Origin of the sequence: uncultured Clostridium sp. (assembly GCF_947072515.1) — a bacterium.
In the GTDB taxonomy this organism is placed as follows: Bacteria; Bacillota; Clostridia; order Clostridiales; family Clostridiaceae; genus Clostridium.
This window is the reverse complement of the sequence record NZ_CAMTIG010000002.1, coordinates 1-57,671: the sequence shown is the minus strand read 5'-3', so window position 1 is coordinate 57,671 and position 57,671 is coordinate 1. Positions and strand designations below refer to the sequence as shown.

At 28.2% G+C, this 57,671-nt stretch carries 52 protein-coding genes and 1 tRNA gene (1 of these 53 running past the window's edge); 7 read left to right on the top strand and 46 right to left on the bottom strand.

The window, feature by feature from the left end; translation table 11 throughout:
• From Q0W06_RS01170 to Q0W06_RS01120, 11 genes are all read right to left on the bottom strand, one after another.
• Positions 1-465, bottom strand: the 5' portion of a protein-coding gene (locus Q0W06_RS01170) for an ABC transporter permease (RefSeq protein ID WP_297630222.1). 453 nt of this gene lie to the left of the window's left edge; 465 of the gene's 918 nt are visible here — the first part of the coding sequence; it begins with the start codon at positions 463-465; its stop codon lies beyond the left edge, outside the window.
• 11 nt (positions 466-476) lie between these two features.
• The gene (locus Q0W06_RS01165; protein WP_297630218.1) at positions 477-1,424 is read right to left on the bottom strand and encodes an ABC transporter permease; all 948 of its coding nucleotides are present in this window, start codon (positions 1,422-1,424) and stop codon (positions 477-479) included.
• A 20-nt stretch (positions 1,425-1,444) separates the two neighbouring features.
• The gene (locus tag Q0W06_RS01160; RefSeq protein WP_297630215.1) at positions 1,445-3,082 is read right to left on the bottom strand and encodes a peptide ABC transporter substrate-binding protein; all 1,638 of its coding nucleotides are present in this window, start codon (positions 3,080-3,082) and stop codon (positions 1,445-1,447) included.
• 270 nt (positions 3,083-3,352) lie between these two features.
• Positions 3,353-3,916 carry a recombinase family protein gene (locus Q0W06_RS01155; RefSeq protein ID WP_297630214.1) on the bottom strand — a complete coding sequence of 188 codons (564 nt, stop codon included), beginning with the start codon at positions 3,914-3,916 and terminating at the stop codon, positions 3,353-3,355.
• Positions 3,917-4,320: 404 nt separating this feature from the next.
• Complete coding sequence (gene upp / locus Q0W06_RS01150) at positions 4,321-4,950, bottom strand: uracil phosphoribosyltransferase (RefSeq protein ID WP_297630212.1); 630 nt, start codon at positions 4,948-4,950, stop codon at positions 4,321-4,323.
• Between the two features lie 20 nt (positions 4,951-4,970).
• Positions 4,971-5,420, bottom strand: coding sequence for a ribose 5-phosphate isomerase B (gene rpiB / locus Q0W06_RS01145; RefSeq protein ID WP_297630210.1), 450 nt, complete (start codon positions 5,418-5,420; stop codon positions 4,971-4,973).
• A gap of 196 nt (positions 5,421-5,616) precedes the next feature.
• Complete coding sequence (locus tag Q0W06_RS01140) at positions 5,617-6,660, bottom strand: L-threonylcarbamoyladenylate synthase (protein WP_297630208.1); 1,044 nt, start codon at positions 6,658-6,660, stop codon at positions 5,617-5,619.
• A gap of 17 nt (positions 6,661-6,677) precedes the next feature.
• A complete protein-coding gene (locus Q0W06_RS01135; RefSeq protein ID WP_297630205.1) occupies positions 6,678-7,265 on the bottom strand; it encodes a hypothetical protein in 588 nt (195 codons plus the stop codon).
• A gap of 105 nt (positions 7,266-7,370) precedes the next feature.
• Entirely contained in the window at positions 7,371-8,453 is a 1,083-nt protein-coding gene (prfA, locus tag Q0W06_RS01130) for a peptide chain release factor 1 (protein WP_297630202.1), read from the bottom strand.
• Between the two features lie 58 nt (positions 8,454-8,511).
• A complete protein-coding gene (gene prmC / locus Q0W06_RS01125) occupies positions 8,512-10,275 on the bottom strand; it encodes a peptide chain release factor N(5)-glutamine methyltransferase (protein WP_297630200.1) in 1,764 nt (587 codons plus the stop codon).
• A gap of 21 nt (positions 10,276-10,296) precedes the next feature.
• Entirely contained in the window at positions 10,297-10,881 is a 585-nt protein-coding gene (locus Q0W06_RS01120) for a thymidine kinase (protein WP_297630197.1), read from the bottom strand.
• 167 nt (positions 10,882-11,048) lie between these two features.
• Between Q0W06_RS01120 and rpmE the strand changes: the two genes are divergently transcribed.
• Positions 11,049-11,255: a 50S ribosomal protein L31 gene (rpmE, locus tag Q0W06_RS01115; protein ID WP_297630194.1), complete on the top strand. Its 207-nt coding sequence runs from the start codon at positions 11,049-11,051 to the stop codon at positions 11,253-11,255.
• Positions 11,256-11,349: 94 nt separating this feature from the next.
• Positions 11,350-12,453, top strand: coding sequence for a glycosyltransferase (locus tag Q0W06_RS01110; protein WP_297630192.1), 1,104 nt, complete (start codon positions 11,350-11,352; stop codon positions 12,451-12,453).
• Positions 12,454-12,505: 52 nt separating this feature from the next.
• Here the strand turns inward: Q0W06_RS01110 and rho are convergent, their stop codons facing one another.
• From rho to Q0W06_RS01035, 15 genes are all read right to left on the bottom strand, one after another.
• The gene (gene rho / locus Q0W06_RS01105; protein WP_297630190.1) at positions 12,506-13,969 is read right to left on the bottom strand and encodes a transcription termination factor Rho; all 1,464 of its coding nucleotides are present in this window, start codon (positions 13,967-13,969) and stop codon (positions 12,506-12,508) included.
• Between the two features lie 187 nt (positions 13,970-14,156).
• A complete protein-coding gene (locus tag Q0W06_RS01100) occupies positions 14,157-15,767 on the bottom strand; it encodes a CTP synthase (RefSeq protein WP_297630188.1) in 1,611 nt (536 codons plus the stop codon).
• Positions 15,768-15,967: 200 nt separating this feature from the next.
• Positions 15,968-16,474: a MerR family transcriptional regulator gene (locus Q0W06_RS01095; RefSeq protein WP_297630186.1), complete on the bottom strand. Its 507-nt coding sequence runs from the start codon at positions 16,472-16,474 to the stop codon at positions 15,968-15,970.
• Positions 16,475-16,633: 159 nt separating this feature from the next.
• Positions 16,634-17,050, bottom strand: coding sequence for a DUF1934 domain-containing protein (locus Q0W06_RS01090; protein ID WP_297630183.1), 417 nt, complete (start codon positions 17,048-17,050; stop codon positions 16,634-16,636).
• A 12-nt stretch (positions 17,051-17,062) separates the two neighbouring features.
• Positions 17,063-18,052 carry a tRNA 4-thiouridine(8) synthase ThiI gene (locus Q0W06_RS01085; RefSeq protein ID WP_297630182.1) on the bottom strand — a complete coding sequence of 330 codons (990 nt, stop codon included), beginning with the start codon at positions 18,050-18,052 and terminating at the stop codon, positions 17,063-17,065.
• A 121-nt stretch (positions 18,053-18,173) separates the two neighbouring features.
• Positions 18,174-18,806 carry a stage II sporulation protein R gene (gene spoIIR, locus Q0W06_RS01080; RefSeq protein ID WP_297630179.1) on the bottom strand — a complete coding sequence of 211 codons (633 nt, stop codon included), beginning with the start codon at positions 18,804-18,806 and terminating at the stop codon, positions 18,174-18,176.
• 69 nt (positions 18,807-18,875) lie between these two features.
• On the bottom strand, positions 18,876-19,718 hold the full coding sequence (ispE, locus tag Q0W06_RS01075) for a 4-(cytidine 5'-diphospho)-2-C-methyl-D-erythritol kinase (RefSeq protein ID WP_297630176.1): 843 nt from the start codon (positions 19,716-19,718) through the stop codon (positions 18,876-18,878).
• Positions 19,719-19,847: 129 nt separating this feature from the next.
• Positions 19,848-22,460, bottom strand: a complete 2,613-nt coding sequence (gene cphA / locus Q0W06_RS01070; RefSeq protein WP_297630174.1) for a cyanophycin synthetase — start codon at positions 22,458-22,460, stop codon at positions 19,848-19,850.
• On the bottom strand, positions 22,447-23,268 hold the full coding sequence (locus Q0W06_RS01065) for a cyanophycinase (protein WP_297630172.1): 822 nt from the start codon (positions 23,266-23,268) through the stop codon (positions 22,447-22,449). The genes cphA and Q0W06_RS01065 overlap by 14 nt, the downstream gene beginning before the upstream one ends.
• A gap of 137 nt (positions 23,269-23,405) precedes the next feature.
• Positions 23,406-24,602 (bottom strand): 6-phosphofructokinase, encoded by a 1,197-nt coding sequence (locus Q0W06_RS01060; protein WP_297630170.1) that lies wholly within the window; start codon positions 24,600-24,602, stop codon positions 23,406-23,408.
• 327 nt (positions 24,603-24,929) lie between these two features.
• The gene (locus tag Q0W06_RS01055; RefSeq protein WP_297630169.1) at positions 24,930-26,162 is read right to left on the bottom strand and encodes an NAD(P)-dependent oxidoreductase; all 1,233 of its coding nucleotides are present in this window, start codon (positions 26,160-26,162) and stop codon (positions 24,930-24,932) included.
• Between the two features lie 190 nt (positions 26,163-26,352).
• Positions 26,353-27,912, bottom strand: coding sequence for an SPOCS domain-containing protein (locus tag Q0W06_RS01050; protein ID WP_297630167.1), 1,560 nt, complete (start codon positions 27,910-27,912; stop codon positions 26,353-26,355).
• A 323-nt stretch (positions 27,913-28,235) separates the two neighbouring features.
• Positions 28,236-28,472: a Veg family protein gene (locus Q0W06_RS01045; RefSeq protein ID WP_297630165.1), complete on the bottom strand. Its 237-nt coding sequence runs from the start codon at positions 28,470-28,472 to the stop codon at positions 28,236-28,238.
• Between the two features lie 163 nt (positions 28,473-28,635).
• Positions 28,636-29,508 (bottom strand): sporulation peptidase YabG, encoded by an 873-nt coding sequence (gene yabG, locus Q0W06_RS01040; RefSeq protein ID WP_297630163.1) that lies wholly within the window; start codon positions 29,506-29,508, stop codon positions 28,636-28,638.
• A gap of 114 nt (positions 29,509-29,622) precedes the next feature.
• Positions 29,623-30,624 (bottom strand): CotS family spore coat protein, encoded by a 1,002-nt coding sequence (locus tag Q0W06_RS01035; protein ID WP_297630161.1) that lies wholly within the window; start codon positions 30,622-30,624, stop codon positions 29,623-29,625.
• A 104-nt stretch (positions 30,625-30,728) separates the two neighbouring features.
• Here Q0W06_RS01035 and Q0W06_RS01030 point away from each other — a divergent pair, with 104 nt between their 5' ends.
• The gene (locus tag Q0W06_RS01030) at positions 30,729-31,847 is read left to right on the top strand and encodes a glycosyltransferase family 1 protein (protein ID WP_297630159.1); all 1,119 of its coding nucleotides are present in this window, start codon (positions 30,729-30,731) and stop codon (positions 31,845-31,847) included.
• Between the two features lie 60 nt (positions 31,848-31,907).
• Here Q0W06_RS01030 and Q0W06_RS01025 read toward each other — a convergent pair whose 3' ends face one another.
• From Q0W06_RS01025 to Q0W06_RS01015, 3 genes are read right to left on the bottom strand one after another with little or no spacing between them, the layout of a single operon-like run.
• The gene (locus tag Q0W06_RS01025) at positions 31,908-32,921 is read right to left on the bottom strand and encodes a CotS family spore coat protein (protein WP_297630157.1); all 1,014 of its coding nucleotides are present in this window, start codon (positions 32,919-32,921) and stop codon (positions 31,908-31,910) included.
• Positions 32,906-33,598, bottom strand: coding sequence for a hypothetical protein (locus tag Q0W06_RS01020; protein ID WP_297630155.1), 693 nt, complete (start codon positions 33,596-33,598; stop codon positions 32,906-32,908). Before Q0W06_RS01020 ends, Q0W06_RS01025 begins: the two co-directional genes overlap by 16 nt.
• Positions 33,599-33,608: 10 nt before the next feature.
• Complete coding sequence (locus tag Q0W06_RS01015; protein WP_297630153.1) at positions 33,609-34,598, bottom strand: CotS family spore coat protein; 990 nt, start codon at positions 34,596-34,598, stop codon at positions 33,609-33,611.
• A 126-nt stretch (positions 34,599-34,724) separates the two neighbouring features.
• Between Q0W06_RS01015 and Q0W06_RS01010 the strand changes: the two genes are divergently transcribed.
• Positions 34,725-35,858, top strand: coding sequence for a glycosyltransferase family 1 protein (locus Q0W06_RS01010; protein ID WP_297630151.1), 1,134 nt, complete (start codon positions 34,725-34,727; stop codon positions 35,856-35,858).
• A gap of 31 nt (positions 35,859-35,889) precedes the next feature.
• Here Q0W06_RS01010 and Q0W06_RS01005 read toward each other — a convergent pair whose 3' ends face one another.
• The 8 genes from Q0W06_RS01005 to tsaD form a co-directional block, all read right to left on the bottom strand.
• On the bottom strand, positions 35,890-37,026 hold the full coding sequence (locus Q0W06_RS01005) for an ABC transporter substrate-binding protein (RefSeq protein ID WP_297630149.1): 1,137 nt from the start codon (positions 37,024-37,026) through the stop codon (positions 35,890-35,892).
• Positions 37,027-37,048: 22 nt separating this feature from the next.
• Entirely contained in the window at positions 37,049-38,437 is a 1,389-nt protein-coding gene (locus tag Q0W06_RS01000) for an MATE family efflux transporter (RefSeq protein ID WP_297630147.1), read from the bottom strand.
• Positions 38,438-38,616: 179 nt separating this feature from the next.
• Positions 38,617-39,708 carry a MupG family TIM beta-alpha barrel fold protein gene (locus Q0W06_RS00995; protein WP_297630146.1) on the bottom strand — a complete coding sequence of 364 codons (1,092 nt, stop codon included), beginning with the start codon at positions 39,706-39,708 and terminating at the stop codon, positions 38,617-38,619.
• Between the two features lie 23 nt (positions 39,709-39,731).
• The gene (locus Q0W06_RS00990) at positions 39,732-40,625 is read right to left on the bottom strand and encodes a BadF/BadG/BcrA/BcrD ATPase family protein (RefSeq protein WP_297630143.1); all 894 of its coding nucleotides are present in this window, start codon (positions 40,623-40,625) and stop codon (positions 39,732-39,734) included.
• 145 nt (positions 40,626-40,770) lie between these two features.
• Entirely contained in the window at positions 40,771-41,079 is a 309-nt protein-coding gene (locus Q0W06_RS00985; RefSeq protein ID WP_297630141.1) for a PTS sugar transporter subunit IIB, read from the bottom strand.
• 342 nt (positions 41,080-41,421) lie between these two features.
• Positions 41,422-42,534, bottom strand: coding sequence for a trypsin-like peptidase domain-containing protein (locus Q0W06_RS00980; protein WP_297630139.1), 1,113 nt, complete (start codon positions 42,532-42,534; stop codon positions 41,422-41,424).
• Positions 42,535-42,773: 239 nt separating this feature from the next.
• A complete protein-coding gene (locus Q0W06_RS00975) occupies positions 42,774-43,790 on the bottom strand; it encodes an alpha/beta fold hydrolase (RefSeq protein WP_297630137.1) in 1,017 nt (338 codons plus the stop codon).
• Positions 43,791-43,808: 18 nt separating this feature from the next.
• Entirely contained in the window at positions 43,809-44,822 is a 1,014-nt protein-coding gene (gene tsaD, locus Q0W06_RS00970; RefSeq protein WP_297630135.1) for a tRNA (adenosine(37)-N6)-threonylcarbamoyltransferase complex transferase subunit TsaD, read from the bottom strand.
• 171 nt (positions 44,823-44,993) lie between these two features.
• Here tsaD and Q0W06_RS00965 point away from each other — a divergent pair, with 171 nt between their 5' ends.
• Together Q0W06_RS00965 and Q0W06_RS00960 are read left to right on the top strand one after the other, a co-directional pair.
• The gene (locus Q0W06_RS00965; protein ID WP_297630132.1) at positions 44,994-45,614 is read left to right on the top strand and encodes a RusA family crossover junction endodeoxyribonuclease; all 621 of its coding nucleotides are present in this window, start codon (positions 44,994-44,996) and stop codon (positions 45,612-45,614) included.
• A 13-nt stretch (positions 45,615-45,627) separates the two neighbouring features.
• On the top strand, positions 45,628-46,200 hold the full coding sequence (locus Q0W06_RS00960) for a GDSL-type esterase/lipase family protein (RefSeq protein WP_297630129.1): 573 nt from the start codon (positions 45,628-45,630) through the stop codon (positions 46,198-46,200).
• Here Q0W06_RS00960 and Q0W06_RS00955 read toward each other — a convergent pair.
• Entirely contained in the window at positions 46,183-47,133 is a 951-nt protein-coding gene (locus Q0W06_RS00955; RefSeq protein ID WP_297630126.1) for an FAD-dependent oxidoreductase, read from the bottom strand. The genes Q0W06_RS00960 and Q0W06_RS00955 overlap by 18 nt on opposite strands.
• A 71-nt stretch (positions 47,134-47,204) precedes the next feature.
• Positions 47,205-47,774 (bottom strand): sulfurtransferase-like selenium metabolism protein YedF, encoded by a 570-nt coding sequence (yedF, locus tag Q0W06_RS00950; protein WP_297630123.1) that lies wholly within the window; start codon positions 47,772-47,774, stop codon positions 47,205-47,207.
• Between the two features lie 159 nt (positions 47,775-47,933).
• Here yedF and Q0W06_RS00945 point away from each other — a divergent pair, with 159 nt between their 5' ends.
• Positions 47,934-49,799: an LTA synthase family protein gene (locus Q0W06_RS00945; RefSeq protein WP_297630121.1), complete on the top strand. Its 1,866-nt coding sequence runs from the start codon at positions 47,934-47,936 to the stop codon at positions 49,797-49,799.
• A 57-nt stretch (positions 49,800-49,856) separates the two neighbouring features.
• On the opposite strand, the gene Q0W06_RS00940 is transcribed toward Q0W06_RS00945, so the two are convergent.
• From Q0W06_RS00940 to Q0W06_RS00910, 7 genes are all read right to left on the bottom strand, one after another.
• Positions 49,857-51,200, bottom strand: a complete 1,344-nt coding sequence (locus Q0W06_RS00940) for a TldD/PmbA family protein (RefSeq protein WP_297630118.1) — start codon at positions 51,198-51,200, stop codon at positions 49,857-49,859.
• An 11-nt stretch (positions 51,201-51,211) separates the two neighbouring features.
• Entirely contained in the window at positions 51,212-52,594 is a 1,383-nt protein-coding gene (locus tag Q0W06_RS00935) for a TldD/PmbA family protein (protein WP_297630115.1), read from the bottom strand.
• 1 nt (position 52,595) lies between these two features.
• Complete coding sequence (locus tag Q0W06_RS00930) at positions 52,596-54,074, bottom strand: hypothetical protein (RefSeq protein WP_297630112.1); 1,479 nt, start codon at positions 54,072-54,074, stop codon at positions 52,596-52,598.
• On the bottom strand, positions 54,071-55,477 hold the full coding sequence (locus tag Q0W06_RS00925) for a HAMP domain-containing sensor histidine kinase (protein WP_297630109.1): 1,407 nt from the start codon (positions 55,475-55,477) through the stop codon (positions 54,071-54,073). The genes Q0W06_RS00930 and Q0W06_RS00925 overlap by 4 nt, the downstream gene beginning before the upstream one ends.
• Positions 55,477-56,160 (bottom strand): response regulator transcription factor, encoded by a 684-nt coding sequence (locus Q0W06_RS00920; protein ID WP_297630106.1) that lies wholly within the window; start codon positions 56,158-56,160, stop codon positions 55,477-55,479. The genes Q0W06_RS00925 and Q0W06_RS00920 overlap by 1 nt, the downstream gene beginning before the upstream one ends.
• Before the next feature lie 197 nt (positions 56,161-56,357).
• Positions 56,358-57,326: a polysaccharide deacetylase family protein gene (locus Q0W06_RS00915; protein ID WP_297630103.1), complete on the bottom strand. Its 969-nt coding sequence runs from the start codon at positions 57,324-57,326 to the stop codon at positions 56,358-56,360.
• Between the two features lie 158 nt (positions 57,327-57,484).
• Positions 57,485-57,559: transfer RNA gene (locus tag Q0W06_RS00910), tRNA-Asn, on the bottom strand.
• Positions 57,560-57,671: the final 112 nt, after the last annotated feature.

The following is a 57,671-nucleotide window of genomic DNA, read 5'->3' as shown; positions in this document are numbered from 1 at the left end:
TACTATTATTAAATATGGAATACTATTTAATATTTCCACAATTCTCATCATTACACTATCAACTTTTCCACCAAAGTATCCACTTATTCCACCATATAATATTCCAAATGTACATTCTATCAATGTCCCTACAAAGGCTATTAATAGTGAAACTCTTCCACCAATCCAAATCCTATCAAATAAATCTCGCCCTAAACTATCTGTTCCAAATAAATGTTTTAATGATGGTCCTAAATTCATTTCATCTAAATTTTGAATTTTATAACTATCTCCTGCAATAAAGGGTTGAAAAATACACATTAATATTAAAAATAATAATATTATTAAAGATCCCATAGCCACTTTATTTTTTTTAAGTCTTCTAAATGCATCTTGAAAATATGTTAAATTTGGTCTTTTTATCTCTTCACTACTATTTTTATCTATTCCAATTCGTTTAAACTTTTCTCTAGTTATTTCAGCCATATAAATTCCCCCTATGATTTTCCAAGTTTTATACGTGGATCTATAACACTATATAATATATCTACAATTAAAATTGATAATATAAATAACGCTGAGAAAAATATTGTAAGTCCCATTATTACGTTATAGTCCTTAGTATATATAGCATCTATTAAAGCATTTCCTATTCCTGGTATAGCAAATATTCTCTCAATTACCACTGTTCCAGTTATTATTGTTGCAATTTGTGGTCCTAAAATTGTTATTATCGGTAATATTGCATTTCTTAAAATATGCTTTATTGAAATATCTTTAAATGATAATCCTTTTGCTTTTGCTGTTAATATATAATCTTGCCCTATAATATCTAATACTGATGCTTTCATATATCTTGAATATGTAGCAATACCTCCAAAACAAAGAGCTATAGTTGGTAAAATAGTATATTTAAATCTCGCTAGAAACGGTGTTGCACTATCGTACCATCCTGCAATTGGAATTCCACCTTTTCCTCCAACAAATGCTTGTATGAGAGTTGCCAATACAAAACTTGGTATTGACACTCCTAATATAGCCACAAGCATAACTCCAAAGTCTATTGGTGTTCCTTTTTTAAAGCCCGCTATAATCCCTAAAATAACACCAATTACTAATCCAATGCACACAGCTCCTATTCCTATTCTTGCTGATGCAGGAAAATTGTCTTTTATCTTTTCATTAACTGTAACTCCCGGTGTTACAAATGATTCTCCTAAATCACCTTTTATTAAATTTTTTAAATATATAACATATCTCTCTGTTATTGGTTTATCTAATCCATACTTTACTTCCATAGCTTTTGCTACATCTTTCGGTAATTTTTTAGCTTGAGAGCTTACTGGATTTCCAGGCATACTGTTCATTAAGAAAAATGTTGCTGTTATAACTACAAATAAAGTTAATATCATCAAGGCTATTCTTTTTCCAAAGTATTTAAACATTATTATTCACTCCTTTTATATTAAGAAATTGATGTCCATCTTAATTGATACGTTCCTCCAAACCTTGGAAGTTCTAATCCCTTTACATTATTATGTTGGAATGAGTAAACATCTGTGTAATAACTAGGCGCTACAGCCGGATTATCAACCACTTCAATTTTTTCAACTTCTTTATATACTTTTAGCTTTTCTTCATTATTAGTTACACCTTGCAGGCTCTTTAAAAGCGAATTTACTCTTTCATCATTATATCCACCATAATTACTTCCATTCTCTGGTGTAAATAAGTCTAAAAATGTCATTGGATCATTATAATCTGCTCCCCATCCTGCACTTGCCATTTCAAATTCCCCATTATCAACTTTATTTAAAAAGTCTGAAAAATCTGCTGAAGTAACTAATGTGATATTTACCCCAATTTCTTTTTTCCAAGTATTTTGCATATATTCCCCTTGCATTTTACTTGTTGCATCACTATTTTGTAGTAAATAACTTATATTATATTTACTTGGATCTGGATCAAGTCCAAGCTCTTTTAATCCTTTTATAAATAACTCTTTTGGATTTTCATCCATCACTGTCTTTAATGGCTCACTTACTTCTTTTCTATAATCAATATCTCCAACTTGAATCCCTGATGGTACCAAACCATAAGCCGGAATATTTCTCTTTAATACTTTTTCAGTTAATCCTTCTCTATTTACTGCTATAGATAAAGCTAATCTTATATTTTTATTGCTAAGTAACTTATTTTCCGATTTTAAATTATATTGAGTGTAAAATACTGAAGATCCCACTTCATTTATTTCACTCCATTTTCCTTCTTGTGCTCCTGATTTCAATGGCTTTAAATATTCTCCTGATCCTGCCATTGCATCTATTTGATTACTAACAAACATTTTATATACTGTATTTGGTTCTTTTATTTCTGTAAATTTAACATTATCTAATTGAATATCTTTTGTATTCCAATAATATGGATTTTTAACTAGATTTATTTTTCCACCTTTTTGCCATTCTGAAACCATAAATGGTCCACTATAAACCTGTGTATCTGCACCTGATCCATATTTACTTCCATATTTATTAACTATATCTTCCCTCTGTGGTGCTAATGATGGAAACGCTATTATTTGTGTAAAGTATGATATTGGTTCTGATAATTTTACTATTATCGTTTGATCATCAGGTGTTTCTATTCCAACAGATTCTGCTGGTACTTCATTTTTAAAATATTGTTCAGCATTTTGTACTCCAAATAAGAAAAATGAATATGAACCTCCTGTTTTTGGATCTAAAAGTCTCATCCATGCATATTTATAATCTTTAGATGTTAATGGTTTTCCATCACTCCATTTTAAATCTGGTCTTAATTTAAATGTATAAGTTCGTTTATCATTACTTACTGTATAACTTTCTGCTGTTCCTTGTACTATTTTATTATCTTTGTAAAGTAATAAATTTTCTTGTGTATTCTGAATTATATTAAAGGAAACTGTATCACTTCCTTTAACTGAATCTAATGTCTTTATTGCTCCAGTTACAAGCTTTAAAGTCTTTTTATTATTAGATTCATCTTTACTACTATCTCGACATGCTGTAAATGTGAATAATATTAGTGGTATAACAAACACTAAAGCTATTATTTTCTTTCTCATATGAAAGCCCCCTTAAAAAGTTCTTAAAAGAATATTATCAAAATATACATCTTTTTGTTATTTATAATTTGAAAACAAAATATTAATTTTGATTTTTTCTTATTTTTATCTTTATTTTTCATATTTTATATTAACCATTCTTCATATTAATTATTAATTTAATATATATGTCTTTCATTAAAAAACACTTGTCTTTAGATACTGATTTATGAAACCGAATAAAAAAAAGGTTAAAAATTCATATTTATAGAATCTTTAACCTTTTTATCTTTATCTTATTTTCTTTGCTTCTCGTATTAATGTACTTTTACTTATTTTTGTTAATTGACTAACTTCATTATAGCTTAACTTCCCCCCATTAATTGTAAGTAAACTTAATGCATTTTCTATTTGCCTTTTAGTATATTTCTTTGGTCTTCCATTTTTAAAATCTTTTTTATCACTTGCAATTTCTTTTCCTATTCTTGCCGTTTCTAGTATTTCTTCTTTTTTTAATTTTATGACAGCTTTAATCGTATCAGTAATGATCTTATCTTCAATATTATTACTTATGTATCCTAAATCCCTAATTTTTAATTTTGCATTTTTCTTCACTATTACTTCAATAATATTTCCTAAATCAAGTACATTCTTAGAAAGACTTATCAAATTTTCTATAATAATAATATCCTCCTCTTTCAATTCATCTAAAAGAGTTTTTAAATTTTCTCTTTTTTGTGTATATGCACTTGATAAATCATATATTATTTCTTCGCACCCTTCATCTTGCAGTATTCTTATTTTCGCATTTAAATCATTATTCTTTCCTATTGCTCTGAAATATCCATATATCATAGCTTTCCCCCATTGTATTTTGATACTGATTTTTGATACTAATAAATTATTTGATTTTATTTTTACTTTTTTCTTTTACTTTATATTATTATTTTTATTTTCAATTTTAATATTAATTTAATAATTGCATTTTTATATCGATTTCCTATATTATATCTATAAATTTAATGAATTTTATGTATTTTTTATGTATTTTTAACGAATTTTCAATTAAATAATTCCTAGGAAATCATTTACATTGAAAATTATTTTTCTTTAAATTTCATTTTTCCAATTTTACTTTTATATTTTTCATTACTTTTTGTATTTTTTGATTTTTTACAATCTTACAATTTCAATTTTCTGTTTTATTTAACTATTCAAAAAAAAAGAAACTACTATTTAAAGTAGTTTCCTTTTTAAACCTATTTAGTTCCAAATAATCTATCTCCAGCATCTCCAAGACCTGGTACTATATATCCATGTTCATTTAACTTCTCATCTATTTGTGCTACAAATATATCTACATCTGGATGAGCTTCTTTTACAGCTTTAATACCTTCTGGTGAAGCTATTAAACACATAAATCTTAAGTATTTTGCTCCTCTAGCTTTAAGCATTGTTAATGCATCGATTGCAGATCCTCCTGTTGCAAGCATTGGATCTACTACTATAACTTCTCTTTCAGCAATATCTTTAGGCATTTTGCAGAAATATTCTACTGGTTGTAATGTTTCTTCATCTCTATAAAGACCAATATGCCCTACTTTAGCTGCTGGAATAAGATTTAATATTCCATCAACCATTCCAAGTCCTGCTCTTAATATAGGAACTACTGCTAATTTCTTACCTGCAAGCATTTTACAAGTTGCAGTACATATAGGAGTTTCTATTTGTACATTCTCCATTGGTAAATCTCTTGTTACCTCATATCCCATAAGCATAGAAACCTCTGAAACTAATTGTCTAAAATCTTTAGATCCTGTTTCTTTATTTCTTATAAATGCTAATTTATGAAGAACTAGTGGATGATTTATTTCTGTTACTTTACTCATTTTAATTTATCCCTCCGAAATTACTTACTATATTTTTCTTCTATTTTTGAAATTTTATCTAATCTACTTTGGTGTCTTCCACCTTCAAATTCAGATTTAATAAAAGTATCAACTATATCTAATGCTAATCCAACACCAATTACTCTTTGCCCCATTGCTAAAATGTTAGCATTATTATGTTGTCTTGTAGCATGAGCACTAAATGTATCATGACATAAAGCTGCTCTTATTCCCGGAACCTTATTAGCTGCTAAACTAATCCCTATTCCTGTTCCACAAACTAAAATTCCTAAATCAAATTCTTTTGCCTTAACAGCTTCTGCTACTGGAAGTGCATAATCTGGATAATCACATGATTCTGTTGTCATCGGACCAAAATCCTTAATTTCATATCCATTTTCCTTTAAGTGCTTAATAATTTCATTTTTTAATTCAAATCCACCATGATCTGAACCTAATGCAATTTTCATAACTTTACCTCCAACGTGTTTTTATATATAAAAAAAGAAAGTAGCAAATATAAATAAAATTTATATTTTCTTCTTTCTTTTTATTATCAATAGAATAGGCAACTAAGCCCTCTTAAATTTTTTCTGCTAAACTTACTAAGTATTTTATTATTTTTGTAACAAAATAGATTTTTCATTATAAATTTCTCCTCCAATTTTAAACATTAATAATATCATACCCTGCAGCTTTATTTAATCTATTCATAATAGCTATTCCAAGACCTTTTTCTTCAAAGCCTTCTGCTAAAATTATATCTACACCTAATTCATTAAATTCTCTAAGTGCTTGAAATAAATTCCCTGCAATTTCTCTTAAATCATTATAGCTTCCAATTACTATTTTTTCGCCCTCTTTATAAGAGTCTTTTGATTCTTCTGTAGAAAGTATTCCAACCTTCTTACCTTCATCTATATAATTGTGTACCATTTCATTTATTTTTTCAATAGTTTTTTTTCTATTTCCCATAATTATTTTTAATTTTGCGTTTGGAGCATAGTGTCTATACTTCATTCCTGGTGCTTTAGGCTTAAAATTTTCATCATTACTTAATAAACCTCTATCTATTTGGATATCTTTATCAATTTCATGTAACATCTCCAATGTTGTCCCACCCGGCCTTAAAACTATCGGTGGATTTACAGTACAATCAACTATTGTAGATTCTAATCCAACATCACACTTTTCTCCTCCAATTATGTAATCTACCTTTCCTTTTAAATCTTCAACACATATCTCTAATGTTGTAGGACTAGGTCTTCCACTAATATTGGCTGAAGGCGCTGCTATAGGAACTCCTGAAAATTCTATAAGCTTTAACGCAACATAATTATCTGGCATTCTTATTCCTATTGTCTCCAAATTTGCACTTGTTTCCATAGGTACTATATCTTTTTTTTCTAAAATTAAAGTCAATGGTCCTGGCCAAAATCTATTAATTAATTTTTCAGCTACATCTGGAATATTTTTTACATATTTATCTATATTTTTAGATGCAACATGAATTATAAGTGGATTATCTTGTGGTCTTCCTTTTGCTTCAAAAATCTTCTTTACGCAATTTTCTTTTAATCCATTAGCTCCCAAGCCATAGACAGTTTCTGTTGGAAATGCAACAGTTCCATCTTTCTTTATACATTCAGCAGCTTCTTTAATTCTATCTAAATCATCTTCTCCATTTAATATATAAATTTTTGTTTCCACTAAAATTACCTTCCTTCTTAGTCAATAGTATACCCTCTTGATATTTTTATACTCGTTACCGCTTCTTCTGTATAAGCTGACTTTGCACAATAAGTATATATATCTCCAAGTAAAGTATATTTTTTCAAACCACCCTTTTTTATTAGTAAGTAATAATATATATCATTTGGATTTACATTTTTCACTCTTCTATATTCATCAGCCATTTCTGGATATCTTTTTAACAATCCTTCAACAACCGGCTTAAGTCTACTATTTCTAAATTTAATTGTAGTTATTACTATTATCTTCACATCTTCTTCTATACCATCTGTATGAACTAAGGATATCTTATCACATAGCAATAAATTTTTCTTTCCAAAAACACCACTTTTAAATGTTAATTTGTTATTTTTATAACTATACTCTAACTTATATCTGTCAGCTCTTTTTAATATAACAAGAGCTATTAATATCTCCATTATTACTACATAAAAAATAAAAAAACTATTAAAAATTCCTGTAAGCCATAATGATAAAGGTAAAAGAACTGCTATAAAACCCATTAAAATATAAAATCTTACCCCTCTTTTTTTCTCTACCCTTAATGCTTTATTAATATCCATATTAAGAGCCATCTCCCTTTTCCTTTTAAAATATTCATGCAATTAAAGGTGAATAATAGAATTTGTTCTATTAATTCACCTTTTGATAATTATATTTTATTTTAATTAATTCCCTGTATTACCCATCATCTTCATCTTTTCAGCTTGATCTGCAGTAATAAGTGCATTTAAAACTTCTTCTATATCTCCATTTAAGAATGTATCTAATTTATATAATGTTAATCCAATTCTATGATCAGTTATTCTTCCTTGAGGATAATTGTAAGTTCTAATTCTTTCACTTCTATCACCAGTACCAACTTGTGATTTTCTATCTTCTGCAATACCAGCTCTTCTTTCTTCTTCAGCTAATTCATATAATCTAGCTCTTAAAACTTTCATTGCTTTTTCTTTATTTTTAAGCTGTGATTTTTCATCTTGACATGAAATAACAATTCCAGTTGGCATATGCGTAAGTCTTACAGCTGAGTCAGTTGTATTTACACATTGTCCACCGTTCCCTGATGCTCTAAACACATCAAATTTAATGTCTTTTTCATTGATTTCAACTTCAACATCATCAACTTCTGGTAATACTGCAACTGTAGCAGTTGATGTATGAATTCTACCACTTGATTCTGTATCTGGAACTCTTTGAACTCTATGAGCTCCACTCTCATACTTTAATTTTGAGTAAGCTCCTTGACCTTTTATCATGAATACAACTTCTTTAAATCCACCAATTCCAGTTTCATTTGCATCCATTAGTTCAACAGTCCATCTATTTGATTCTGCATATCTTGTATACATTCTGAAAAGATTAGCTGCGAATAATGCTGCTTCATCTCCACCTGCACCTGCTCTAATTTCCACAAATACGTTTTTATCATCATTAGGATCTTTAGGTAAAAGAAGAATTTGAATTTCGTGTTCTAAATTTTCTCTTTTTTCTGTTAGCTCACTTATTTCCTCATGAAGCATATCCTTCATTTCTCTATCAGTTTCTTCTTCAAGCATCATTTTATTTGCTTCTAAATCTTCTAATGTTTTTTTATAATTTCTGTACACACCAACTAATATTTCAAGTTCAGCATGCTCTTTACATAACTTTCTCCATTCAGCTTGATTTGCCATTATTGATGGATCACTGATTTTTACTGAAAGTTCGTCATATTTATTTTCTGTAAATGCTAATTTATCTAATAACATATCTTTCTCACTCCGTACTATTTTTTTTCATATTTTATAATTATATCATAAAATATCGCTATTTTTCAATAAGGTACCTTCCTATAACAACTCTATCTAAAGTTGCTAAGTCTTTTATAACCTCTACGTTTTTATAACCTCTATTCTCCATTAGTTCCTTGACTTCTTCTCCTTGATCATGACCAATTTCAAATGCAAGTATTCCATTTTCCTTAATAACACTTATACTTTCGTCAATTATTCTTCTATAAAATACTAATCCATCATCCCCTCCGCTTAAAGCAGTATGTGGTTCAAACTTCTTAACATCATCCATTAATGTATCTATTATCTTCTCTTTTATATATGGTGGATTAGATACTATAATATCATATTTTTTTTCATTTCTTATCACTTCATTTAAAAGATCACTCTTTATAAATGTAATTCTAGCTTCTAAGTTTAACTTTTTTATATTTTCTTTTGTTACTGCCTCTGGTATTGGATATAAATCTATAGCATCAACATTTATATTTTTTCTAAAATAAGCTAATGCTATTCCAATTGCACCACTTCCTGAACATAAATCACAAATATCTATATTATCTTCTACTCTAATCTCTTTTAATACTCTTTCAACCAATACTTCGGTGTCATCTCTAGGAATTAAAACTCCTTCTCTAACATTCAGTTCTAATCCCATAAATTCAACTTTTTCCAATATATAATGCATTGGCTTCCTTTTCATTCTTTCCTGGATTAAAGAAAAATAAACTTTTTCTTTATCTAAGCTTACTTCTTCATCTGCATTGGTAAGCATATAAAGTCTATCTTTTCCAATAACTTTTCCTAAAAGAAGTGTTGCATCAAGTCTTGCTGTCTCAATTCCTACCTCATCTAGTTTTTTCATTCCTAAGTTTATTAAATCTAAAATCATTTTTTTATCCTCCGGTATTCCTTCAGCAGTCTTTAATGATACTATTGCTACCTCTATTTGTTCATCGTCAGGCTCTCTTGTAGTTAAGTTTTGAAGCTTTATTCCTGGTGCTGATACTATTTGTGCTAGTTTACCATTATTCTTTCCAAGCCATCTAATTATTTCATAACTTATTCCCGATACAATTGGTATAAGAAGCACTCTTAAAAATAGTCTTTCTAAGAACCCTCCCCATCCTGTGAATGTAAATAATGCTATACTTACTATCATTACAAGAAAAAGAAAGTTAGTTCCACACCTTGGATGGAATCTTGAATATTTTTTTACATTTTCAACAGTTAATTTTTCTCCTGCTTCATAACAAAATATAGTTTTATGTTCTGCTCCATGATATTGAAATAATCTATTTATGTCATCTAGTCTTCCTATAACATACATATATCCCACTAATATACCAACTCGAAGAAAAGCTTCTATTATATTTAATGTTATATCTCCTAGTCCAAAACTTTTAAATATGGATGCAATCGCTGTTGGAATAGCTAAAAATATAACTCCTGAAAAAAATAATGACACTATAATTGTAAAAATCATTATTATATCATTAGATTTTTCTCCAAATTTATCTCTTATAAAATCTTCAAGCTTAGATGGCTCAGTATCTTCAAAAAAACTTGCTGAATAATTCAAAGCTTTTATTCCCTGATACATCGAGTCTAATAACACAAACACTCCTCTTATAAAGGGTATATTAAATATACTATGCCTTTTTGTAATTGGGATTATCCCTTGCATATCTGTTTTTATCTTACCCTTATCAGTTCTAACTGCTGTTGCTATCCCTTTAGAGCCACGCATCATAACTCCTTCAAGTACTGCTTGCCCTCCAACCTCACTTTTTTTCAATCCACAACACCCCTCTATTCTCTATTTTTCTTTAAATTTAAAATAACACTCCCCACATAATGATTCATATTGTACATCATCATCATTATCTATTGCTACTTGTTCCCCTTCAAATACAAATCTACCATTTATTTTTCTAGCATTAACTATTGCCTTATTTCCACATTTACATATAGTTTTCATTTCTTCTATGCTATGTGCTATAAGTAATAATCTTTTACTACCTTCAAACCCATTCATTTTAAAATCTGTTCTTAATCCATAACCAATTATAGGAATACCATGTTTAACTGCTATTTCAAATAACTGATCTATTTGATATGCTTTTAAAAATTGTACTTCATCTACTAGAATACAGTTTAACCCACCTTTATTTTCTATATCATTTTGTATTATTTCAATAATATTATCTTCTGATTTAATTATGTAATCTACTGCTCTAGTAACTCCCAATCTAGATACTAATTTATCTCCACCTTTTGTATCAATAAAAGGTTTTATCAAACTTACTCTCATTCCTCTTTCTTCATAGTTGTGTGCCACTTGCATTAAATGCGTTGATTTTCCTGAGTTCATAGCCCCATATCTAAAGTATAACTTACTCACTGATTTACCTCTCCCTTATATTATAATGTCTAATTTTGATTATATCATTTATATAAATTTATAAAAAGATGTTTTTCCATTTACCTTTTGTTGACGACCATATATACATATGATATACTCTAGTAGTTATTTGAAAATAAAATTTTTTTTATAAAGAGGTGAAAAATATGAAACAAGGCATACATCCAGAATACCATCACGATGCTGTGGTTAAGTGTGCATGTGGAAACACTTTTACAACTGGTTCTGTTAAACCTGAATTAAAAGTAGAAATATGTTCAAAATGCCACCCATTCTTCACTGGTAAGCAAAAAATCGTTGACGTTGGTGGAAGAGTTGATAAATTCAACAAGAGATTCAACCTTAACAAATAAGAAACTTAGGGAAAGACATTGTCTTTCCCATTTTTCTTATAAACATCAAATGTAATTTAATTTTAATAAATTTATATAAAGAGAGTGAATTTTAATGAAAAAAATTTTAATTTTATCAGCTTCTACAGGCCAAGGTCACAATCAAGCCGCTAATTCATTAAAAGTTGCCTTTGAAAATCAGGGCTTTATCACTTCAAAGCAAGACTTCCTTCAAGGAAGCAGCAAACTACTATTAGCTTTAGTAGTCGGTTCTTATGAAGTTTCTGCTATGAAATTTCCTCTAGGTTATGGATTATTTTACAAATTAACTAATAATCCACTAATTAATCCTCTTTCTACTATTCCATTTTATTTTATTAGAAAAAGGATGTTTAAGCTAATTCAAGAGGAAAAACCTGATTTGATAGTTACTACTCATCCACTTAGCATCTGTCTAGTTGATGGTCTTAAACGAATGGGCGTAAACGTTCCTATAGTATCTATAGTAACTGATTTCAAACCTCATTACACATATATTAGCAAAAAGATTGACCTTTATATAGCAGGAAGCCAATATACTAAAGATGTTCTTATAAAAAAGGGGATTAATGCAAATATTGTTCATCCATTAGGGATACCAATTAAAGATACATTCTTTAAAGAGAATACCGATATTGCAGAACTACATAATTCAGATGACTACTTCAACATATTACTTATGAGTGGAAGTATGGGACTTGAAGATATTTCTTTTGTTTTAGAAGAATTATTAAAAAACGAAAGAAAACTTAGAGTAACAGTAATATGTGGAAATAATAAAGAGCTTAAACGAAATTTAGATAAACATTTAAATAAAGAATATAAAAATAAAAAACTTCACATTTTAGGATTTTCAACAGATATTGCTTCTTTCATGGAGTATTCAGATATTTTAATTTCAAAACCTGGAGGACTTACAGTAACAGAATCTGTAGCAAAGGATTTACCACTTATAATTCCATTTGCTATTCCTGGACAAGAAACTGAAAACACAGAATTCTTAGTCTCTTCAGAATTAGCTTTAAAAATATCTCATATGTCTGACATAAATCCACTTATCAATGATTTAATTGATAATCCTGAAAAATTAGAAGATTTAAAAAATAGAATAAAAACCCTACGTGATACATACTCAGTAGAAAAAACTGTAAAAGTATGTTCTGACTTGATAAATAAATAAGGACTTTATTCTATATTTCAAAATAAAAGAGTCTCCTACCGGAGACTCTTTTTTATTTACCTATTTTATTGAAAAATCTTACAAATTCTTCATTGTTTTTTGTTTTAGATAACATTTTAATTAAGTTTTCTGTTACATTATCAGCATTTCCATCTGAATACATAGTTTTTCTTATATTGAATGATACTTCTAATTCCTCTGGTGATAATAGTAAATCTTCTTTTCTTGTTCCTGATTTATAGATATCAATTGCTGGGAATATTCTTCTTTCTTGAAGCTTTCTATCTAAATGAACTTCCATATTTCCAGTTCCTTTAAACTCTTCAAATATCATATCATCCATTCTTGATCCTGTATCTACTAAAGCAGTTGCTAATATAGTAAGACTTCCGCCTTCCTCTATATTTCTTGCTGCTCCAAAGAATTTTTTAGGCATTATTAATGCTCCTGGATCTAATCCTCCAGAAAGAGTTCTTCCTGTTGGAGTTATTGTTAAGTTATATGCTCTTGAAAGTCTAGTTAAACTATCTAAAAGTATTACTACATCTTGTCCTTGTTCAACCATTCTCTTTCCTCTTTCTAAAACCATTTGTGCAACTTTTGCATGGTTTTGAGGTTCTTCATCAAAAGTTGAATATATAACTTCACCTTTTATAGATCTTTGCATATCAGTAACTTCTTCTGGTCTTTCATCGATTAAAAGAACTATTATTTTTACATCCGGACAATTTTCACTAATATTTTTAGCTACTGTTTTTAACATAGTTGTTTTACCAGCTTTAGGTGGTGCAACTATAAGTCCTCTTTGTCCTTTTCCAATAGGACAAATTATATCCATAAGTCTTGTTGAAAGTTCTCCACTATTGCCTTCTAGATTTATTCTTTCTTTTGGATAAATTGGAGTTAACTTTTCAAATCTAGTTCTTCTTATTGCTTTTTCAGGTGATTCATCATTTACAGTATCTACGTAAATTAATGCTTTGAATTTTTCCCCTTCTTTGGCTTCTCTTGCTTTTCCTGTTAACATGTCTCCTGTTGAAAGGTTGAATCTTCTTATTTGAGCTGGTGATACATAAACATCACTACTACTACTTAAATAATTTTCACCTCTTAAAAAACCAAAACTATTATTTTCTTGTATCTCTAATATTCCTGATACAGTTTGAACATTTGAAGAAAAACCTGTTTCTGTATTTCTTCTATTATCATTATTTTGATTATTATTGTAACTATTATTATTACTATAGTTATTGTTACTATAATTATTGTGACTGTTACTATGAGTATTTGTATGACTACTAGTTGTAGTACTTACATTATTTTGTTTTGGTGATATTTTTTCTCTTAAAATTACACCATCTCTATTTATTTCATTTGATTTATTTTTATTATTTATCTCTAAAATCTGATCTATCAATTCATCTTTTTTAAACTTAGATATACTTTTTACACCTAATTCTTTAGCTATATCTTTAAGTTTTGCTAAAGTCATTTCTGAATATATTTCTCTAGTCAAACTTACACCTCCATATTTTTTTATGTATAATTTTTATTGGGAATTAATTAAGAATATTAGAATTACAAGACTTTTATTATATTATCCTTTATAAATTCTTATTTTGCAAGATTAAAATAATTAATAAAGATTAAAGACAATTAGTCAAAAAAAGATATCCTTTATTTAAAGGATATCCTTTTTATTATTATTTATTCTTATTTTCTTTAGCTGCTTTAATAAATCCTGAGAATAAAGGATGTGGTCTATTTGGTCTTGACTTTAATTCTGGATGGAATTGTGCTGCCACAAACCATGGATGATCTTTAAGTTCAACTATTTCAACTAATCTCTTATCAGGACTTGTTCCTGCTATAGTCATTCCACATTCTTCTATTCTGCTTCTGAATTCATTATTAAATTCATATCTATGTCTGTGTCTTTCATAAATAACTTCATCTTTATATAAATTATATGATTCAGTATTTTCATCTAATCTACATGGATATAATCCAAGTCTCATAGTTCCACCTAAATCTTCAATATCTTTTTGATCTGGCATTAAATCTATAACTGCATATGGAGTTTCTTTGTTTAATTCTGAACTATGTGCACCTTCTAATCCAACAACATTTCTTGCAAATTCAATTACTGCACATTGCATTCCTAAACAGATTCCTAAGAATGGAACTTTATTTTCTCTTGCCCATCTTATAGCTTCTATTTTTCCTTCTACTCCTCTATCTCCAAATCCACCTGGAACTAGAATTCCATCAACTCCGCTTAAAGCTTTATCAACATCCATTTCTTCTAATTCTTCTGAATTTATCCATTTGATTTTAACTTTTACATTATTGTCTAATCCACCATGACTTAATGCTTCTACTACAGAAATATATGCATCATGTAATTCAACATACTTTCCAACTAAAGCTATATTTATTTCCTCTTTAAGACCTTTTATTTTATTAACCATGTTAATCCATTCAGTGTTATCAATATCTTTACATCCTAAATGTAATTTTTCACATACAAGATTATCTAGACCTTCATCATGTAATAATAACGGAACTTCATAAAGATGATCCGCATCTAAATTTTGAATAACTGCATCTCCATCTATATTACAGAATAGTCCAATTTTACTTTTAATATCTTCTGATAATTCTTTTTCAGATCTACAAACAATAATATCAGGTTGAATACCAATACTTCTTAACTCTTTTACCGAATGTTGAGTTGGTTTAGTTTTTAATTCTCCTGCTTTTCCTAAGAAAGGAACTAATGTTACATGTATGAAACAAACATTTTCTCCACCAACATCACTTCTTACTTGTCTTATAGCTTCTAAAAATGGTTGTGATTCTATATCTCCAACAGTTCCACCAATTTCAGTAATAACTACATCTACATCTCTTTCTTTAGATACACTATAAACTTTTTCTTTTATAGCATTTGTTATATGAGGTATTACTTGAACTGTTCCTCCAAGATATTCTCCTCTTCTTTCTTTAGAAATTACAGACCAGTATATTCTTCCTGTAGTAATGTTACTATTTTGGCTTAAATTTTCATCTATAAATCTTTCATAGTGACCTAAATCTAAATCAGTTTCTGCTCCATCATCAGTAACAAAAACCTCTCCATGTTGGTATGGACTCATTGTTCCTGGGTCTACATTTAAATATGGGTCAAATTTTTGGATTGATACTTTAACCCCTCTATTTTTTAATAATCTCCCAAGAGATGCTGCAGTTATTCCTTTTCCTAATGCAGAAACAACTCCTCCAGTTACAAATACATATTTTGTTTGTTTCATTTTAAATCCTCCTTAAGATATTTTCATCTTTTAGTTGACATTTATCAGAACACACTATATAATAGATATTACCCCACAAATTAAGGTTATGGGGTTATTTGTGTTTAACTCTTTTTACAACATAGATATTATATTATCATATGGTCTGTTTAATTTCTAGTCCTTTTTTATTCATATTTAAGGATTTTTTTAGTTTTTTTCTATTTTTTCTTAACTGGATAACATACTTCAGTTATATATTCCCCTATATTTTCAGTATTATAAGGCCCTTTATGTAACACAACAAAATTTTTTCCTACTATCTCATAATTATTTTCTTTTATCCATAAACCTATTTCTCTAGTAACTTTATGTATTTGACTATAATCTCCTTTATCCAGTCCATCTAATATATTTTTTAAACCACTTAATTTTCTTTCTAAACTTTCTCTTTCACATTCTAACTTTCTATATCTTTCATTCACTATTCTTTCTAAATCTTCTTTTTCTTTTATTACTCCTAATAACTCTTTTATCTCACTTATTCCAAAACCTACTTGCTTTAAACTTTGAATAGTTGCTACTATATACAACTGTTCTGCTTCATAATATCTATATCCATTTTCTTTATTGACATAACTAGGTTCTAAAATTCCAATTTCTCCATAATATCTGATCATCGCTATACTTAAACAACTGAGTTTTGAAAACTCTCCTATTCTAAACACTATTTCTCCTCCTTCTAAAACAATAATAAACTCTCATACAATATGAGAGTCAATACTTTTTATATTATTATTTAAAAATTTCTTTTCGTATTTTAATTACAAATAATTTAAAAGCTATAAGATTAATTTAAAATCTTATAGCTTTTATTATTCAAAAACTTATTTTGTTTCTATTTCTAAATTTATTTTTGTTTTAAATGGCTCTTGTCCTATAACTCTCATTTCATATTCAATAAGAACTTTTCCACCATTTTCATCAATTTCTTTTTCTAATCCTTTTGTAAATATTTCAAGTTCTAACATTCCATATGGAGTATTATACAATGCTACAGTTACTTCATTCTTTTTAAAAACCATTTTAGTGCTAGTACTTCCAACTCTCTCTAATGTAATAACATCTTCCTCTATAATTAGACTAGTCTCTGTACCTTTCATTCCTGAAATTTCTGTTTCATTATAAGTAGCCTTATATATATTATCTTCTAGTTTATATTTTCCATGAGTTAAAACTTCAATTAGCTCATCATTCTCCATAGTGGCATTGCTAAGTATTTTTATAACAGCATTTTTTTCCATTCTTTTTGCCTCCTATTTCATTTGTACAATATATTTTTCTATCTCATCCTCAGTTGCTGGTTTAATATCTATCTTTCCATCAAATTTGCATCCAAATTTTCCATATGATACTTCTACAGATTCTTCATCTTTACCTTTGCTGTATCTTCCAGCTATTTTTGCACCTAATTCTAAATCTTCTTTTGATGCATCTCCACTAATTATTACCATTGCTCCATTATGGCTAACTGGGTACATAATCGTGTCTTCTTTTGAAAGCAATGCTTTTATAGCATCTCCTTCTTCTTGTGTTCTTGTAACTATTATAGTTTTTCCATTTTCACTTACAAAATGTCTACCATATCTTAATAATTCTATTTCTTTTGGAGTAGCATCCCCTTGTCTATTTAATGTTTCTTTTAATCTTAATGAGAAATTTGGTTCAGTAAGTCTACAACCACCTGCTGGTGATGGATAATCTGTAATTCCCCATTCTTCAGCTAAAGCCATTTGTGGTTTTCTGCTTCTTCCTGAAATTTTTAAAAGCTTACTTCTATCTACTAAACCTTGTTTTTCCATCTCTGTCTCTTCCAAGTTTTGAGCACATAAAGGTCTTAAAATCTTTTCTCCAATTCCTGATTCAGCCTTAACCTTACTTAAAGCTTGCTTGTTTTGAGACATAGGTCTTTGATTTAAAACTTCTCCCGTAAGTATAAAATCAGCATCAAATCTTTCTAATAATTCTCCTGAATATCTCATCATCATAGCGTGACAATCTATACATGGATTCATATTTTTTCCCCAGCCATGTTTAGGGTTTTTAACCATTTTAAAGTGTTCTCCCGAAAAATCAACTACTTCTAACGGAATTCCTATTTGTGCTGTCATTCTCTTTGCATTTTCTTCATTAAAAAAGTATGATTTAAAACACACCCCTATTACTTCTATCCCTTGATCCTTTATTAATTTTGCAGCTAAAATACTATCTAAGCCACCTGATACCATTGCTAATGCTCTAGTCATAAACTTTTCCTCCTAATGTATATCTAAATAATTTATTTCAATTTTTTATTTTCATTAATATTTTAAGTTACAAATTTAAGTTTATGATTAATAATGATTTTTATCAAGTATTTTTTTATTTTTAAAACATTTCCTTTAATACTTCCAAAAATTTTAATTTTAATTTTACTTCTTCTATTTCTTCTACTTCAACTGTATTTCCTAATGTCGATTCCATTCTTTCTTTTGTTTCCTCATATGCAACTTCACCTTTTGTTACATCTGTAAAGCAAAGAGGAGGAAACATAACACACCACCAATTTTCACCTTTATAATCTCCTATAAGTATTCTAAAAGCTTCATATTCTCCTTGTGGAAGAATTATATTTCCATAAATCTTTTCTGGGAAGTTCTCTTTTTTAAGTTCTATTTTAACTTCATAGTCATACCCTTCAGATTTTATTATAGATTTCGCTATATTCATTATCTTATCTTCATTTTCTTTTAATAACTCTCTACTCATTGCTAAATTTTCCGACTCTTTCAATATCGGTTCCATATATTTTATAACTTCATCTTTCACCTTTAACTTTAACTCCTGATCTTCATCCGAATTGCTATTTGCTAATACATGAAATCTAATAAGCTTGTCCTTTACATCTTCGTATGTATATGTAATCCCTTCACCTTCACCCATTTTTCCAATATTACTTCCGCACCCTAAAACTAAAAATATACTACCTACCACTAATATTATACTTGTTAATCTTTTCATAATAAAAACCCCCTCTCATAGTAAAAATTATTACCATAAAATGGAGTTTTATACACTTATATATTATTTTTATATTGTTCTTGTTATAAAAACATCTTTATATTTCTTTTTCATATTCTCATAACAATATTGCGCCTTCAACATATCATCAAAAAAAGCAAATACAGTTGGTCCACTTCCGCTCATCATAGCTCCTAAAGCTCCCATTCTTACCATTGATTCTTTTATGTACACTATTTCTCTATGCTTTCTCAATGTTACATTTTCTAATAAGTTTTTCATATTTCTTGAAACAAATTTTAAATCTTCTCTTTCCATAGCTTTCATAAGTTCATCTGTTTGAGGATGAAAAATAGCTCTAGTTATATTAAATTCTTCATAAACAGCCTTAGTTGAAACTCCAAAAGAAGGTTTTACCAAAACTAATATTTTATCTTTAAAACTTGGTAGTTCTGTAACCTTCTCTCCAACACCTTCACATAACGCCGTTCCACCTTTAATACAGTATGGAACATCTGCTCCAAGTTTTAGTCCAATTTCCATTAATTTTTCTTCCGTTGCATTTACTTTAAATAGCTTATTCATTAATTTAAGCACTGCAGCTCCATCTGTACTCCCCCCAGCAAGGCCTGCGCATACAGGTATATTTTTTCTAATAGTAATATTTACACCTGAGTTAATATTAAACTCCTCAATAAATAACTTTGCGGCTTTGTAAGCTAAATTTCTTTCATCATTTGGAACATATGGCTTATTGCACATCAAAGTTATTCCTGATTTAGCTCTACTCATTATTATTTCGTCATATATATCAACAGCTTGCATTATCATTCTTAATAAATGGTATCCATCATCTCTCTTTCCAACTACATCAAGTGAGATATTTATTTTAGCATGTGCCTTTATTTTCATACTATTCTCCTTCCCTTTTCTTACGTCAATTTAATCATAATTTTATCATAGCAATTTAACTATGTCTATTTTTTAAATATAATAAAAATAGCGTTGTAAATTCTAATTTACAACACTATTTCTATTAAACTATTTTAATTTAATTTCTACCTCTTCATTCTCTTCTTTGTTTCTCTTATATCTCTCTATAACCTCTAAAAGTTTTTCTCTATCTTCATAAAAAACTACTATCAAATCGCCCTTTTCACTTATTTCTAGTGCTCTTTTCATAGCATCTCGTTCATCTATATATATTTCTTTACATCCTTTTTCTATTCCCGAAAAAATTATTTTTGCCATTTCTCCTGGACTTCTTCCCCTTCTATCATAATCTTCTTTTACAATCGTTATATCCAAGAAATCACTACATATCTTTCCTATCTCTACTCCCATTTCATCAGTTCTATCCCCTGCAATTCCAACAACACCTATAACCCTATTTCTTTCTAGCTTTTCAATTGCAGAAAACACACCCTTATACCCTTCTTGGTTATGTCCATAATCAAGAATAATTGTTCTACCTAAAACATCATACATATTAAATCGTCCTGCATTACATTTACTATCTAAAGCAAAACTTTTAAATCCTTTGCTTATCATACAATAATCTACTTGCAATCCTACCAAAGCAGCACAAGCTCCCAATGCATTTTCAATGTTAAATTGGATTTTACCATTTAAAGTTATAGGCACATCTTCTATCTTTATCACATCATATTTTCTCTGATTACTAACTACACTTATATAACCATCATCTATAAAAACTGCTATTCCCCCTGAAAGAACCTTTTCTTTAATTAATTTATTATTTTTATCTTTCGAGAAAAATATTACATTTCCTTTAACTCTATGAAGTATTTTTTTACTCCACTCATCATCTACATTTATTATTGAATATCCTTCTTCTTTTACTTCTTCTACCACTAATGATTTTACAAACGCTAAATCTTCTTCTGTTTCAACTCCATCTAATCCTAAATGATCTCCTGTAATATTAGTTAATACTGCAACATCTGCTAAATCATAAGCTAATCCCTTTCTTATCATTCCACCTCTTGCAGTTTCCAATACCGCGACATCAACATCACCATTCATTAAGATACTTTTTGCACTTTCATAACCTGTGTCATCTCCAATATCTATACACGTATCATTTATAAATATTCCTTCAGTAGAAGTCATACCAACTGTATTTCCCATCATTCTTAATACATGAGATATAAGTCTAGTTGTTGTTGTCTTTCCATTAGTTCCTGTTATTGAAACTACCGGAATATTCTTAACTTCATTTTTATATAAATAGTCTACTATTTCTAATCCCACATTTCTTTTTTCTCCAACTGATGGATAATGATGCATTCTTATTCCTGGTGCTGCATTTATTTCTACTATTATCCCTCTTCCTTTTAGCGGTTTACTTATATCATCTGTACATACATCTATTCCGCAGATATCTAATCCTATTGTTTTAGCTGCTCTTATAAATAATTCTCTATTTTCTTTACAAATTTTATCCGTTACATCTTCAGCTGTTCCGCCTGTTGATATATTTGCATTCCCTCTTAATAAAAGTTCTTCACCTTCTATTAAAATACTATCCAATGAATATCCTCTTTCTTTTATTCTCCAGAGAACTTCATTATCTATATTTATTTTTGTTAAAGGTTTTTCATGATCGTCACCTCTTAACTTATCTCTATTTGTTTCATTAATAATTTCCTCTATGCTTTTTACTCCATCTCCAGTTATTTTAGGAGGTGTTCTTAATGCTGCTGCTACAATCTTTCCATTCACTATACAAATTCTATAATCTTTTCCTTCATAAAATTCTTCAAGTATTACTTCTTCTGAAATTTTAGATACTTCTTTATATGCTTCTAAAAGTTCCTTATCTTCTTTAATATTTAATATAACTCCTCGACCTTGATTTCCATACTGTGGTTTCAACACTAATGGATATCCTATTCTTTCTGCTTCTTTTAATAATTCTAATACATTTCTAACCTTACTTATCTTTCCTACTGGTATATTTTGAATCTCTAAAATCTGCTTTGTAAGATACTTATCACAAGCTATATCTGAACTTAAACATCCAGTATAATTACTTATTGTTGCTGATATTATCTTTCTTTGTTTTCCATACCCTATTTGAAAATATCCTGAATTTTCTATTTCAAAATAAGGTAAGCCTCTTTTAGTTGCCCCATCAAGTATCGCCTTCGTACTAGGCCCAATTTCTTCATATGCTTTAATATTTTTTATTATTTCTAGCCTCTTTTGGATATCTATTTTTATTCCATCTATTATTCCATTTATTATATCTAATGCAAGATTCATAATCTCTATAGCTGTATTTTCATAAATATATTGAAAAACTACGTAATAATGTTCATCTGATACTTCTCTTGCTTTTCCATATGAAACATCCATCCCTAGCATATTTTGAAGCCCTAAAATAGAATGTTCATATATGTGTGAAAGGAATGTTCCTTCCTCTAATCTAATTAAAAAACCATTTTCCACATCTATTCCACATCTATGACTTTTTAAATCTGGAATATATTCAACCAGTTTTTCATTAAATCCTTTTATATTTTTACTTGGAGTTTCTGCATATCCTTCTAAATCTACATCAACCCTTATGCATTTCTTTCTTGAGTAAATATTTTTTCCTCTATATACCCTTTTGCTAATTATTTTCATTTTTTACTTCTTCCTCCTTAAAAGGTATCTTGCTTTTAAGATTAAAGCTATTTCCGCTTATAAGTACATGCAATTTTATATTGAATATGCTTAATACCTTATCCATATCTTGCTCAGATATATTAGTGTGATTTATCTCATCACCATCTAGTATATATACGCCTCCATCACCGATTACTTTTATTCGATTTTCATTTACAATTATTCCTGTATTTTCATCAATTCCAATACCAAGAATTCCTGGGTGTTCTGATACAGCCGTTAATAATCTTCCAATTCTTCCTCTTTGTGCAAAATGCTGATCTATAACTACACCTTTTAAGAATCCTAATCCTGGAGACATGTTTATTGTATTTTTTTTAGGAGATTCTTCATCTTCTCCACCTAAAATCATTGTTTCACTCATAATTGAAGCTCCTGCAGATGTTCCCACTATTATTTTTCCAGTACTATTCATTATCGCTTCGCTTATTTCAGTTCCACCTAATATACTTGTTATCCTTAGTTGATCTCCACCTGTAAAGAAGATGAGTTTAGCCCTTTTTATTAGTTCTATATTTTTCTTTAAGTTTGATTCTATTCTATTTCTTATATCGAGTATTTTTACATTTTTAATTTCTAGTGATTTAAATACATCCAAATAATCTCTGCCTATAAGTTTTGGAACTTCAGATGCTACTGTAACTATTAATAATAAATCTTTTTCTTTATCTATTTTGCTACAAACCTCTTTAAGAACAGTCTTATTTCCCTTTTTATCTTCTGCTCCTCCAATTATTATTAATTCATTATTTGGTATTCTAACCATTTATTACTCACCTCGCTTTACGCGTTTATTATTATCTCCTCTTATTTTTATTTTTATACACAAAAAATCCCACTAATTATAATTAGTAGGATTTTTGACAGTTTAACTTATTTTTTATTTTCTTCGTACTTTTCAATTTAAACTAAAAAACTTTCAAATTTTCTTTGATAGAATAAATCTTCATCTTTTATTAAAGATTTTATATACTCATGAGCCTCTTCACTTAATTTAAAATTTTCTAAAAGCCATCCTTCTGGAACAAATTTTGTTTGATTTGCAACCTCTTTTGCTAAAAGTAAATATGGCTCTGATCTATAAGGCTCCCTAGAAGCCACTCTTATTCCAACCATACTTCCATTTTTACATTCTTTTGAATGCTGTAATGCATAAGCTCCTACATATGAAGCCTCACTTAAATCATTTTTAGATGCACAATGAATGGCAGCTCTTTGTAATGTATTTAACTCTAATACTCTTACTTTATTCGCAACTCCATTTTCTAAAATAACATTCCTCAAAGCTAGTCCAACTCCTCCTAATTGCTTATGTCCAAATTTATCAAAAGGAGCTAATTCTGCTGATATAAAGTTTCCCTGTTTATCTTTAATTCCTTCAGCTACAACTATATAAACCGAATTTTTCTTTTCACAAACCTTTTTTATATCCTCTAAAAACTTTTCCTTTGAAAAAGGTATCTCTGGTATATACAATAAATCAACACAAAGATTTCCTTTAATCTTTGCTAACGCTGCTGCAATTGCTAACCATCCCGTTTCCCTTCCCATTGTTTCTAAAATAAATACACCATTTTTCCCATATACAACTGAATCTAAATAAGTTTCAAGTACTGAATTATATATAAATTTAGCTGCACTTGGATATCCAGGTGCATGATCTAATTGGACTAAATCATTATCTATGGTTTTTGGTATCCCTATAACTTTTATTTCTATATTATTTTTTTCCATATACTCCGCTAATTTTGAAACCGTATCCATAGAATCATTTCCTCCAATATAGAAAAACGTCTCAATTTCATACTTAATAAGGATTTTAACTATTTTTTTATATTCTGAATCATCCACTAAATAATCTTTAAGCTTATATCTACAAGATCCTAATGCTGAAGATGGAGTATTCTTTAACACTTCTAATCTTTCTTCATCTAATGCAGATAAATTTACTAACTTTTCTTCTAAAATCCCTTCAATTCCATTTATCCCTCCAAATACCGTGTTATAAATATTCAATTTATTATTTCTTTTTATTACTCCATATACACTTGCATTAATTACTGTAGTTGGTCCACCCGATTGAGCTATTAAACAATTCATTAAATCACCTCTTATTTAGTATATACTATTAAATATATTTCTAATTAAGTATATCTTATTTAAGATAATAGTATACTTTATATAAAATTCCAAGCCATTTCACTATTTGTTAAAACTTTTATTACATTTGTCTTTTTTTAATTCAAATGTTTATGCTTTTCTCAAATTTTAGTTATTTAGATTAAAAAATTTATCTCTTCTATGTAAACTTTATACTTTTGTGCATAAAAAATGACCACACAATTGTGTGGCCATTCAAGAGCACATGTTTTAGATATTTACTATGTCTACTTGATAAGGAGCATATCAAAATAAGCTCTTTTTACTTTAAAAATTATTACAATATCTATCTATAGATTCTGCCACTTTTTTAGCTTCTACAACTGCTTGTACAACTATTTTAGGTCCATTAACTACATCTCCACATGCAAATATTCCCTCTCTAGAAGTATGTCCATATTCATTTGTAATTATAAGACCATTATCAGTGGTACTTATTCCAGTTGTATTTCTTACTATATTATTTCTCGGTACTTGTCCTATTGCTATTATTGTAGATGTCCCTTCATACATTTTTTCACTTCCTGATATATTAGTAAATTCATATTTACCATCTAAATTCTCTCTTACTTTTACTTCAGAAAAAACTACTCCTTCCTCAGTTATTTCTATAGGTGTTTTACAAAACTCAAATTTAACTCCCTCTTTTTCTGCTTCATAAATTTCAGTTTTAGTTGCTTCCATCTGCTCTCTTTCTCCTCTAAAATACACCGTTACATCTTTAGCCCCAAAATATTTTGCAGATCTTGCTGAGTCCATGGCAACATTTCCAGCGCCTATCACATTAACTTTATCTCCTAATCTAAAATATTTAGGATGCTTTAAATAATCTATTGCATAATGAACATTTCCTAAAGACTCTCCCTTTATTCCTAGTGTTCTTGCATTCCATACTCCCGTTCCTATAAAAATTGCTTTATATCCATCTTCAAATAGTTTATTTATACTTAACACTGGCCCTATTAATGTATTTAATCTTATCTTCACACCTAACTCTATTAAATATTCTTCATACATATCTAAGATTTTTCTATCTAATCTAAACTCAGGAATACCATATCTAAGTACTCCTCCTATTTTATTTCTACTCTCAAAAATAGTAACTGAATATCCCTTTTTAGCAAGAATTATTCCTACCACTATCCCTGCTGGACCTGCACCAACTATCCCAACCTTTTTTCCATTTTTCTTTATTTTTTCTACTTTCATATTTTTTAAATATTCTAGCGAAATTTCATATTCTATCTCTGGAAATCTTATAGGTTCACCTTTTATTCCTCTTATACAATTCCCCATACATTGCTTTTCATGAGGACAAACAATCGAGCATACCACTGATAATGGATTATTATTAAAAAGTATTTCTCCTGCAGCTTCCCTTTCACCTTTTATATAATGTTCAATAACTTTTGGTATTTTTGTATTAATGGGACAGTTTTCACTACATCTAGGATTTTTACATTTTAAACATCTTTCAGCTTCTAATACGAGTTCTTTCATTTTTCTCTCCTCCAATAATGTATACTATTTTCTAAATAGTATACTCTAATTTATCTTTAGTATATATTTTATTTTTTTATTTTCTATAGATTTTTTTTTATATTTCCATTAACATTTCAAATCTTTATAAATTAGCTAAAAAAAGTCTTTTCCAAATTTGAAAAAGACTTTTTCTATTTTTATTTAATTTTTAACATATTTTCCCTGGAATTAAAAGCTTCTCTCCAGTAATTAACTGTTCATCTTCTTCTAAATCATTCATTTCTTTTATTTTAGCCATAGTAGTTTTATATTTTTTAGCTAAATCCCATAATTTATCGCCTTCACCAATAACATATATAGTTATACTTGCTTTCTTTTGCTCTTCTTTATTTTCACTTTCTTTAATATCATTTACTATTTCTTTATTAATAGCAAATAACACTTTAGAATTTGCTTGGATATTAGCCTTTACTGCTATTGTATTAGCCTCTATTGATGCCTCTAAATCTTCTAATGCAGCATTAACTATTCCTTGCATATCTTTATTAGCTCCTAAAGCTTCTATTGCTGCATTAAAAGGTATTTCACCTTCTACCTTTGCTAAATATTTATCTGGATCTCCTGTTTTATAAACAACACATACTTTTAAGAATCCTTCAATGGAAATTCTATCATTTCCAACTGACTTCTCTGTAATTATTATATTTCCTGAAGCCGTTATTATACTTTCAGGTTTTAAATCCTCTTCTTTTATATAAATATTGTCTTTCACAAGAATATCATTATTATATATTCCATGAATCATTCCCATTTCACAATTTTCTTTTTTTACTTCTACTGGGAATTTAGGTGAGTATGCATCTGTTATTACCTCTAAATTTTCTTTAGAAAATGCTTTTACTCCACATAATACTTTAAATTCAAGATTTACAATTCTAGACTCTCCTAAATCATCATAATCCTTAGTAACACTTGTGCTTGTAAGTTCCATTTTTGCACAAATATCCATATCAGGTGTTATTTCAGGTGCCAAAAGCTCTTTAGAGATATATACATTATCATTTAAATGATATACTTCTTTTCCTTCACCACCTAAGTATAAAATATGAATCTTGCAATAACATCCACAATATACCTTTTCTTCACCTATTTTAGTTTCTTTTTTATGCAATTTTATATCTGTTTTTAAGATTTTAGCTATTTGTGGCTTATCCATACTAACTCTTAATACAGATTTACCTATAATATCTAATGAATCATCTAGCTTAGTTTTATTTACACACTCATTTTTCTTAAGCATTTCTACGCCTTCTTCTGATTCAATATCTTTAATAAGTTCTATTTCTTTTTCTTTATATTTTTCCCAATTAATATTTAATATTCCATCAATGGCAACTTTTCTTTCATTGATTATTTTAGCCTCAATATGTTCTACTCTACAATCTACTTCACAGATTACTTTATGTTCTCCTTCTTCTAGATCTAATGAATTAGAAAATTTTTGCGAGTAATTAACAGAACAAACTACTAAATTATCTTCCCTTGCTAAATAAAGTACATTATATTCTATTTTCCCTTCGATATTAACCTTTTCTCCTACTGTTTCTTTTGAATTTATTACCGGATTTGCATCAACCATTAAAATTTCTTCTACATCTGGGTGCGTATCTGGTATTAAGTATTCTTCATTTAACATTGCTGTAGTATTACTTTCATTTAATAATTGTTCAAATTGAATATTTTCTTTTATAACATCTATTCTTGACATAACCATTCCTCCTACAAAGTATCTACTAACATATATACACTTATCTATTAAATATAATTACACTTTTATTAATACAAATTTCGACAATTTTTCTCACCTTTTATATATTTTTTTATTTATTTTAATTTTTTTATTTCAAAACTGTTGACAAACATCGCTTTTTGTCGTAACATAGTAATTGGTTATTGACCATATAACCTCTCATAAATTCTCAATACCCTTTTATACCATAGTTGAAAGATGGAAACCCACCATCTTTCTTTTTTTTATTTATTTATAAAATAATAAATAAAAAAAACTTCGAAATTTTCGAAGTCTTTTTTTTATCCTAGAAAGTCCAATTGTACAGTTCTAGTTAAAACATCTGAATAACTATATGTTACTGTTCTTTGATTTTCATCTTCTAATCTCACTACAAAAATGCTCGGATAAACACTTTCTATAATTCCATCATTAACTAAAATCTTTTTTCTTCCACCGTTCGCTTTTAGGGTAACTTTTTCTCCAATATGTCCTTCGATATTCTTTTTTATCGAAGCTATTGTTCTTATTCCATTCATATACACACCCTCTTTCATGTTATATATTATACCAAGATTTTGAAAAAAAGTCAAATAAAATATTTAATTTTATCATTTACGCATCATAATGTCAATACGTTATTTCATATCTTACTATTATTTTCTTATATTTTTAGAATTTTATACATAAAAATAACATTTTTTATATATAAGGTGATTTAGGGTAGCCTTCTCTATATTTTCCTCTTGTTTGAATTCCACCTATTCCTTTTATTCCTGTTATTGTATTACCAATGACATCTTTTATCGATACTACATCTTTTATTGGACAATAAGCTATTTTTTCACAAATAAAAACTGGATCTAAACAATGAATCAAAACACGATTAGGCGATGATGCAAAATTAGCACCTGCATCTAAAATACTTTCATAACAACTTTGACAAGCTCCTGCAAATATAACTAAATCATCGTAATTTTGATTATATTCTCTTAGTTTTTTTACTGATTCTATATAATACTTTGTATTTCTATAATTAGATAAATCTAAATAATTATCTACATTTCTCTGTATACTATCATGTCCTGTAATTACTATTATATCTGGTTTATAAACCTTCACTAATTTTATAATTTTTTCTGGTTGCTCATGTTCTGGAATTGATACACCAACTGCATCAAGAGATAATTGTTTATAGACTTTTAAGCAAGTATCCATATATTCCCTATCACCATCTATGTGCAAAATTTTTCCTGGCCTTCCGAAATATAATTCATCTGAATTACTTGTTTTCTTCACTTTAGATATTTTTTCAGATTTTCTCATACCCATTTCTCTAGAAATCATAACCTTATCTATTGCTTGCTTTACTTTTCTATTTAGAATTTTATCTTGTTCCCCTTCAAACTCATCTTCCGCTGCTTCTAAATCACATTCCTTAGCATCTGCCAATATTCTTATATTTATACCTTTTAGTATATATACTTCTCTTCCTTCTACCTCTTTTATATCAACCACCTTAAATGTAACATCTTTATTATAAGATTTTCTTACAACCACATCTCCAATTTGCATAAAATCCTCTTTCTTCTAAAATGCTTTCTATATAGTATTCTTTTTCTCTTTTTCTGTTACACTCTTTATCTTTTTAATACAAAAACTCGCTATGAAGCGAGTTTTTGAATATATTTAATCTAAATCATAACATTCTTTAAATTCTTTTATAAATTTAAGATAATTTTCTTGTTCTTCTATAATGCCTTGAATTTTTTTTGCAAATGTATTTGCTCCCCAAGTCACTTCATTATAATAATATCTATTTGCTAATCTCCAATATCTTTGTGGAAATTGTAAATAAGCTAACAGTACTCTATATTCTGATGCATCTAAATTTGCTACTTCATTATATGATTCTATTATTCCTTTTGCAAAATCTAAATTCCAATCAACTCTTTTAAGTACTTTTATCATAAAATTAGATATGTCAAAAGCCCTTGTTTCCCTTTTGCAATAATCAAAATCTATTATATTAACTTTTTCATTTTCATCAATAATTATATTATGATACGTGAAGTCATGATGGCAAAACATTTTTTCATCTTCTGCAATTGCACATAATCTTTCATAATCTGATGTTAGTAATGTGTTACTTGCTTCTTTTGCAAGCTCCTTATAGAATTCAACCGATTTAATATATAGCATATCAAAATCACTTTTATTATTTTTCTTTCTAGCCATTTCTTTCATTTTATCCAATGCTTTAATTCTTTTTTTCATAAGACCTGGCCATCTTCCTAAATCACTTTTAAGTTTTGAATTTTCTGGTGGATCATATCCTTTAGATGCAATATGAAGCTCCGCTAGTGTTTTCGCAGCTAGTTTAACCTCTTCAATCTTATGAAAATCACACTCTCTTCCATTCAACCACATAGATAATGTATATAAATCTTCATTTACTAACGCATAAGGGTAGCTGTCTATATTCAAAAAATATTTATCAACCCTATCAAACCCATTGTTAATTAAATGTTCTTTAGCACCATATACAAATAATAATTTTTGAGGTCCATAGTTAATCTTCTTTAAACACCTCTCCCCTTTATTTGTGTTTAAATGATATACTCCTTTGTTTGCTTTTATTGACTCAATTTTAATATTAAATTGTCTTTCGATTTCGAACTCTCTCATCATTTTGATCACCCCCTATATATCTATATGTTAACCTTAGTAAATTTATTAACACTTTTACTATAACTTAATATAATAATATTAGCAATATTTGGAAGGAAATAGATATGAAAATAGGTATAGATGGTCGTGCTGCTGAATGGTATCGAGGAACTGGTATAGGAACTTATACTTATCAATTGATATCAAACTTAAATAAAATAGATAATATTAATGATTATCTATTGTTCTCTACTGATAATTTAGATATTAAAAATTTAAATGAAAATTTTACATTAGAAAAAGTTTTGAGTAATACAAGTACAAATTTTTGGGAAAATGTTAAAGTTCCTAATATTTTAACTTCAACAAATATAGATCTTTATCATATTCCACAAAACGGCGTAGGTTTATCTTCGAATATTTCTTGTAAGAAAACTATCACTTTGCATGATATTATTCCATTAAGAATGCCTGAAACTGTCAGTGATAGATATCTTCGAATATTTAATGATGAAATGCCAAAAATAATCGATAATTGTGACGGTATTATAACGGTCTCAGAGTTTTCTAAAGAAGATATTGCTAACGAATTTAATTATCCTAAAGATAAAATTTTTGTCACTCACTTAGCTGCTGAGGATATTTATAAACCTCTTAGCAAATCTACTTGTCAAAATATAATTAGAGAAAAATATAATATCGATAAAAACTTTATCCTTTATGTTGGTGGTTTTAGTCCAAGAAAAAACATTTTAGGTCTTATAGAAGCTTATTCACTTTTATCAAATTCATTAAAAAATTCAACTTACCTTGTTATTACAGGTAATAAAGGAATCTCTTATGAGAGATATCTTAACCGTGCTAGAGAGTTAAAAATTGAGGACAAAGTAATATTTACAGGTTTTATTCCTTTAGATGACTTACCTATCTTCTATAACGCTTGTGAGACTCTAGTATACCCTTCGTTTTACGAAGGCTTTGGACTTCCGCCTCTTGAAGCTATGGCTTGTGGAGTGCCTGTAATAGCTTCTAATCGCACTTCATTACCTGAAGTGTGTACTGACTCTGCTATATTAATTAATCCATCTAACACACAAGAAATCGCTGAAAAAATAACTAAAGTTTTATCCGATAGCTTTTTAAAACTTTCTATGGTTAATTGTTCTCTTCGTGCCAGTAAAAAATTCTCCTTTGAAAAAACTGCATTAAAAACTTTAGAAGCTTATAAAGCTATAGTTAAATAGATCCACAAATAAAAAAATTCGCCTAGGCGAATTTTTTTATTTGTGAATCTATTTCATTCTCTAGAATCCTTTCAAAAATTCTAGCCTATATATATCATTCTCTAATTTTGATTTTAATTTACTTAAATAGCTTCCATATTCCCAATTCTTTTCTTTTCTGTAATATATTCTAAATATAGAATATAAGTCTCTTGGAAATGATAAAAATATTTTTACTAGTTCTATCTCCTCTTCTTTCAAGGCATATATTTTCATATATTCTTTAATTAAATTTTTCCCCTTATCTATACTAAATGTACTATTTTTAATCCACTTTAAAATTAAATCTGCAATATCTACACTTCTTAAATCTATACTTGAGTAATCAAAGTCTATTATGCTACACTCATCATTCTCTATCAAAAAATTATGATATGCTAAATCATTATGACATAAAACCATATTCTCATCATTTGATATCATATCCATATAGCTACTATTCTTTAACTTTTTAATACACTCCTCAATCTGCTTTATACAATATTTATTGTTTGCTAAAAATAATTTATCGAACTCATTTTTATTCTTATATTTTCCCACAAAGTTTCCGATTTCTATTAACTCACTTTTAGCTAACTCATATTTTTCTAAAATATTTTCTCCACGTATAACCATAGATTCATTTTTATTTAAATACTCTATAATGCCTTCTGATGCTTCATGCATTTTAGCTAACGTCATTGCACATACTTCAACATCTACTGGATTAGTTACTATCGCTTCCAACCCTTCTATTTTATCCATTAAAATATAAAAATCATCATTCCATTTTAAATAATTTTTCCCATTACTCATTTTATTTATTTTCATAATATTTTTAAACTTTTTATCTACATACTCTAAACTTGTATCTATAAATTTTATTTTATTTTGATCATAATCCACTTTTTTTAAAATTTTATCACCTTCAAAAGTTTTTAATATAAACACTTTTCTAAGTGGTTGTATGTCCAAAATTTCTATTCCTAATTTTTCAAAAAATTCTTCACTTAAATCATAACTACATAAAAAATCTTTTTCTATAATTCGTCCCATAATGCCTCCTTTTTACACTCCATATTAATTAATTCAATAAGCCTTCTCTTATTTAAATTACTCCTATACTTATTTATATATCTTATAACTTCAAAAGGTGCCAATGTCATTTCTTTTATATACTTTAAACTCTCTTCTGTCAGATTTACTTGATCTACATATATTTTTGTAACTTCCTCTATTTCCTCTTCGTTTAAGTTCTTTTTTACTTTCCTCAAATAATCAATAATTTCTTCTTCTATTAATCCATAACTTACTTTTTTTATCTTCCCAATCTCTATCTCATCTACTACTCTTAAATTTTTTTCATCAACTCTTCCTATATTCATTTCATTTTTTGCTATACTTCTTTTTATTAATGATTTTATATCTATTTCATCTAAATTTTTATCAATATTTTTCAAAATTTCATTTAATTTTTTCGTTTCCTCAATTTTCAAATAATCTAAAATTATAATCGAACTCTTTATTTTTTCTACCTCTTTTCCATAATTACAAAAAACTCTCCCATATTTTCTTCCATTAAATCTTGATAAAATACTTTGAAATTTTGAAATAAGTTTTAAATGCTTTATTATATCTTCTTTACTCTTATAATTTTGGCCCTTAAAATATTCTTGTGCTATATAAATATTTTTTTCTAAAAGATACCTCTCTAAATCTTTTTCAATCTTCATAATTCCCCCTTTAAATACTTTCTATCACTATATTTTTTCTATCTTTTATTTTTAAATATTCTTCTAATTTTCCCACTAATATTTCCTCTTCCCAAGGCTGTTGCTCCCAATAAACTTGTAATCCTCTTTGCCAGAAATCATTTGGAAATTTCAAAAATCCTTTCATAATTTCTTTTTCTTCATCACTTATTTTCAAATTTTTTTCGTATCCATTTAAAAGTTTTTTTGTTTTTATATCTACATCTCCTTTAGAATATCTATTTACTCTCCAAACAAGAGATGCTATATCATGTAAGTTACTATCTAAAATACAATAATCAAAATCAATAAATTTAATTTTATTATTTTCATCAACCAATATATTGTGATTCTCTAAGTCGTGATGACAAAATCCCATTTCATTTACTTTTTCATGCATAATTTTTAAGTAGCTACTTTTTTCTAATAGTTTAATAGCCTCTTTACCTTCCTCAATTTCTTTTTTTATATTTTCTAAATACAATCTATCAAATCTGCTTTTATACGCTTTTTGATTTATTCTATTTTGAAAATCATATATTTCTTTGATTCTTGTTTCAAATACTTTTATCCATGTTCCCCAATAAATTCTCGGCTTACTCTTCTCTAAAATACTATATCCCCTGCTTTTTATATGCATATTTGAAACTTCCATTCCTATTTTTTCAATAAGCTCTATATTATCAAAATCACTTATACTAGATTTTACCCATCTAGTCATATATGCATATTTTTCACCAATTTTTATATAATCTTTCTCATTCTTATTTACCATAATCTCTAATATGCTCTCTAATTTCTGATTTTTTAAATGTCTTATACAATTCAATATAAAATAAAAATGAGGGTAATTATAATTTATTATTTTCAAACAATATCCCTCATCTCCATTTATCCTATACGTATTTTTTATTTTCTTTAATTCTCTTACTTCTATACCATATTCTCTCTCTATAATATCTTTTAAATATATCTCTTCCACAAAACTTTTCTCCTAAAACATGTTTCTATTTTTTATTATATGAAACGTAATACTTTTGGTTCTTTTTAATCACATTTTTTAAAGTTTATAATAATTTATATTATAGATATAGAAAGAGGTGTTAGAATGAAAATTGCAATTGATTCAAGAAGTGTTAATCTGCATAGTGGTACTGGTATTGGAACTTATACAAACAATCTTGTTTCTGAAATGATTAATATAGATACATTAAATGATTTCACTTTAATTTGGACTGGATCAATAATTCAAAAATTCAAAAAATCCAATACTAGATTTATACATTCTTCTGGAAAGCATGGTCGCTTTTTTGAAAACCATTTTACTCCTAAAAAACTTTTAGATAATGACATTGATTTATATCATATTCCTCAAAATGGAATTGGCTTTCCATTTGAATATAATATAAATACAGTTGTAACTATTCATGATTTAATTCCATATATCATGCCAGAAACTGTCGGCCGTGGATATTTAAATAGATTCTTAAAGGACATGCCTAAAATAATAGAAAATTCAAAAGGTATATTTACTGTTTCTGAGTTTTCTAAACGTGATATCTTACGTTTTTTCAAAGGCTATCCTGAAGATAAAATTTTTGTTACACCACTTGCTACCAATAAACAATATAAACCTTTAGATAAATCATTTTGTAAAAATGTTATTAATCATAAATTTAAATTCACTTCTCCATATATACTTTATATTGGTGGTTTCAGCAGTCGAAAAAATGTAAAATCTCTTATTGATGCTTTCCTAAATATAGAAAAAAGTCTTTCCCAAGAAGTTAAACTTTTAATAGTTGGTCCTCTAAAAGATGAAGGAGAAATTCTTTATAACTATGTACAGGAACGAAATAAACTAGATTCCATTATATTTACTGGTTTTGTAGATAATGATCTTCTTCCAATACTTTATAATGGTGCTGAAACTTTTGCTTATCCATCTACTTATGAAGGTTTTGGTCTACCACCTTTAGAAGCTATGAGTTGTAAAACAGCTGTCTTAACTTCTGATATCACTTCAATTCCAGAAGTCACAGGTGATTGTGCTACTTTAATAAATCCTTATGATATTAATGATATTAGCACTAGTTTATTTAAAATTTTAGAAGATTCTTCATTTAGATTATCTATTGCCAATAAAGGCTATGAAAAATCCAAAGAATTTTCATGGAAGAACACTGCTAATTTAACTCTGAATGCTTATAAAACAATTTATGATAATATTCTTTTAAAATAAAAAACGTGGAATATACTTCCACGTTTTTATTTTAATTTCCTAATAACTTTTCTCTAGCTTCCATATATACATCATAATTTTCTACTAATGGTGCATTTTTTTCTATATTGCTCATTATAACTAATGGCGACTTTCCTGAAAAATTATTTATCTTATCTTCAATTTGAACATCCTTGTAAGTATATAGATAGCTTGAAAACATATTTCCACTTAAAGTATATTCTAACGATACTTTTGTATCATTACTTAAGTACGCTATAAATGCTTCACTTAATCTTTTATTTTCTTCCTTCAAAGTTACTAAATTTTCACCAATACCTTCATAAAACTTATTACTTCCTACTACTAATGATGGTGGATTATTTGCTGTCCACTCACACTTTTCTTTTATTGCTTGAAGTTCTTTCATTTGACTTATTGAACCAATTTTAGCTGCATATTCTTCATTTCCATTCAATGCAATTATATTATCTTTTTTTAATTCCTCAAGCATATTATTAGTATTATTCAAAACCTCTTGCTCCGTTAGATTCTTTTTCATATTTTCTAAAAGAATTAACTCTTCAAGCTTTTTATAATCTGGTCCAATTCCACTAAGTAATTTTACTTTTCCATTACTGTCTTTAAATATCTTTTCCCCCACTGTAATTACATCATTCCAAGTATTTAAATCATTATTGCTAATTCCATATTGACTTAATAAATCATTTCTTGCATATAACACTAATGGACTACTTGTTAGTGGAACTCCATAATATTTTTTATCAAAATGAACCTGTTCAAGTCTATTTTTCCCAAAATTCATACTATATGTGCTTATTGTTCCACCTAAGTCTACTGGATATATTTTTTCTTTATTCACTAAATTATATAATTCATCACTATTTAATATAGCTATATCAGGCTGTTCCTTATCCTTTACACTATTAATCACATCATTATAATAATCTTTTGAATTTATTTCTTTAATATCAATATTCACATCTTTATGTTTTTCTTTAAAACTCTCTGCAACTGTATTTATATAATTATATTCACTACTATTAACCCAAATTTCTAATTTCCCACTTATTTTTTCACCATGGTTTGCTTCAAACATATTTATCATTACTACGGAGGCTATTATTATAATAGCTATTATAACCACTATTTTTATTTTTTCTTTCACTCTTTCTCCTCCTCTTTTGCCTTTATATTTCTACCAATTTCTCCTGATTAAATTCATCAGTAACTAAATTAACAATCCATTTTTTACTCTTAATTCTTTTTACACAGAAAAACATTTTAACGAGTTCCTCTAAGCCACACAATGCATATACGATATATACAGGTACTTGTAATATAAATGCTCCTATAAGCGCCACAGGAACTCCTATAAGCCACATTGTACTCGCTTCTATATAAAACGATACCTTAGTATCTCCTCCACCTCTTAGGACTCCAACTATAGCAATAATATTATAAACTCTTATAATCATCACTAGAGATGTAACATATAATATTGCTTGAGTCCATATTTTGACCTCTTGTGATACATTATAAAACTCTACTATATTGCTTGATAAAAGTATTATTAGTAACGATATTATAGCTCCTATTATACATCCTAATTTTAAAGAATTCTTTCCATATAATATTCCCTTTTCTTCATTTCCACATCCAACTTCTTTGCCTACCATAACTAACGAGGCACTTGCTATCCCAAATATAACAACCATAAAAAGATTACTTATAGTAGTCGCTATTTGTACTGATGCAATTGCACTGGTTCCTATTCTTCCATATATAATATTATACATAACTGATCCGAGTCCCCAACACGCTTCATTTAATAGTACTGGCATAACAGTTATTAAAATTTTCCGTAAAAATTCTACGTTAAAATCTAAGTATTCCTTTACTTTTCCTAATAGAATACTTTTCGTTATATATATATACCCTATAAGTATTATAAACTCTACAATTCTTGCTATTAAAGTAGCAATCGCAGCTCCTCTTACTCCAAGTTCTGGCATACCACCAGCACCAAATATAAGACAATAATTTAATAAAGTATTTATTAACAATGCAATTCCACTAGCTATCATAGGAACTGTTGTCTTCTCAATACATCTAGATGCAATTCCAAAATTAAAACTTAAAGCTGTAAAAACATAACTAAAACATACTATTATTAAATAACTTGCTCCAATTTCTATTACTTCTTTATCCCCATTAAAAATTCCAATTATTTCATATGGAAATATCATTGCTATGATTGTAAATATTCCACCTACAATAAAGCTAATTATAATTCCTATTCCAACTAATTTTTTTATACTCTTATGATCATTTTTCCCAAAGTATTGTGAAATAAAAACGCCTATTCCACTAAAAATTCCCATCATAAGTATATTTAATAGGAAAAAATATTGATTTCCTATTCCAACAGCTGCTATTTCTCGTTCACCTAAACTACCAATCATAATTGTATCTACAATATTTAATGATGAAGTAATTAAATTCTGAATAACAATAGGTAATGCAATAACAAATACCTTCCTGTAAAATTCTTTATTTCTTTCAGTTATTCCCCTCATAGTTCCCCCTAAAAAAATTCTCATAACTTTTTCCATTATATCATAAACCCTTATATATTTAACCTTAAATCCTCTCTTACTAAAAAGAAAAAGAAGCTCTATAAATAAGCTTCTTCTTAGTATATTATTTCTATAAAAGGCTATGATATATTTAATACCATAGCCCTCATTATTATAAATTATTTTTTTAATTTAAATCCAAATTTTCCCCATGGCTCAATTAAATCAATTAAGAATCTTTCTTCCTCAACAACTCTAGCCACAACATTTGTTTTACCGCTATTTTTCATTTCTTTTCTAGCTAATTGTAATTCTCCTGCATATCTAGTGTAAAGATCTGATTCAATCATTACATCACCTTTAACCATATCTGGTGTATATGCTGGTGGAAAACTTTCACCTTTATATTTAACTCTTGATTGTGTTGATCTTATAACATAATCTGAACAATCTCCTCTATTAAAGTGGAACTCTTCTAAGATTATCGTCTTTTGAACTTCTGGTAAATTATCAACTAATTCAACTGAAAGTTCTAACATTTCTCTATTTACTTCACTTAAAGCTTTTAATTCTTCTTCGCTTGCAAAACAATTAGCTATTATTACATCATCAACTAATCCTGTTGCAAATAAATGTTTAGCTTGTACATCTATTGGTAAACTTCTATGTTCTTCTAAAGTACATAATCCTTCTGATACTGGCCAAGGTCCATTTTCAGCTGTTGGTGAGTTTACAAAAGCTGCAACCTTAATTCCATAATCTTTGAACTGTTTACTACATTTTATAAAATGCTCATATCCAAGTCCTGTATAAACATGTGGGTAGAAATTATGACATCCATAAAGATTTTCTTTGTTTGGATGATATGACATTACATTATCAATATATTTAGTTCCGTTACTTACGTTTAATTCAATTTTTAAACCATATTTATTAAATGTCATTATTGCTTCTTCATTTCCTGCAAATCCCATATCAAGTCTAATTCCACTTAGTCCCATATCTTTAAACATTTTAAGATCTGTTATTGATGCCCCTAACCCATTAAATACTGTTGGATCAAGATCTGCTATAACTTCCATTCCATGTTTATTTGCTGCATCTAACATAACTTTAAATTCTTCAACTATTTGCTCAACAGGCTTTCCTTCTGCTGATAAAAGGCATGTAAATATTCTGCTAAATCCATACTTTGCAGCTAAATCTATATAATCTACTATCTTATTCATATCACAGTGATTTGGGTAAATTGAAATTCCTAATCTTTTCATTGTTCCTACCTCTACTTTCTAATCTATATGTTTTCTTTTTTATAAATATAATAAGCTCCACTTGCTGCTGATACATCATCATCAATAAATGCATTAACTTTTATATTTTCCTGTAAATAATTTTCAAAAGCTTCTCTAACTACTTTTGATTTTCTTATAACTCCTCCAACTAATCCAATGCTACAATTTTCAAATTCTAACGCATTGAATACTCTTTCAGCACTTTTAGCTATTTGAATTCCTTCGTTAACTAAAATTTTTCTAGCTTCTTCATCACCATTTTCTGCATGCTTAGAAACAAGACCTGCCATTTGAGCAATTTCATCCTTAGTTGATGAGTAAACAAAATCAATTATGTTTGAAACTTCTTCTATCTTTAATTTATTTAATATGTCCTGAGAAAGAGCACTTCTTTCTAGTCCATAGTCACTTTCTTTTATCATTCTTTTAAATGCTTCTATTGATATTTTATAAGCACTTCCTTCATCACCTAGAAGATGTCCCCATCCTCCAACTCTTTTTTCTTTATCTTTATTAATTCCAAAAGCAATTGAACCAGTTCCTGCAATAACTAAAATTCCATCTTCTCCTCTTAATAAAGCTTTTAGGGCTAAATCACCATCATTCATAACTACTGAGTCAAATCCAAACTTTTCTTTTATTTCTTCTTTAATAACCTTTGCATTATCAGAAACTTCAGAACCAGCAATCCCTAGATACAGTCCCTTCATTCCATCTTTTCCAAGCTTTTCAAGGATTTTTTCTATAGAATCTGTAATATTCTTCAATGCCTCATCTTTACCATTTACTAAGTTTCCAAATCCTGTTAACGAAGTTTCTAAAACTTCTCCATCTAAATTATAAGCAACAGCTTCAGTTTTAGTTCCTCCACCATCTACACCTATTACATAATTCATTCTTCTACTCTCCTTAAAACATAATCAATGAACTCTAATGTAATCATTAGAGTTCATAATTTTAATTTATCTTTAAATATAAATCTACTAATTTCTATCTAAAATCATTTCAATGATTTTTTCCTATATTAACTAGTAGTAAAAATTATTTGTCTAATAATTTTAATGCATGAGCTAGAACTTTTGCTCCATTCATTGTTCCATAATCTACTGTATTTATTACATCTACTGGAACTCCTTGTGGCTCATACTTTTCTTTCATCTTATTAAATAAGAATCTAACTTGTGGTCCTAATAAAAGAACATCCATTTCATCTTCATGATTTTTTACATCTGCCTCTGAATAAGCTGCTATTTGACATTCTATTCCTTGCTCTTTTGCAGCATTTTGCATTTTTGTTACTAGAAGACTTGTTGACATTCCTGCTGAACAACATAATAATATTTTTTTCATTTTGAATTCCCCCTCATATATGGTGTTTTATTTTTATTTATATTTTTAAACCCTTTTATCAATTATCACACTATTATATATAGCAAGTTATGTGCCAATTTATGAATACTTTTTAAAATATTCTTCTCCCTACTATATGTAGGCGTTTTCTTATGTGTTTTCAGCATTTTTTAGTGTGTATTTATTCAACACACTATTATTTTAATTACACACTTATTAATTTTTTGTAAATGTATACATTGAATTTATTCCCTTTTTTACCTTTTTACTTTTTAATCGACTTAAAAAAAACAAATAAAAACTCCACTAAAGAAAGTGAAGTTTTTATTTTTATATTTGATTTTAAACTGTTAATGTTAAGTCTACTGTTTTTCCATCACGTTGTACTACCATTGGAACTTTCTGACCAGCATTTAAAGTTTCTTTTATTTTATTTAATTCTTCTGCGCTCTTTACTTTTTTGCCATCGAAGCTAACAATAACATCACCTGGTTTTATTCCGCCTTTTTGTGCTATTGAAAAATCATCTACTTCTGCTACGTATATTCCTTCTGGCAAATTATTTTGTTTAGCTTTTTCTGCATCTATTGTAACTATTCTTATTCCTAAAGTAATTGCAGGTTTAGATAAAAATGCTAATCTATCTCTAACTTCATTAATAGGAATTGCAAATCCTAATCCTTCAGCTTCTCCACTAACTTTCATTGTATTTATTCCTACAACTTGCCCTTCAGCATTAACAAGTGGTCCTCCACTATTTCCTGGATTTATTGCTGCATCTGTTTGAATTAGATTTATTTGTGTACCTGTTTTTGTATCTACAGATCTTCCTACTGCACTTACAATTCCTTCTGTTATTGTACTAGCAAATTCTTTTGAAAGTGGTGTTCCTATAGCTACTACTGTTTGACCTGGTTGTAAACTATTTGAATCTCCTAATTCAGCAACTGCTGGAATTTTAACCTTTTCTTTAAGCTTTAATAATGCAACATCTTGTGCTTCATCATAATTAACAACTTCTGCATCAACCTCTTGTCCTGTACTTAATGTAACTTTAACATCCTTTGCACCTTTAACAACATGGTAGTTAGTTAAAATCTCCCCATCTTCATTAATTATGAATCCCGATCCAATTCCTTCTACTTCTTGTGGCACAATACCATTCGTTAATGAAACACTTTTTGTCGATACTATAACAACTGCTGGAGCAACCTTTTTATATACCTCTTGAATTGTCATAGCTGATGTATTTTTAAAATCTACCGATGTACTTTGATTTACTGCTGTCTTTTTTCCTAAACAGTAATAAGTAATTCCACCGCCTACTAACCCTGAAATAAAGGATACTAAAACTATCCCAACTCCTACTAGGAAGAATTTACTTTTTTTCTTTTTAGGTTTTTTTACCTTTTCATTTATTTCCTCATTTATATTCCCCAAATTATTCTCTTCCATCTATCATTTACTCCCTTCACTTATTTCATATTATATACATTATTATATTAAGTTTTTATGTCATTTTTATGTCATTTATGAAAAATTTTTATTTAATATGAATTTTTATTTTAAGTACCTATAATTTAGTCATTAAAAAATAAATATTTAGGGATTTTTTTCTTTTTATTCAAAAAAAATAATACCTAGTCTAATTCACTAAGTATTATTATTTACCATTTTTATAATTTTAATACATTTTATTTCTTTTGCTGTTCTCTTGCCTCATTTCTAATAGATTGGTCTACAACTTTTATTACCGCTGAAGATACATCTTTAGGATTTTGACTAACAAAAGAACTTTTTTCATATTCCTTATAATATTCAGTTGTATTCTCTTTACTTCCTAAATTAATTAAAGGATTATTTTTAATATTAGTAATTAAATAATATGGTACATCTTTAAACATCCCATCTTTTTGACTACTACTATTCATTTCATATATATTTTTACTTTCATTATAAATAGCTTTTCTATACGGTGCCTGATTTTTTAACCAATCATATTGATTTTTTTCTCTTTCTTCTGTTAGTCCTTTTTCAAAATCTGGATAACTAGTAGTAAGACCAATTTTATCTAAAAGCCATGTCAAAGAACAATTAGCACCTATTTCTTGTATTTTTTTACCCCAAAGTGATATTTTATTTTTTAAAGAACTATACTGTATTTTATCCTTTTCATTTATTGGATTTATTAATACTATTCCTTTAACATTTTCAGGATATAATTTAGCATAATTAGTTAATACTAAACTACCATACTCTTCTCCAACTAAAATATACTTTCCTCCAACAGCAGCTTTTTTTAATAATCCATTCAGTTGCTCTGCTTGTTGTTCTAGTGTCATTAAATTACTTCCACTACTTAACCCATACCCATTTCGATTGTACACAAAAGTCTTTAATCCTTGACGCTCTAATTCATCTATTGCACTATTCCATTCATACATATTAGTTCCTATTGACCCGTCAAAAATAATTGTATATTCCCCAACTCCTTCTGAGTTGAAATATATCTTTTTAGAATCTACTGTTGCATACATTCCTTTATTTTTTATCATCTCTTTTGAAAAGAAATTATAGCATATTTGAAATACTACACCTAAAATAATTATTAAAATTATTCCATATATTATTCTTTTTATCAATACCATTTTAGGAATTTTATCTCTCATATTGACCTTTTTCAGACTATTTGATTCTGCTAATAAACTCATAAATTCTCTTATTTTAGTCTATAACTTTAAATTTGGTTTAGCATTTAAATCTAAAGTAGACTCTTCTCCTTTTATAAATTTAAAATAAGCAGCACTCCCAATCATTGCTGCATTATCTGTACACAATACTGGTGCTGGAAATAAAATTTTTATTCCCTTCTCTTCCCCTTCATTAATTAAAGCTTCTCTCAATGCTGAGTTTGAAGCAACCCCACCTGCAATCGCTATTTTATCTAACCCTTTTCTCTCGCAAGTTAAAAATACATTGTCTCTTAAAACACTTACAACAGCATTTTGAAATGATGCTGCAACATCTGCTTTATTTACTTCTATATTCTGCATTTTAGCTTTATTTAAATAATTTAATACTGCTGATTTAACTCCACTAAAAGAAAAATCTAAAGTATCTTCCTCTGAAAACCTAGCTCTTGGAAAATCAATTGCATTTTTATTTCCCTCTTTTGCTAATTTATCAATTTTAGGTCCTCCTGGATATCCTAATCCTAAAGCTCTTGCAACCTTATCATAAGCTTCTCCCGCTGCATCGTCTCTAGTTTGACCTATTACTTCATATACACCATAGTCTTTTACATAAACTATAAAAGTATGCCCACCTGAAACAACTAATGAAACAAATGGTGGTTTTAAATCTTTATGCTGTATGTAATTTGCCGATATATGCCCTTCAATATGGTTAACTCCTACTAAAGGTTTCTTAGTTGCCATTGATAATCCTTTTGCATATTGAAGTCCTACCAATAATGCTCCTACAAGTCCTGGTCCGTAAGTAACACCAATTGCATCTATATCTTCTAATGTAACGTTAGCTTCTTTTAAAGCTTTTTTCACTACATCATCTATTACTTCTATATGCATTCTTGATGCAACTTCTGGCACTACTCCACCAAACTTTTTATGTGTTTCTATCTGTGTCCATATTATATTAGATAAAACTTCTCTTCCATTTACAACTACTGCTGCTGAAGTCTCATCACAACTTGATTCTATCGATAATATTATTTTTTTTTCCATTATACTTTACCTCATTTTAAAATTTCCTTGAAAAGTAAATTCACTATTTGTAATTATACTTCATCTAAAATCTATTATCAATTATATAGACTGTTATTCTGTATATTTTAATAATCTATGTTAAAATTAATCTAAAAGAATATTTAATTATAACCATTAAGGAGTAAAAATATGTCATATTATGCAAAAGTTATTGTTAATGGATCTCCTATAACAAAATCTAACTTTAAATTACATAACAAAGATGGAAGAGCTATCCTTCCTTCTAATACAGGTCAATATCATGATAGATATGCTTTATATGAACAAGAAATTGCATATATAGCTAGACTTCAAAATCCTAAAATTGTTCTTGAGGAAGGATTAATCGCTATACTAAAAGTCTATTATAAAAGTGAAAAAAGACATCCTGATACTATAAATATTAGTAAAAGTATTTTTGATGGAATAGAAAAAAGTGGTCTTATTATTAATGATGCACAAATTCAAAAAATCTTTATTGAAGAATATTATGATAAAGAAAATCCTCGCTTCGAATTAGAACTTTTTTCAATAAACTCTTATGATATTGATTATTCTATAACTAAACGTTCTGAAAAATTAATAGGAAAAAAATATGAACCTATAAAGAATACTAAAACTTTAAAGAATAATATAAGTCCAAAAAAAATAGAAGAACCAAAAGATAATTGTTGTGAAATTTGTAATAAAAAAATTAAAAATAATGACTTTCTAAAAGCAAATGGTGGAAAAACTTTAATTTGCCGTTCTTGTTTTTCAACTCTTTTTTAAGGAGTGATATTTTATGAGACCTATTATATTTATTGGTGATAGTTTAACTTTTGGATTTGGACTTTATCCAAATGAAGGCTTTGTTTCTAAATTATCTAAATCACTAAAATATGAGACAATCCTAAATAAAGGTGTAAATGGAGATACTTCTAGTGGTATTCTCTCTCGCTACTACAAAGATGTTGTTTCTAAAAATCCTAAAGCTGTTTGTATTTTATGTGGAACAAATGATTTTTTATCTGGTCGTAATGCTGATTATGTAATTGATAATCTTCAGTTGATGATAAAAGATTTAATATTAATGGATACTAAAATAATTATCTGTATACCCCCTATTATCTTAAAAGATTTAGCTGAAGAATTATTTTCGTATTCTTCTTATTATGATCATGCTCTCACTTCATTACCTGAGCTAAGAGAAAAAATTTTATGCTTAAAAAAAATATACCCTATAGAAATCCTAGATCTTTATACATTAACTAAAGAAAATATTTCTAAAGGGATATTTTTAGATGGTATTCATTTAAATTCTATGGGTAATACCTTAATATTCAATTCTATGTTACCACTATTTAAGGGATTCTAGGTACTCTGCTGCCTGCAATCCCGCTCCATAGCCGCCAAGCTTTCTGCTTTCTTTATACTCGTTTCCTGGTATAACATTTCCACATGCAAAAATCCATTCTTTAGAAGTTCTTACGCCATCTACTTTTAATGCTTTTTCATCTTTTAATAATTCAATATCAATTTGTTCTAGCATTGATATCTCTGGATAATAGCCAACTGATAACAATAACGAATCACAATCAAAGACTTTTTCTTCAAAACTATCTAAATCTATAACTTTTATATTAGATACTCTTTTTCCTCCTGCTACTTCTGTTAATTTTCCTCTTTCTATAACAGGCATATCAATTCCTTCAATTATTTCTCTATCTTCATCACTTATTTTATATTTACTCTCAGCATTAACTATTAAAGCTACAACTTCTCCACCTTCAAGTTCTATACGCCTAGCTAAAATTAATGCCCATTTATTATTTGCAATTATTACTGGATATTTTCCTGGTAATGCTCCATCTAAATTTATTATATTATGTGCATTTCCTATAGTGAACACACCTGTAAATTTACTTGTAGGAATAAGCACACTACCAGTATATCTTTCCCTACATCCTGTAGATACAATTAAACTTTTTGTTTTAACTGAATTGATTCCATCTTCTTCATTTATATAAGTAACAATTTTTTCTTCTGATGCTTCTAAAACCGTAGTTTTTAATTTCAATTCATATTGATATTCTGCAAGCTTATCACTTATAAATCCAATCACTTCTGGTCCTGTTACTTTTTCTTCATTTATAGTAAATCCACAATGAATACATTGATTTAATACACCACCATATATTTCTTCTCTTTCTAGTATAAGCACATTAGAAATTCCTGCACTTAAAGCTCCTATTGCTGCTGTCATTCCTGAAATACCTGCTCCAATAATGACTAAATCATACTCCTTCAAATAAACTCCTCCTCTCTGTACATCATTTTCTTCTCTTACATTTCTAATACATAATATTATTTTGAATATTGCTAAAGTTTTACAACTCTCTTTGTATTCATAATTTCAACTATTGTATACATATTTCCAACTTCGCCAACATTAAGTTTTTCCTTCAAATTATAAAAATCTAAACACGCACCGCAACTTATAACTTTTGTGCCCTTTTTCTCTATATCCTTAATACTTTCTAAGGCATTACTTCCTTCAGTAGTTAATTTTACCCCACCGTTTAAGAAAATTAATTCATCAGGTATTTCATTACTTTCTGATAATGCGTATAGGTAACTTTTCATTAAAGTTTTTCCTAATTCATCATTTCCTTCACCTAACTTATCTGTTCCAACAATTATTGAAAATCCTCCTACATTTGAAGCTTTCTTGCTTTCATTTTCTTTTGTAATTGTAATTATAAAATTATTTTCTTGTGCATTACTCTCTACTTTAAACCCTGCACCTTCTGCAAATCTTATTATATTATTGTTTGCAATTTCATTATCAACAGTTACTTCTGCTTTTCCTTCTTTTATCTTATCAAAATATTTTTTAGTTTCAATTACTGGTTTAGGACACATTAATCCTCTACAATCTATTTTATTCACTTTTTCTCACCTCAACATTATTTTTACTTACATTATATCATTCTTTCTATTTAAATTCTTAACAAATCCTTATTTCTAGCCAATTCCACTTATATTTAATTGATATATTCTCCTTCATATAATATAATTTATTAAGATATATTGTTAAGGGGTGACAAAATGATTAAATATTTTAAAAATTTTTCTTTAAAAGATATTAATAAAGATGTTATTTTCAGGGTTATTCTCTTTTTAATTCCTTTAATAGGTATTGTTGTAAAAGGAATAATTCTTCAAGGTTTCATCCAAAATTCTGACCCCTATAAATTAAATTTTACCTTAGGATATGATAGTGCAAGATACTGCTTAACATATTATTTTGCCTTTACATTGATTTTCTTAAGTTTCTCACTGCTTTTCAAAGGAAAAGGACGAGTTATATATTTATTTATAGTGGATTTTCTATTAACAATCCTTACGTTAATAGATCTTTGTTACTTTAGAGGATTTTTAACTGTTCCATCGCTTTTAATTTTAACGCAAACAGCGAATTTAGATAATTTATCTGGAACCATATTCTCTTTATTTAGCCCAGCTGATTTACTTTTATTTTTGGATTTAGTAATAATGGCTATATTTGTTTTCTTCACAAGAAAATCTTATGTAAAACGCCAAAAGAGAGCTATTAAAACATTTATTGCAACTTTAATTCTTCCTATATTATTTATAGGTTATGTTCCTTTTAATATATATGTTTTAGGAAATAAGGATGTTAAAAATGCATATTTTTTTGATAACTATGATCCAACTAATACAGTAAAATACTTTTCACCTATTGGATATCATATAATGGATGCTATAAATGTCTACAAAGATTCTAAACCATATGACTTAACATCAGAAGACAAAGCTCAAATTAATGATTATTTCAATTTTAAAAATGAAAATTTAAAAAATAATGAATACTTTAATATGGCTAAGGGAAAAAATCTTATAATTATCCAAGTCGAATCTCTTGAATCATTTGTTATGGGACAAAAAATCAATGGTCAAGAAATTACGCCAGTAATGGACAAGTTAATAAATCAAGGTTTATATTTCCCAAACATCTATGAACAAGTTAATGAAGGAACTAGTTCTGATTGCGACTTAATGGTAAATACATCTATGTTTCCTTTAAGACGTGGCTCAACTTTCTTTAGATATCCTTCAAGAGACTATAACTCAATGCCTAGAATTTTAGATAAAAATGGCTATAATTCAACTTCTATTCATCCTGATAAAGGATCATTTTGGAATTACTCAAATGGGCTTACTGGTTTAGGTTTTGAAAATTTCACTGATTTCTACGCCTTTAATCCAGATGAATTAGTAGGTATGGGACTTAGTGATAAGACATACTTTAATCAAGTTGTTCCTATGATGGAAAAAATGAAACAACCATTTTATGTGCAAACTATCACATTAACTAATCATGGTCCATTTGATTTACCAAAGGATATGAGAAAATTAAATCTTAGCCCTGAATTAGATAAAACTGAAATGGGCGGTTATTTAGAAAGTGTTCACTACACTGATGCACAAATTGGCTACTTCCTTTCTTTACTAAAGAAATCTGGCCTTTTAGATAACAGTGTTATTGCTATAATAGGTGATCATACAGGAGTTCATAAATACTATCAATCAAGCATTGATTCACTTCCAAGTAAAGACAAGGAAGCTTGGTTTGATGATAAGGGGCAACCTACTGTTCCATTTATTCTTTATGATCCTTCAAGCAAATTACCTTCTAAAACATTTGATACAGTTGGTGGTCAAATTGATATAATGCCAACACTTTTATATGCTTTAGGGATTCCTTCATCTGAATATGATAATTCTGCTTTAGGTAGGAATCTATTAAATACTAATCGTTCCTATGCAGCATTAAATACAGGAGAAGTTGTAGGTAATTTAAAAGATTTAACACCTGAACAAATACAACTTATAGAAAATAGTCCTCAAATGTCGGATAAAATGATTAGAGCAAATGACTTTTCAAAATAATATTTAAAAATAAAAAATGACGCTTTCGCGTCATTTTTTTTATTATTTATTTAAAACTTATTCTCCTGCTACTGACATCTCTCCAACGTAAACTGATGGTGATCCAAAGCTTGTCATTGGGAATTTTATATCTGAGCATACAACTTCAATATTTTTTAATAATTCAAAGAAATTTCCTGCTACAGTTATTTGTTCTACAGGTCTATCTTGTTTTCCATCTTTAATTACAAAACCTTTTGCAGCTAAAGAAAAATCTCCTGTTATAGAATTAGCTCCTGAATGTAATCCTGAAAACTCAGTTACAATCAATCCTTCCTTAACCTCTTCTAAAAGCTCCTCAAATCCAACTTTTCCTGCTTCTAAATAAAAGTTTGTAGGTCCTACACTAACAGGTGATGCATAAGAACTTTTAAATCCGCTTCCTGTAGATTTTCTCTCATCTTTATTAGCAGTTTTTAAATTGTGTAATAAAGTTATTAATTTACCATTCTCTATTATAGATTTCTTAAAAGTAGCTACTCCCTCATCATCAAAAGCAACTGATGCTAATCCACCTTCCATATGTGGATTATCTACAATATTAACTTTATCAGATGCTATTACTTCACCTTCTTTTCCATTTAACAATGAAATTCCTTTTTGAGCTAAATCTGCATCAAATATTGACCAAAAAGACTGAAGTAATGAAACCATCCCTTCATTCTTAATTACTATTTTATATTTTTTAGATTCAACTGTTTTAGCTCCAACTTTATCCATAGCTTCTTTTATAGCCATTTTAGCTATATCTACTGGTTTAACCTCTTCAATTGCATTTGCAACTGCATATCCAAATCCATCATATTTAACTTCATCTATTTCTAAAATTGGTGCAACATAAGCTGTTAAAAGATTAGATTTATCAGTAAGTTCTAATCCTTTAGAATTTGCTAATCCATATTTAACATTAACATACCCAATTCCACATCCACCAAAATTGGATACTTTATCACTTTGTCTTTTACATTCCTTTTCCATTTCAATGGCAAGTTCTATAAGTTTATCCGCTTGAATATTCTCTAAAGCCTCATGATAATTATTTATTTTTGCATAATTCTCATCACCCTCATAAATAAATTGAACATCATCATCTTCTATATAAAGTGCTGCTGATTTTGCATTATTAATAAGCATATCAATAGATGCATCATCAATAATTTCAGTATAAGAATATCCTATCTTTTCATTTACTTTTGCTCTAAACGAAATTCCAAAAGATTTATTTAAATTATACTTTTCAACCTCTTCTTTATATATATTTATACTTAAACTTTCCTTCTCTGAAAAATACATTTCAAACTCATCTAATCCTGATTTCTTAGCTCTCTTAAATAATTTTTCTTTAAATTCTTTAATTTCCATAATTGCACCTCCTATCTTCCACCTACAGTTATTTCTCTAACTCTTATCATTGGCTGACCAACATTAACAGGAATGCTTCCCGATGATGATCCACACATTCCTTGAGCTTGAAGCCCATTAGTTCCAACCATATCAATATCCATTAAAACTCCGCTCCCTTTCCCAATTAAAGAAGCTCCTCTTACAGGTTCACAAATAACTCCATTCTTAACTAAATATCCTTCAGCTACACTAAAATTAAATTCTCCTGTTACCGGATTTACTGAACCTCCACCCATTTTTTTAGCGTAAAGTCCATTATCAATAGATTTAATTATATCTTCAGGCTTATCAGTTCCTGATTGAATATAAGTGTTAGTCATTCTTGATGTTGGAGCGTATTTATAACTTTGTCTTCTAGCATTTCCTGTTGGCTCCATATTCATTCTTCTTCCATTTAATTTATCTATCATATAGCCTTTTAATATTCCATTTTCTATAAGAACATTTTTTCTAGCCTCTGTACCCTCATCATCAATATTAATTGAACCCCAAGAATTTTCTATAGTCCCATCATCTATTGCAGTAACTTTAGTTGAAGCAATCTGTTCTCCAAGTTTTCCTGCAAATTCTGAATTTCCTTTAGCTACTGAAGTAGCTTCTAAAGAGTGCCCACAAGCTTCATGGAATATAACTCCACCAAATCCATTATCAATAGCAACAGTCATCTTTCCAGCTGGACATTCTTTTGCATGTAACATAGTTACCGCTGTCTTAGCTGCTTCTACTGCATATATTTCTGGATCTATTTCTTCAAACATTTCAAATCCTTTTAATCTTCCTGGCCCTTCAAATCCCGTTTGATTTTCACCATCTTTAGATGCTATTGCATTTATTCCAAGTCTAGTTCTAATTCTTCTATCCTCTGCAAATACTCCGTCAGTATTTGCAACCAAAATTCTTTGATCCTTATCACTATAGCTAACACTAACTTTACTTATATCAGTACTATAATCTTTTGCTTTTCTATATGCTGTTTTCATAACATCTATCTTTTTACTATAATCAACCGCATCTGGATAAAGCTTTATTATGTGCTTATTAGGAACTATAATTTTATCATTTAAAACTATCTCCATATTTACCTTTAGATCTCCTAAAGCAACTGCTGCTTTATGTGCTGTATCTAAAAGACTAACTAATGAATTATCATTAGTATATGCATAAACACTTTTTAATCCTTTAAATATTCTAATACCAACACCAAAGCTTCTTCCTCCTATTACATTTTCTACTCTTCCATCTAAAATCCCTAAAGAATTGCTTATGGAATCTTCTACAAAGACCTCAGCAAAATCGCCACCAGTCATCATACATTCTGATAATACTTTTCCTATAACTTCTTTTGATAACATATTAATCCTCCTCAAATTTTTTCTTATATTGATTAAATGATGTCGTCCAATACGTAACATAATCTCCTGAGCACCACTCATCCATAACGACCTTCGCATTTTCTGGAAGCTCATATCTAAATATAGGTTTTCCTTCTAATTTATTATTACTTACTTTATATGCTAATAATTCACCTTTTATAAATATTATAGCAAGTTTTCCATCTGGTGAGGTATATCCATCTTCAATAGTTGGAATATCAGCTCTAAGTATTCGCCAAGGTACATAAAGTGTATCATATCTAACTAAATTGGAATTAGGCTTTATACTAGTTAAGAAATTATATGATGGATTATCATCATTTAATGGAGAAATTTTTCCTGAGATAGTCCATTTTCCTTCCACTCTTAAAAGTGTAAAATCCTTATAATTAATATTACCATTAACTTTTGTCTTCTCTGTTGCATTTAAATTACTATATTCACTTTCGAAAGCACCTTTAAAAACCTCATTAATTTGATTATTATAAATATCTTCTAAAGCTACCCCTTTATCTTGTGAAAATACATCTATTGGTATAACTTTATACTCTGGATAATCTCCTTTAAACTTAGTTCCTTTATAAGTTTCTAATCCTATATAATCATTTCCAATATAATTTATACTTTGATATATATCAAACTTCCCATTATATGAACTTGTCAAATCATTTTTTTGTTTACCATTCATAGGATTTACTTCAAAATATTGCTTGTAATATCCATTTTGTACTGTATCCTTAGGGGTTACGGTCCACATTCCTGTCATTCTAGGAAATAATATATCAGGGGCTTCTTCTACTGAAACTTTTCCATCTACTTCTTTAACCCACAATGTTTTATAGTAATATAGCTGTTTATTTGTGTCTTTATCTACATACGGAACTTTTATCCCCATTAACACTCCTGTAGCTGTGCTATTCTCATTTACAGCCAAGCTATTAATGCTTGCTTCTCCATCCGTAGGTAAAAAATCTTTTTCAGCGGCTGGACCTACCTTTTCAACATTTAAAAGTATTCCTCTATAATAGATATAACTATTATTATCACTTATATTAAAAAAATCAAATATAACATTATTTTTATCAGCCGCTGTTATTACATTTGTACTATTCACTCCTAACTTTGCTACTGTATATTTTTCTTGATATGAAATAATATAATTACCTTGAACTACTTTTAACTTATAATTTACATTTTTAAAGATTTGGCTATCCATATTAACTGTCGTATCATTTATATATATTTCTTTATTTATTAATTTACTTATATCTTCTTTAGGATACATATTTTCTTCTAAAACTTTATATGACTTAACTTTCCATGCTCCTGAAATATCAAGATTATCATTTACCGGTGGCTTTATCTTAAGCATATTTGTTCCAGGCACTTTTTCACATCCCGCAAATCCTAAGATAAGAAAAGCAAGTATTCCTAATACAATTATTATTTTGCTTTTCATACTTCCATATCCTCCAATATTATAGGTAACTTTATCACTACTGATGTTCCCTCTCCATAAACACTTTCTATCTCAAAAGTTCCATTATGAAGGTTTATTATTTCATCTGCGATAGATAAACCTATTCCTGCATTAGATTTTGCATTACTTCCTTTATAAAATTTTTCTTTAACTCTTGGTAATTCATTAGCTTGAATTCCACATCCCGAATCTATAACTTCTATTACTAAGAATTCTCCTTCTTTATCAAATATTACTTTTACTTCACCATTTGGATCTGTAAATTTAAATGAGTTATCTAAAAGATTTATTAAAACTTGTTTCATCCTATCAACATCCATTGATAACATTAACTCTCTAGCATTATCTACAATTGCAAAATTTATATTTTCTCTATATGCTCTAGGTTTCATATACGCTTCTATATGTTTTGAAAATTGATCTAGACTAACATTTTGTCTTTTTAAACTTATATTTCCTCCAGTTAATCTTGAGAAATCTAATAATTCTTCAACCATTGCAGAAAGCCTCTCTGTTTCTTTTTCAATTATATTAAATCCAAGATCTAAAGTTTCCTTATCTGTATTATCATCTTTTAATGTAATTACCCATCCCTTAATTGCTGTAAGTGGTGTTCTTAACTCATGTGATACAGACGAAATAAAATCATTCTTCATTTTATCTCTTTCTTGTAACTCTTCTGCCATATAATCTATTGTTGATGCAAGTTGCCCAATCTCATCATTACTAACAAATCCTGTTTTTTGATTTAAATCTCCACTTGCAATTTTTTTAGCAGTATCCTCTAATTTTAAAATTGGATCTACAATGCTTTTTGCCATAACTAAACTTAAAGTTATTCCAATTATTAAAACTGCTATTGAAATTACAATAAAAAAGCTTATTATTGAATTAATTCCTTTATCTATATCTTGAAGTGATGTTGTAAATCTAATTACACCTATTATTTCTCCATTTGCTTTTAAAGGTTTCGTTACAGCCATTACTTTATATGGGCAATAGCTTACATTTCCAACCCATCTACTAGTTATACCTTTAAGTGCCTCTTTAACCGCTTGTGTATATGTTGCTTTATTATTATTAGCAGCAATTGAATCCATTATTAAATTTCCCTTATTATCAAATATCTGTACCTGTGCAGTACTTTGATTCCAAAAAGCATCTACATTATCATATATATTTGATATAAGTGAACTTGTAGAATAATACCTATCATAAAAATTAGATGCTATATCTATTTGATTTATAAGCATTACTTCTGTATTATCATAATAATATTTCTTTACAAAAATAGCTAAAAGCATATCTAAAATTATTATTGTGAAGAAAATTACAATTAAGAAATTTCTAATTAGCTTATTCTTTATGCTGCTTTTTATCATTATTCTTTCCACCTGTAACCAATACCCCAAACAGTTTGTATATAACTTGGTCTAGATGCATCATCTTCGATTTTTGCTCTTAATCTTCTTATATTAACATCAATTATTTTAGGATCTCCAAAATAATTATATCCCCATACTGAATTTAACAATTCATCTCTAGAAAAAGCTTTATTAGGATTCTCTATAAATGTTTTCATAATCAAATATTCTTTAGGTGTCAAATCTATTTCTACACTATTTTTAGTTATTTTTTGTGAATATAAATCTATAATAAATGGGCCATTTATTAATTGCTCTTTTTTCTCATTGCTAGTTCCATCCAATCTTCTTAAGATTGCCTTTATTCTTAGAATAACTTCTAATGGATTAAATGGTTTAACTATATAATCATCTGCTCCATATTCAAGTCCCATTATTTTATCCATATCTTGACCCTTAGCTGTAAGCATAATTATTCCTAAATCAGGATATTTACTTCTCAATTCATTACATACTTGAAAACCATCAATTCCAGGTAACATTACATCTAAAATAGCTACATCTGGTTTATCATTAATAGCCATCTTTATTCCATCTTCTCCTGTTCCAGCTTCAATTACTTCAAAATCATTTCTCAATAAATTTATTTTCAAAAATCCTCTTATACTAACTTCATCTTCTACTAAAAGTATCTTTGCCATAAAAGCTTCACCTCTACCTTTCCTAAGTTACACTTATCTTTTATTATATCATCTTAAGCTTTTTATATTAATTTTTCTTTCTTAATTATAAAAATATTATTAGTTATTTAAATTACAATAAATAAAACTATTAATATAAAACTCTTCTTAATAAAATAGCTATTCTAAATCTTAATTTAAAATAGCCACTTAAGTAATTATTTTATTGTTCTAAATTCAAAACCTTTTTTCTTCAAAAAATTTATAGTTTCCCTTAATGATTCCGCTGTAGTTTCTTTTCCATTTGTATCATGCATTAAAACAACTATATTATCTGCTTTATCGCCTAACTCATAAAAACTTTCCTTCAATCTTTTATTTAAATTACTTGCTGAAATTTTTACTCCTTCAGCATCTCCATTCAAAGCATTCCAATCAACACTACAAATTCCAGCTTCATCTAATTTCTTTCTTGCTTCTTCTCGCCCATTCCATGACCAATATCCTCCTGGGAATCTTACTACTCTAGTATCAAAACTTTCTCCTAAAATATCCTTTAAAAGTCTATTAGTTTTTCTTACTTCTTCTAAAAAATAATCTGCTTTAATCTCGCCCTTTGGATATAGCTTTCTATAATCATGTGAGTATGTATGATTAGCTAATGCATGTCCATTTTTCGCAATCTTTTTTACTAATTCTTTATTTTCTTCACTTTCATTTACTTTGCTTCCTAAAACAAAAAATGTTCCTTTAATATTCTCTTCCTTTAGAATTTTTAATATCTCCGGTGTTACTGTATTAGATGGTCCATCATCAAATGTTAAATATGCAACTTTTTTACCATCTGTTCTAATTGGAAAATTTCTCTTTCCAGTAATCAAATCTTTAAGATCCTTTTCCACTTTTTTTGCATCATCTGCAAAAGGATCATCCTTTAATGATAAATATATTTGTTCTTTTTCTATATCCTTCTGATTATTCTCAAATTCCTTTTTTTTAATCTCTTCTGATTTTTCCCTCTTTAGTTTTTCTTCTGCAACTACTACTTCTTCCTTTTCTTTAAATAAAGCTATACTAATTATTCCTACTGATAATATCCCAATAATAAAAAGTGCTGCTACTCTTCTTCTTTTAATTATTTTCAGCCTTATTTCCGTTTTTTGTATTTTAAATTTTTTTCTCACCATAGTTTCCCCATTTCCCATAAATTATTACCACTATTATAATACCATTTGATTACCTTTTGGTTATTACAATAAGGGTAATATTAAGTTACATTTCAGTAATATTTTCTTAACATTTATTTTAAAGCAAAAAAAAAGAAGCTTTTGCTTCAATAAAAAAATGGCTCCGCGAAGAGGACTCGAACCTCCAGCCTATCGGTTAACAGCCGAGTGCTCCACCATTGAGCTATCGCGGAATATTTTCTTTTCAGAGATTGTTCCCTGAAAATTATATATGAAATCTTGTTGATATGTATTGGTCAAGCCCTCGATCTATTAGTATTAGTCAGCTGAACATATTGCTATGCT

What these genes read in the sequence shown, in the direction of transcription:
- Q0W06_RS01030 (WP_297630159.1), top strand. Translation starts at nt 30,729, where the DNA reads ATGAAAATAGGTATAGATGGTCGTGCTGCTGAATGGTATCGAGGAACT.
- prfA (WP_297630202.1), bottom strand. Translation starts at nt 8,453, where the DNA reads ATGTTATTAGATAAATTAGCATTTACAGAAAATAAATATGACGAACTT.
- Q0W06_RS01035 (WP_297630161.1), bottom strand. Translation starts at nt 30,624, where the DNA reads ATGATGAGAGAGTTCGAAATCGAAAGACAATTTAATATTAAAATTGAG.
- Q0W06_RS01165 (WP_297630218.1), bottom strand. Translation starts at nt 1,424, where the DNA reads ATGTTTAAATACTTTGGAAAAAGAATAGCCTTGATGATATTAACTTTA.
- upp (WP_297630212.1), bottom strand. Translation starts at nt 4,950, where the DNA reads ATGAGTAAAGTAACAGAAATAAATCATCCACTAGTTCTTCATAAATTA.
- Q0W06_RS01050 (WP_297630167.1), bottom strand. Translation starts at nt 27,912, where the DNA reads ATGTCAAGAATAGATGTTATAAAAGAAAATATTCAATTTGAACAATTA.
- Q0W06_RS00995 (WP_297630146.1), bottom strand. Translation starts at nt 39,708, where the DNA reads ATGAAAAGATTAGGAATTTCAATTTACCCAAATCACTGTGATATGAAT.
- Q0W06_RS00945 (WP_297630121.1), top strand. Translation starts at nt 47,934, where the DNA reads ATGATTAAATATTTTAAAAATTTTTCTTTAAAAGATATTAATAAAGAT.
- Q0W06_RS00960 (WP_297630129.1), top strand. Translation starts at nt 45,628, where the DNA reads ATGAGACCTATTATATTTATTGGTGATAGTTTAACTTTTGGATTTGGA.
- Q0W06_RS01085 (WP_297630182.1), bottom strand. Translation starts at nt 18,052, where the DNA reads ATGACTAGAGCATTAGCAATGGTATCAGGTGGCTTAGATAGTATTTTA.
- Q0W06_RS01100 (WP_297630188.1), bottom strand. Translation starts at nt 15,767, where the DNA reads ATGAAACAAACAAAATATGTATTTGTAACTGGAGGAGTTGTTTCTGCA.
- Q0W06_RS01020 (WP_297630155.1), bottom strand. Translation starts at nt 33,598, where the DNA reads ATGAAGATTGAAAAAGATTTAGAGAGGTATCTTTTAGAAAAAAATATT.
- Q0W06_RS00975 (WP_297630137.1), bottom strand. Translation starts at nt 43,790, where the DNA reads ATGAGTTTATTAGCAGAATCAAATAGTCTGAAAAAGGTCAATATGAGA.
- Q0W06_RS01160 (WP_297630215.1), bottom strand. Translation starts at nt 3,082, where the DNA reads ATGAGAAAGAAAATAATAGCTTTAGTGTTTGTTATACCACTAATATTA.
- rpiB (WP_297630210.1), bottom strand. Translation starts at nt 5,420, where the DNA reads ATGAAAATTGCATTAGGTTCAGATCATGGTGGATTTGAATTAAAAAAT.
- Q0W06_RS00980 (WP_297630139.1), bottom strand. Translation starts at nt 42,534, where the DNA reads ATGGAAGAGAATAATTTGGGGAATATAAATGAGGAAATAAATGAAAAG.
- Q0W06_RS01060 (WP_297630170.1), bottom strand. Translation starts at nt 24,602, where the DNA reads ATGAATTGTTTAATAGCTCAATCGGGTGGACCAACTACAGTAATTAAT.
- Q0W06_RS00990 (WP_297630143.1), bottom strand. Translation starts at nt 40,625, where the DNA reads ATGAATTATGTAATAGGTGTAGATGGTGGAGGAACTAAAACTGAAGCT.
- yabG (WP_297630163.1), bottom strand. Translation starts at nt 29,508, where the DNA reads ATGCAAATTGGAGATGTGGTTGTAAGAAAATCTTATAATAAAGATGTT.
- tsaD (WP_297630135.1), bottom strand. Translation starts at nt 44,822, where the DNA reads ATGGAAAAAAAAATAATATTATCGATAGAATCAAGTTGTGATGAGACT.
- Q0W06_RS01155 (WP_297630214.1), bottom strand. Translation starts at nt 3,916, where the DNA reads ATGATATATGGATATTTCAGAGCAATAGGAAAGAATAATGATTTAAAT.
- Q0W06_RS00915 (WP_297630103.1), bottom strand. Translation starts at nt 57,326, where the DNA reads ATGGTGAGAAAAAAATTTAAAATACAAAAAACGGAAATAAGGCTGAAA.
- Q0W06_RS01055 (WP_297630169.1), bottom strand. Translation starts at nt 26,162, where the DNA reads ATGAAAGAACTCGTATTAGAAGCTGAAAGATGTTTAAAATGTAAAAAT.
- Q0W06_RS01000 (WP_297630147.1), bottom strand. Translation starts at nt 38,437, where the DNA reads ATGAGGGGAATAACTGAAAGAAATAAAGAATTTTACAGGAAGGTATTT.
- spoIIR (WP_297630179.1), bottom strand. Translation starts at nt 18,806, where the DNA reads ATGAAAAGATTAACAAGTATAATATTAGTGGTAGGTAGTATATTTTTA.
- Q0W06_RS01065 (WP_297630172.1), bottom strand. Translation starts at nt 23,268, where the DNA reads ATGGTTAGAATACCAAATAATGAATTAATAATAATTGGAGGAGCAGAA.
- Q0W06_RS00925 (WP_297630109.1), bottom strand. Translation starts at nt 55,477, where the DNA reads ATGATAAAAAGCAGCATAAAGAATAAGCTAATTAGAAATTTCTTAATT.
- Q0W06_RS01110 (WP_297630192.1), top strand. Translation starts at nt 11,350, where the DNA reads ATGAAAAAAATTTTAATTTTATCAGCTTCTACAGGCCAAGGTCACAAT.
- Q0W06_RS00965 (WP_297630132.1), top strand. Translation starts at nt 44,994, where the DNA reads ATGTCATATTATGCAAAAGTTATTGTTAATGGATCTCCTATAACAAAA.
- ispE (WP_297630176.1), bottom strand. Translation starts at nt 19,718, where the DNA reads ATGAAAATAAAGGCACATGCTAAAATAAATATCTCACTTGATGTAGTT.
- Q0W06_RS01045 (WP_297630165.1), bottom strand. Translation starts at nt 28,472, where the DNA reads ATGAATGGAATAAGAACAATAGCTTCGATAAAAAAGAATATCGAAGGA.
- Q0W06_RS01010 (WP_297630151.1), top strand. Translation starts at nt 34,725, where the DNA reads ATGAAAATTGCAATTGATTCAAGAAGTGTTAATCTGCATAGTGGTACT.
- Q0W06_RS00920 (WP_297630106.1), bottom strand. Translation starts at nt 56,160, where the DNA reads ATGGCAAAGATACTTTTAGTAGAAGATGAAGTTAGTATAAGAGGATTT.
- Q0W06_RS00930 (WP_297630112.1), bottom strand. Translation starts at nt 54,074, where the DNA reads ATGAAAAGCAAAATAATAATTGTATTAGGAATACTTGCTTTTCTTATC.
- Q0W06_RS01025 (WP_297630157.1), bottom strand. Translation starts at nt 32,921, where the DNA reads ATGGGACGAATTATAGAAAAAGATTTTTTATGTAGTTATGATTTAAGT.
- Q0W06_RS00985 (WP_297630141.1), bottom strand. Translation starts at nt 41,079, where the DNA reads ATGAAAAAAATATTATTATGTTGTTCAGCAGGAATGTCAACAAGTCTT.
- Q0W06_RS01135 (WP_297630205.1), bottom strand. Translation starts at nt 7,265, where the DNA reads ATGGATATTAATAAAGCATTAAGGGTAGAGAAAAAAAGAGGGGTAAGA.
- Q0W06_RS00940 (WP_297630118.1), bottom strand. Translation starts at nt 51,200, where the DNA reads ATGGAAATTAAAGAATTTAAAGAAAAATTATTTAAGAGAGCTAAGAAA.
- rpmE (WP_297630194.1), top strand. Translation starts at nt 11,049, where the DNA reads ATGAAACAAGGCATACATCCAGAATACCATCACGATGCTGTGGTTAAG.
- Q0W06_RS00935 (WP_297630115.1), bottom strand. Translation starts at nt 52,594, where the DNA reads ATGTTATCAAAAGAAGTTATAGGAAAAGTATTATCAGAATGTATGATG.
- Q0W06_RS01090 (WP_297630183.1), bottom strand. Translation starts at nt 17,050, where the DNA reads ATGGAAAAAAATGCTGTTATAAAAATACTTAGCAATGCCACTATGGAG.
- cphA (WP_297630174.1), bottom strand. Translation starts at nt 22,460, where the DNA reads ATGAAAATAATTAGCAAAAGGGTATATAGAGGAAAAAATATTTACTCA.